The sequence below is a fragment of the Dyella sp. EPa41 genome (assembly GCF_016586165.1).
Taxonomy (GTDB): domain Bacteria; phylum Pseudomonadota; class Gammaproteobacteria; order Xanthomonadales; family Rhodanobacteraceae; genus Dyella.
The window spans coordinates 1-57,289 of the sequence record NZ_BCPR01000003.1 but is presented as its reverse complement, the minus strand read 5'-3'; the positions used below and the strand labels follow the sequence as shown (position 1 = coordinate 57,289).

The 57,289-nt window shown below is 63.7% G+C and carries 50 protein-coding genes (1 of these 50 cut by a window edge); 23 read left to right on the top strand and 27 right to left on the bottom strand.

Annotated features, from left to right (window positions below):
* A protein-coding gene (locus tag JMF82_RS01920) for a VCBS repeat-containing protein (protein ID WP_201312851.1) crosses the window boundary here: on the top strand, nt 1-1,065 show its 3' portion. Its footprint begins 147 nt before the window's first position; the window shows 1,065 of its 1,212 coding nt (coding positions 148-1,212); the start codon falls outside the window, past its left edge; the stop codon is at nt 1,063-1,065.
* A 391-nt stretch (nt 1,066-1,456) separates the two neighbouring features.
* The gene (locus JMF82_RS01915; RefSeq protein WP_201312850.1) at nt 1,457-2,347 is read left to right on the top strand and encodes a right-handed parallel beta-helix repeat-containing protein; all 891 of its coding nucleotides are present in this window, start codon (nt 1,457-1,459) and stop codon (nt 2,345-2,347) included.
* A gap of 363 nt (nt 2,348-2,710) precedes the next feature.
* On the opposite strand, the gene JMF82_RS01910 is transcribed toward JMF82_RS01915, so the two are convergent.
* The 4 genes from JMF82_RS01910 to JMF82_RS01895 form a co-directional block, all read right to left on the bottom strand.
* The gene (locus JMF82_RS01910) at nt 2,711-4,825 is read right to left on the bottom strand and encodes a choice-of-anchor tandem repeat GloVer-containing protein (protein ID WP_201312849.1); all 2,115 of its coding nucleotides are present in this window, start codon (nt 4,823-4,825) and stop codon (nt 2,711-2,713) included.
* A gap of 459 nt (nt 4,826-5,284) precedes the next feature.
* Entirely contained in the window at nt 5,285-6,490 is a 1,206-nt protein-coding gene (locus tag JMF82_RS01905; protein ID WP_201312848.1) for a VCBS repeat-containing protein, read from the bottom strand.
* Nucleotides 6,491-6,771: 281 nt separating this feature from the next.
* Nucleotides 6,772-7,749 carry a hypothetical protein gene (locus JMF82_RS01900; protein WP_201312847.1) on the bottom strand — a complete coding sequence of 326 codons (978 nt, stop codon included), beginning with the start codon at nt 7,747-7,749 and terminating at the stop codon, nt 6,772-6,774.
* 214 nt (nt 7,750-7,963) lie between these two features.
* The gene (locus JMF82_RS01895) at nt 7,964-11,209 is read right to left on the bottom strand and encodes a protease pro-enzyme activation domain-containing protein (protein ID WP_201312846.1); all 3,246 of its coding nucleotides are present in this window, start codon (nt 11,207-11,209) and stop codon (nt 7,964-7,966) included.
* Nucleotides 11,210-11,477: 268 nt separating this feature from the next.
* Here JMF82_RS01895 and JMF82_RS01890 point away from each other — a divergent pair, with 268 nt between their 5' ends.
* Nucleotides 11,478-12,896, top strand: coding sequence for an ATP-binding protein (locus tag JMF82_RS01890; RefSeq protein WP_201312845.1), 1,419 nt, complete (start codon nt 11,478-11,480; stop codon nt 12,894-12,896).
* A gap of 22 nt (nt 12,897-12,918) precedes the next feature.
* On the opposite strand, the gene JMF82_RS01885 is transcribed toward JMF82_RS01890, so the two are convergent.
* Nucleotides 12,919-13,629 carry a response regulator transcription factor gene (locus tag JMF82_RS01885; protein WP_236585252.1) on the bottom strand — a complete coding sequence of 237 codons (711 nt, stop codon included), beginning with the start codon at nt 13,627-13,629 and terminating at the stop codon, nt 12,919-12,921.
* A gap of 500 nt (nt 13,630-14,129) precedes the next feature.
* Between JMF82_RS01885 and JMF82_RS01880 the strand changes: the two genes are divergently transcribed.
* Complete coding sequence (locus JMF82_RS01880; RefSeq protein ID WP_201312844.1) at nt 14,130-15,806, top strand: PQQ-dependent sugar dehydrogenase; 1,677 nt, start codon at nt 14,130-14,132, stop codon at nt 15,804-15,806.
* 121 nt (nt 15,807-15,927) lie between these two features.
* Here JMF82_RS01880 and JMF82_RS01875 read toward each other — a convergent pair whose 3' ends face one another.
* Both JMF82_RS01875 and JMF82_RS01870 read right to left on the bottom strand, forming a co-directional pair.
* Entirely contained in the window at nt 15,928-16,398 is a 471-nt protein-coding gene (locus JMF82_RS01875; RefSeq protein WP_201312843.1) for a RidA family protein, read from the bottom strand.
* Between the two features lie 125 nt (nt 16,399-16,523).
* Nucleotides 16,524-17,435, bottom strand: coding sequence for an AraC family transcriptional regulator (locus JMF82_RS01870; protein ID WP_236585251.1), 912 nt, complete (start codon nt 17,433-17,435; stop codon nt 16,524-16,526).
* 150 nt (nt 17,436-17,585) lie between these two features.
* Between JMF82_RS01870 and JMF82_RS01865 the strand changes: the two genes are divergently transcribed.
* Nucleotides 17,586-18,419 (top strand): oxidoreductase, encoded by an 834-nt coding sequence (locus JMF82_RS01865; RefSeq protein WP_201312841.1) that lies wholly within the window; start codon nt 17,586-17,588, stop codon nt 18,417-18,419.
* A 70-nt stretch (nt 18,420-18,489) separates the two neighbouring features.
* Here the strand turns inward: JMF82_RS01865 and JMF82_RS01860 are convergent, their stop codons facing one another.
* On the bottom strand, nt 18,490-19,068 hold the full coding sequence (locus tag JMF82_RS01860; protein ID WP_236585250.1) for a TetR/AcrR family transcriptional regulator: 579 nt from the start codon (nt 19,066-19,068) through the stop codon (nt 18,490-18,492).
* 114 nt (nt 19,069-19,182) lie between these two features.
* On the opposite strand from JMF82_RS01860, the gene JMF82_RS01855 reads away from it, so the two are divergent.
* Nucleotides 19,183-19,728: a hypothetical protein gene (locus tag JMF82_RS01855; protein WP_201312839.1), complete on the top strand. Its 546-nt coding sequence runs from the start codon at nt 19,183-19,185 to the stop codon at nt 19,726-19,728.
* Nucleotides 19,729-19,950: 222 nt separating this feature from the next.
* Here JMF82_RS01855 and JMF82_RS01850 read toward each other — a convergent pair whose 3' ends face one another.
* The 8 genes from JMF82_RS01850 to JMF82_RS01815 all read right to left on the bottom strand — a co-directional run bounded on the left by JMF82_RS01850 (nt 19,951) and on the right by JMF82_RS01815 (nt 25,776).
* Nucleotides 19,951-20,301: a hypothetical protein gene (locus JMF82_RS01850; protein ID WP_236585249.1), complete on the bottom strand. Its 351-nt coding sequence runs from the start codon at nt 20,299-20,301 to the stop codon at nt 19,951-19,953.
* A gap of 575 nt (nt 20,302-20,876) precedes the next feature.
* Nucleotides 20,877-21,494, bottom strand: coding sequence for a hypothetical protein (locus tag JMF82_RS01845; RefSeq protein WP_201312837.1), 618 nt, complete (start codon nt 21,492-21,494; stop codon nt 20,877-20,879).
* A 108-nt stretch (nt 21,495-21,602) separates the two neighbouring features.
* Entirely contained in the window at nt 21,603-21,869 is a 267-nt protein-coding gene (locus JMF82_RS01840; RefSeq protein WP_201312836.1) for a helix-turn-helix domain-containing protein, read from the bottom strand.
* A 201-nt stretch (nt 21,870-22,070) separates the two neighbouring features.
* Nucleotides 22,071-22,385 (bottom strand): hypothetical protein, encoded by a 315-nt coding sequence (locus JMF82_RS01835; RefSeq protein ID WP_201312835.1) that lies wholly within the window; start codon nt 22,383-22,385, stop codon nt 22,071-22,073.
* A gap of 227 nt (nt 22,386-22,612) precedes the next feature.
* Nucleotides 22,613-22,879, bottom strand: a complete 267-nt coding sequence (locus tag JMF82_RS01830; protein ID WP_201312834.1) for a hypothetical protein — start codon at nt 22,877-22,879, stop codon at nt 22,613-22,615.
* A gap of 192 nt (nt 22,880-23,071) precedes the next feature.
* On the bottom strand, nt 23,072-23,383 hold the full coding sequence (locus tag JMF82_RS01825; RefSeq protein WP_201312833.1) for a HigA family addiction module antitoxin: 312 nt from the start codon (nt 23,381-23,383) through the stop codon (nt 23,072-23,074).
* A 687-nt stretch (nt 23,384-24,070) separates the two neighbouring features.
* Nucleotides 24,071-24,832 carry an ABC transporter permease gene (locus JMF82_RS01820; RefSeq protein ID WP_201312832.1) on the bottom strand — a complete coding sequence of 254 codons (762 nt, stop codon included), beginning with the start codon at nt 24,830-24,832 and terminating at the stop codon, nt 24,071-24,073.
* On the bottom strand, nt 24,829-25,776 hold the full coding sequence (locus tag JMF82_RS01815) for an ABC transporter ATP-binding protein (RefSeq protein WP_201312831.1): 948 nt from the start codon (nt 25,774-25,776) through the stop codon (nt 24,829-24,831). Before JMF82_RS01815 ends, JMF82_RS01820 begins: the two co-directional genes overlap by 4 nt.
* 347 nt (nt 25,777-26,123) lie before the next feature.
* On the opposite strand from JMF82_RS01815, the gene frmR reads away from it, so the two are divergent.
* On the top strand, nt 26,124-26,399 hold the full coding sequence (frmR, locus tag JMF82_RS01810) for a formaldehyde-responsive transcriptional repressor FrmR (RefSeq protein ID WP_201312830.1): 276 nt from the start codon (nt 26,124-26,126) through the stop codon (nt 26,397-26,399).
* A gap of 55 nt (nt 26,400-26,454) precedes the next feature.
* A complete protein-coding gene (locus JMF82_RS01805) occupies nt 26,455-27,564 on the top strand; it encodes an S-(hydroxymethyl)glutathione dehydrogenase/class III alcohol dehydrogenase (protein WP_201312829.1) in 1,110 nt (369 codons plus the stop codon).
* 249 nt (nt 27,565-27,813) lie between these two features.
* Here JMF82_RS01805 and JMF82_RS01800 read toward each other — a convergent pair whose 3' ends face one another.
* Together JMF82_RS01800 and JMF82_RS01795 are read right to left on the bottom strand one after the other, a co-directional pair.
* Nucleotides 27,814-28,689: a hypothetical protein gene (locus tag JMF82_RS01800; RefSeq protein WP_201312828.1), complete on the bottom strand. Its 876-nt coding sequence runs from the start codon at nt 28,687-28,689 to the stop codon at nt 27,814-27,816.
* Between the two features lie 165 nt (nt 28,690-28,854).
* Nucleotides 28,855-30,105: a S8 family serine peptidase gene (locus JMF82_RS01795; RefSeq protein ID WP_201312926.1), complete on the bottom strand. Its 1,251-nt coding sequence runs from the start codon at nt 30,103-30,105 to the stop codon at nt 28,855-28,857.
* 120 nt (nt 30,106-30,225) lie between these two features.
* On the opposite strand from JMF82_RS01795, the gene JMF82_RS01790 reads away from it, so the two are divergent.
* Together JMF82_RS01790 and JMF82_RS01785 are read left to right on the top strand one after the other, a co-directional pair.
* Entirely contained in the window at nt 30,226-30,717 is a 492-nt protein-coding gene (locus tag JMF82_RS01790) for an RNA polymerase sigma factor (protein WP_201312827.1), read from the top strand.
* On the top strand, nt 30,714-31,472 hold the full coding sequence (locus JMF82_RS01785) for a hypothetical protein (protein ID WP_201312826.1): 759 nt from the start codon (nt 30,714-30,716) through the stop codon (nt 31,470-31,472). The genes JMF82_RS01790 and JMF82_RS01785 overlap by 4 nt, the downstream gene beginning before the upstream one ends.
* 128 nt (nt 31,473-31,600) lie before the next feature.
* Here the strand turns inward: JMF82_RS01785 and JMF82_RS01780 are convergent, their stop codons facing one another.
* Nucleotides 31,601-32,029 carry a nuclear transport factor 2 family protein gene (locus JMF82_RS01780; RefSeq protein ID WP_201312825.1) on the bottom strand — a complete coding sequence of 143 codons (429 nt, stop codon included), beginning with the start codon at nt 32,027-32,029 and terminating at the stop codon, nt 31,601-31,603.
* 141 nt (nt 32,030-32,170) lie between these two features.
* Entirely contained in the window at nt 32,171-33,088 is a 918-nt protein-coding gene (locus JMF82_RS01775; RefSeq protein WP_201312824.1) for a LysR family transcriptional regulator, read from the bottom strand.
* Between the two features lie 119 nt (nt 33,089-33,207).
* Here JMF82_RS01775 and JMF82_RS01770 point away from each other — a divergent pair, with 119 nt between their 5' ends.
* Nucleotides 33,208-33,963 carry an SDR family oxidoreductase gene (locus JMF82_RS01770; RefSeq protein ID WP_201312823.1) on the top strand — a complete coding sequence of 252 codons (756 nt, stop codon included), beginning with the start codon at nt 33,208-33,210 and terminating at the stop codon, nt 33,961-33,963.
* Between the two features lie 81 nt (nt 33,964-34,044).
* Here the strand turns inward: JMF82_RS01770 and JMF82_RS01765 are convergent, their stop codons facing one another.
* Nucleotides 34,045-36,324: a GH92 family glycosyl hydrolase gene (locus JMF82_RS01765; protein WP_201312822.1), complete on the bottom strand. Its 2,280-nt coding sequence runs from the start codon at nt 36,322-36,324 to the stop codon at nt 34,045-34,047.
* Nucleotides 36,325-37,012: 688 nt separating this feature from the next.
* Between JMF82_RS01765 and JMF82_RS01760 the strand changes: the two genes are divergently transcribed.
* Nucleotides 37,013-38,701, top strand: coding sequence for a hypothetical protein (locus JMF82_RS01760; RefSeq protein WP_236585248.1), 1,689 nt, complete (start codon nt 37,013-37,015; stop codon nt 38,699-38,701).
* 117 nt (nt 38,702-38,818) lie between these two features.
* On the opposite strand, the gene JMF82_RS01755 is transcribed toward JMF82_RS01760, so the two are convergent.
* A complete protein-coding gene (locus JMF82_RS01755; RefSeq protein ID WP_201312820.1) occupies nt 38,819-39,721 on the bottom strand; it encodes a LysR family transcriptional regulator in 903 nt (300 codons plus the stop codon).
* A gap of 102 nt (nt 39,722-39,823) precedes the next feature.
* Here JMF82_RS01755 and JMF82_RS01750 point away from each other — a divergent pair, with 102 nt between their 5' ends.
* The 4 genes from JMF82_RS01750 to JMF82_RS01735 all read left to right on the top strand — a co-directional run bounded on the left by JMF82_RS01750 (nt 39,824) and on the right by JMF82_RS01735 (nt 43,482).
* The gene (locus JMF82_RS01750; RefSeq protein ID WP_201312819.1) at nt 39,824-41,008 is read left to right on the top strand and encodes an MFS transporter; all 1,185 of its coding nucleotides are present in this window, start codon (nt 39,824-39,826) and stop codon (nt 41,006-41,008) included.
* Between the two features lie 40 nt (nt 41,009-41,048).
* Complete coding sequence (dkgB, locus tag JMF82_RS01745) at nt 41,049-41,852, top strand: 2,5-didehydrogluconate reductase DkgB (protein ID WP_201312818.1); 804 nt, start codon at nt 41,049-41,051, stop codon at nt 41,850-41,852.
* A 133-nt stretch (nt 41,853-41,985) separates the two neighbouring features.
* Complete coding sequence (locus tag JMF82_RS01740) at nt 41,986-43,098, top strand: alkene reductase (RefSeq protein ID WP_201312817.1); 1,113 nt, start codon at nt 41,986-41,988, stop codon at nt 43,096-43,098.
* 21 nt (nt 43,099-43,119) lie between these two features.
* Complete coding sequence (locus JMF82_RS01735; RefSeq protein WP_201312816.1) at nt 43,120-43,482, top strand: adenylate cyclase; 363 nt, start codon at nt 43,120-43,122, stop codon at nt 43,480-43,482.
* A gap of 152 nt (nt 43,483-43,634) precedes the next feature.
* Here JMF82_RS01735 and dcp read toward each other — a convergent pair whose 3' ends face one another.
* The 4 genes from dcp to JMF82_RS01715 form a co-directional block, all read right to left on the bottom strand.
* The gene (dcp, locus tag JMF82_RS01730; protein WP_201312815.1) at nt 43,635-45,842 is read right to left on the bottom strand and encodes a peptidyl-dipeptidase Dcp; all 2,208 of its coding nucleotides are present in this window, start codon (nt 45,840-45,842) and stop codon (nt 43,635-43,637) included.
* 113 nt (nt 45,843-45,955) lie between these two features.
* The gene (locus JMF82_RS01725) at nt 45,956-47,917 is read right to left on the bottom strand and encodes a M61 family metallopeptidase (protein ID WP_201312814.1); all 1,962 of its coding nucleotides are present in this window, start codon (nt 47,915-47,917) and stop codon (nt 45,956-45,958) included.
* Between the two features lie 95 nt (nt 47,918-48,012).
* Nucleotides 48,013-48,855 carry an SAM-dependent methyltransferase gene (locus JMF82_RS01720; RefSeq protein ID WP_201312813.1) on the bottom strand — a complete coding sequence of 281 codons (843 nt, stop codon included), beginning with the start codon at nt 48,853-48,855 and terminating at the stop codon, nt 48,013-48,015.
* 167 nt (nt 48,856-49,022) lie between these two features.
* On the bottom strand, nt 49,023-49,808 hold the full coding sequence (locus JMF82_RS01715; protein ID WP_201312812.1) for an SDR family oxidoreductase: 786 nt from the start codon (nt 49,806-49,808) through the stop codon (nt 49,023-49,025).
* 286 nt (nt 49,809-50,094) lie between these two features.
* On the opposite strand from JMF82_RS01715, the gene JMF82_RS01710 reads away from it, so the two are divergent.
* From JMF82_RS01710 to JMF82_RS01680, 7 genes are all read left to right on the top strand, one after another.
* The gene (locus tag JMF82_RS01710) at nt 50,095-50,421 is read left to right on the top strand and encodes a hypothetical protein (RefSeq protein ID WP_201312811.1); all 327 of its coding nucleotides are present in this window, start codon (nt 50,095-50,097) and stop codon (nt 50,419-50,421) included.
* Between the two features lie 4 nt (nt 50,422-50,425).
* The gene (locus tag JMF82_RS01705; RefSeq protein ID WP_130620584.1) at nt 50,426-50,812 is read left to right on the top strand and encodes a GntR family transcriptional regulator; all 387 of its coding nucleotides are present in this window, start codon (nt 50,426-50,428) and stop codon (nt 50,810-50,812) included.
* Entirely contained in the window at nt 50,809-51,666 is an 858-nt protein-coding gene (locus JMF82_RS01700) for an ABC transporter ATP-binding protein (protein ID WP_201312810.1), read from the top strand. Before JMF82_RS01705 ends, JMF82_RS01700 begins: the two co-directional genes overlap by 4 nt.
* Nucleotides 51,663-52,631: a hypothetical protein gene (locus JMF82_RS01695; protein WP_201312809.1), complete on the top strand. Its 969-nt coding sequence runs from the start codon at nt 51,663-51,665 to the stop codon at nt 52,629-52,631. Before JMF82_RS01700 ends, JMF82_RS01695 begins: the two co-directional genes overlap by 4 nt.
* Nucleotides 52,632-52,661: 30 nt before the next feature.
* Complete coding sequence (locus JMF82_RS01690) at nt 52,662-53,348, top strand: hypothetical protein (protein ID WP_201312808.1); 687 nt, start codon at nt 52,662-52,664, stop codon at nt 53,346-53,348.
* A gap of 164 nt (nt 53,349-53,512) precedes the next feature.
* Nucleotides 53,513-54,760, top strand: a complete 1,248-nt coding sequence (locus tag JMF82_RS01685) for a serine hydrolase domain-containing protein (protein ID WP_201312807.1) — start codon at nt 53,513-53,515, stop codon at nt 54,758-54,760.
* Nucleotides 54,757-55,320, top strand: a complete 564-nt coding sequence (locus tag JMF82_RS01680) for a DUF2884 family protein (protein WP_201312806.1) — start codon at nt 54,757-54,759, stop codon at nt 55,318-55,320. The genes JMF82_RS01685 and JMF82_RS01680 overlap by 4 nt, the downstream gene beginning before the upstream one ends.
* Nucleotides 55,321-55,443: 123 nt before the next feature.
* Here the strand turns inward: JMF82_RS01680 and JMF82_RS01675 are convergent, their stop codons facing one another.
* Entirely contained in the window at nt 55,444-56,841 is a 1,398-nt protein-coding gene (locus JMF82_RS01675; RefSeq protein ID WP_201312805.1) for a class II fumarate hydratase, read from the bottom strand.
* Nucleotides 56,842-57,289 lie beyond the last annotated feature (448 nt).

Genomic DNA, 57,289 nt, shown 5'->3' with positions numbered 1-57,289 from the left:
AACCTACCTGCCTTGCAGCCGTCCACACCGGTCCCTGGCAGCAGTTACGTTCCCGGTGATTTCAACGGTGACGGCACCTCCGACCTCTTGTGGTTCAACCCGGCACTCAGCCAGGTTGGCTACTGGACCATGTCGGCGACAGTGGTTCAGTCGCCATATTCGGGAGGCGGAGTAACCCGCACTGGCCTGCGCACCTTCAACGTCACGCCCGGTTACTTCGTCGGAGCCGTCGGTGACTTTGACCATGACGGTTATTCCGACCTCGTCTTCACCAGCGCCAGGCGGGACCTGTGGCTGTGGACCAACAACCGCAATGGTGGTTGGACGTCCACTCAGATCGGCAGTTACCCCGATGCGTGGCAGCTCGTCGGCGCGGGCGATGTCGATGGCGATGGCTACGACGACCTGTTATGGCTAGATCCCTCCGACTGCCAGTTCGCCTACTGGACCATGCGCGGCGCCACACGCACCGGCTATCGCATCATCCCCGTTGCCTGCGGCTACTACCCGCTCGCCATTGGCTACTTCACCCCCACCAATCGCCTCAGCATCCTGTGGACCAGTCCTGCCCACGATCTTTATATCTGGGACAGCACGCCAAGTGGGTTCATCTCCTATGACCTGACGGCGTTGACCGCCAGTACTGATCCGAGCGCCAAGCTCACTGCGATTGGAGGCGGCTTCCTTGGCACCGGCATTGGCCTCGTTTGGAGCGGCACGACGACAGATGGATATACGCAAACAAACCAAGGATTTCTGGCCACACGCCAATTTGATGCACAAGGCAATCAAACCGGCTTCGTGATGAGGGCGGTATCTGGCGGTTCTGCGCCCGTGGGTTCGGGTGGCTATCTCATCCAAGGAAATGGCACCAACAGCTCGGCGCTCTATTTTGTGAACCAGGGGATGCGCACCATCAGCACAGGCGGACTACCCAATGGTACCGACCACTACACTGGCAACGCCCCCTCACCGTGGCTTGTCGCGGACAGCTGGACCTACCCATACGGCTGGTGGGTGGTGGGCGCGCCAATCAATGGGACGGTGGCACCGCCGTGGCTCTAGGCAGGGCTTCACAAGCCCGCAACAGCAGCGCGCCATGGACGGTTCGCCGCTTTCAAGACACAACAGCCTCGAAAAGCTGCTCGGGCCCGTGACGCGTGCCCCTCCTTGGGCCATCGGGAACGGCATGCCCCCCTCTTCAGCCGTCGGGCCAGACGGCCCATTCATAGCCGTCGACGTCAACGATGTGAGAGGGACTGCGGCCCGGGAATTTGGAGACGGGTCTGGGTTGACGACTTCCGGCACGTCTCTATCCGTTGCTATATGCTGGCTCGTCGACGCAGCGTTCTCGCAACCGACGATGCTCGTGGATCCATGGCCCGGTCCTCACGGCACATTGACAAGGCCCTGGACCTATGGACGTTGACGCTTTTTGACCTATAGGGGGAGTTCCATGAAGCGTTTTCTAAAGACAGTCCTGCTGTCTGTCGTAGTCGCGTTCGGATTCACGGTCACCGCACATGCTCAAGCAACGCGTACCTGGGTATCGGGAGTGGGCGACGACGCCAATCCCTGCAGCCGGACCGCTCCGTGCAAAACCTTTGCAGGAGCCATTTCCAAAACGACGTCGGCAGGTGAGATATCGGTGCTTGATCCGGGCGGCTTTGGTGCATTGACCATTACCAAGGCCATTACGCTCAGCGGTGGAGGCGAACTGGCAAGCGTCCTTGTTTCCGGCACCAACGGCATTGTGGTTGCCGCCGGCCAGGCCGATACCGTGGTGTTGCGCAATATCGAGTTCACCGGCGGTGGAAGCGGGCTTTCGGGTGTTCTGATTCAGAGTGCCGGCAAAGTCATCATCGATCACTGCACCTTCCAGGGGTTTACTGCGGATAATGTTGAAATAGCCGTGGCATCCCCGACTTACGTGACGGTGCTGGATTCGGTCATGACTGGTGGCGCCATAGGAGTTTCGATCGATAGCACGTCAGGCCCTGGGCCAGTCGTCGCGCTTCTGAAAAACGTGACCATCCAGGGAGCGGGTGTGGGCGTACAGACCAAGCGTGGCGTGGTCGACATCACCCGCTCCACCATCCAAAGCAACACAACCTATGGAGTGTATGCCTCCGTTGGATATATCAACTTGGCCGACAGTACCCTTGCTTTGAACGGCACAGGGGTACTGGCGTCAGCAGGCGCAGCGGTTGCCATGTCAAACGTCAGCCTCTTCAACAATGGCATCGGCATCGGATCGGGTGGAGGTAGCGTTCAGTCGGCCGGCAACAACGTCTCGGCCGGCAATACCACTCCCGGCGCACCGAATGGGGCCGCTCTAGTTCAATAAAGCTTTCGGACCCGATAGCGCATGATGTGTTGATCATGGCAGGCCCATGGGGTGACTGATGGTAGCCACATAGGTGACTACTGCTTGCCGGCGGAGCCGCTGGTTGAAACACCAGGAAAAGAAAAGCCCCTGAAAAAAACAGGGGCTTTTTTTCTGCGATGCCAGTTATGAGCCCAAAGCGGGTCTCAACCCAAGTCGAGCCTGAACCCTCCGATCCGGTACTGCAGCCGACAAAGGCGCCTGCATGGCATGGCACAAGTTCACGCAGGCACATGTGCTGCCGTAGCAATGGGGCTCATCCCGGAGCTACGTGCTACGTTCGCCGAACGACAAGGCACTCGGCGGACGTACCATCAAAGCCTGTCAGTGTGTAATCGCTGAAGACACGCCACTGTTGAATACCGGCATGGCCGCATTGAAGCCATTGAGAGTTGCCGGGCTGAAGGACGTATGCAGCGATCCATTGACGTCAAGCGCGCTGCTGTTCTTCCAATACTCCAGCGTCGCTCCGTTCCCTATATTCCAGATGATGTCGGCCAGGCCGTCACCATCGAAATCACCCACGGCCGCAATGGTGTTGCCGATCGTCGTGCTCTTGGTAACGGTCAGCTTGATGTTTGCGCCATTCATGAGCCAATAGCCCCATTTCGTGCCTGAGTTGTACATCCAGACGAGATCATCTCGCCCGTCGCCGTCGATGTCCCCTCGCCCGACGATGGACCACCCCGCGGGATAGGTAGTCACATACCTGGAAATGAAACCCGTGTGTCCTCGGGCATTGCCGAACCAAATGTAGAGGTCATTCTTCGCACTGGTCCAGGCAATATCCACCAGCCCGTCACCATCGAAATCTCCCGTGGACACCGGGTAGTAGCCACTCGTGTAGGGTGCGATGAGTGAACCGATACGGGTTGATCCGTTCATCAGCCAATAAGCGATCTGGTTGGTGGACTGGTTGATCCATAGAATGTCGGCTTGTCCGTCGCCGTTGATGTCGCCCGCGCCGAAGACCTTCCATCCAGCCGGGTAGGAGCCGGCGTACGCAGCACGGAAACCCGAAGCACCCACTTTTCCGAACCACATGTACAAATCGTTGTTGGCGCTGGTCCAAAGAATATCGACCGCCCCGTCGCCATCAAAATCGCCCACGGCGACTGGGTAATAGCCAGCGGTAATGGCAGTGGTGTACGAGCCCGTGACGTTGGCCCCATTCATCAGGCTGACCTGGAGCTGATGAGTTGATCCATCGAATTGAAGCAGGTCAGCCGCACCCGATCCGTCGAAGTCATCGGGCCGGTAGCCCATGGGATCGAGCTTGAACAGCTTTCCTGCACCGTTGCACCCGCCGCCGTACGTTCCTCCATAGAGGAATCCGTCTCCGCCAAAGATCAGCGTGGCTGGGCCGGCGCCGTCCAGGTTGTAGAAGCTGCTGAGCGCACTGAACTGGTGCAGCGAGGTATACGTGCCCGTCGACGTCATTTTGAAGAGGGTGCCGGTACCAGCGTGGCCACCCTGGGCGGCCGCCCCGTAGAGATTGCCGTCAGGCCCGCGAATCAACGACCGGGGTGAGGCGCCATCGGCATTCGCTCCAGCACCATCGGTTACGGCAAAGGTGTGGAGAACCGAGAAAGTCCCATTCGCGGCAATCGTAAACACGTTGCCGTTGCCCGCGACATCACCCATCTGGGTGGTCCCGTAGAGCGTTCCGTCAGGCGCACGCGTCAACGCAGATGGGTAGGCACCATCCGTGTTGTGCTGCGAGGCATCCAGACCACCGAATGTATGCAGAACGGTAGTAACGCCAGCGCTCGTGAATTGGAATACTGTACCGGCGCCATTCGCGCCGCCGTCCGCTGCAGCGCCGTAGAAGTTCCCATCGGCGCCCTGGATCAGGACTGTCACCAGGTCTCCATCGGTAGACAAACGGGAGGACAAGGTGGTCATGGCCCCGCTCAGCGAAAGCTTGAACAGCGTGCCATGGCCGTTGGCGCCCCCGCGATCGGTTACCCCATAGAGATTCCCGTCAGCAGCCGCGATCACGATGTTGGGGTCCGATCCGTCCGCGTTGAGGCCCGAGCCGTTGGTATTTGAGAATGTGTAAAGCGTCGTGATGGCACCGCTCGGTGTCATCCGAATGATCGCGCCCGAGCTCGGCGACGCCGTACTCGCGGTGACACCATAGAAATTGCCATCGGGGCCCTGCGCCCAAAGAAAGGAGCGCGGTGACGAGGGCAATTGATCCAGGACCTGCAAGGCGCCAGAGGGAGAGAGGCTGAACATGCCTCCGCCACCTTGTCCACCTTGCTGCGCCGTAGCGAACAGGTTGCCCGCGCCATCAAACATCAAAGGGCCAACGGGGGAATTCAGCCCCCCACTGGCGGTGCTGCCACAAGTCGATCGCATATCGGTCAGGCTCACGAACTGCTTGGGTTGCGCCAGGCTCGCGCCGCTGCTGAGCGCCCCAGTGAGCAAGGCCATGCCGAGCGCTGCCCGCCTAAGGCGATGATTCCGCCTACTGTTCCACACCATTGTCACCACTCTCCCCTGTCGACGTTGAAAATTCGAATGACAGATGCGCGAGTGCACCTGGCATTTCCCTGCATGTTTTCAGTTCGCGTCCAAGCGGACGTGTGCCGGCAACATACGAAACAAGCACTCTTTCGGACTGCCGCGCTACTTTGCGAAAACAATCGAATGTGCCCCTCAGAGCATGCCCAGCCATACGGGCCGCGGCACACCTATTGTCATTGCCGATATGGCGACCACACGCAACTGCCCGCCTTTACCGGCTCATCGGCGTCACCTCGACAAAAGTCAGCGACGGCGCTCGAGCTGCCGAAATGCCGCCATGGCCTTCTCTGGGACGCTTTGTGCACTCAATGCCCACGGGGCACAGAGGTGCCCCGGTCGGTACCAGGCGTTACCGAGATGACGCCACTACCAATTTGCCGGATTGGCAGCTCCATTGGCCGGCGCGCCGACGATCCACCACCCGATCGGATAAACCCAATTGTCGTAGTTGGTCCAGATGGGTGCGTTGCCCGAAAAAGCGAGATCTGAGCCAGGCAGGCCGCCAGTCGAGATCGTATGGGTGGACTGCTGGATCATGTATAGACCGGTGGCGTTGACGCTATTGCCCTGGATGACGTAGCCACCCGAACCTAAAGGAGACGCGCCGCCGTCCCAGTTCAACCCGCCCTGAAAATCCGTCTGATTGCCTCGGGCATCAAAGATGCGGGAAAAGATGGCGCCCCACGCTAGACCGCCCGGCGAACTGGTATTGGCCTGGTAATACTCGATGCCTATGCCGTTGCCCATGTAACCGCCACCCAAGGCCCAGACATAGGCCATGCTTCCCACGTAGTTGCTGAGGTTATAGGAGACGAATCCGGTCGGTTTGCTGTCCCATATGTAGAGATCGTTGGCGACGCTGGTCCACAGGATGCTCAGGCGATTGGACGGCTGGTAATACCCAATGCCGACGGGATAGTAGCCACAGGCGATATCGATGATCTTGTAGCCGGTGCGCGCTGCCCCCTGCATGGTCCAGTAGGCAAACTTGCACTCCGACGGGTCGAGCCACAACAGGTCGTCATAGCCGTCGCCGTCGATATCGCCCGCGCCGACGAGTTGCCATTGACTGGGATAGGTGCCTATTTCGGTCGCTTGCCAATGGCCGTGTTGATCATTGGTCCAGAGCCAAAGATCACGGTTGGCGCTGGTGAATACGAGGTCAGCGTAACCATCGTTGTTGAAGTCCCCTACGGCGCCAACAAAATAACCGGGGGTCACCGGATACGAAGCCAACCCGGTGCGAGTCACGCCACCACCTGAGAACGGCACGCCCGCGGTCGTGGCGTTCATGGTCCAGTAGCCAGCCTGACTGAGAATAGGGTTGAACCACAGCAGGTCAGACGTGCCATCGCCGTTGAAGTCGCCCGGGACATAGTTGCTCCCCGGCTTCGGAGTCGACACTTGCAAGGCTGGCAGGGTGCCGAAGGAAACTGCTGGTGACGTTACGGTAGCGGATGCGGCCGCCATTTCAGCCACTGGTTGGTTTGAAGCGGCCGCGCCATATGACCAAGACGCGGCAAGCAGAAACGACAAAGCAATGCCGCCGAAGCGGCCATACTGTTTGATCATGATTCCCCCTGTTGACCTGGCCACAAGGCCAAGTACTTCCCCTCATTAGCTTAAGTCAATTCCGGTACGTTGAAAGCTCGTCCTTGCGATTGTTCGTTATCGGGGCTGATGCAGTAAATGCCGCAGAGCCCCATATTCCAGATCGTGCCCATTGGTCTCGCCCATAGGACTGGAAAAGGCTGCTTCGGATCGGAAACGAGTTTCAGAATGATCCATTCGACTGGCTTGGAAGCCCAGGCGTGCTTTTTGCCGTGTCCAGCCAGATGGCCAGCACGGCGTCTTTATTGCGCGGACGCAGTCCCGATCGTGTGTGTCGGGCGACACTGGCCGATGTCGCAGTCAATCGCCACTGCATAGGAACCACACTGGGCCGCAAAGGTGGTCCGTCCGGTCGCTTGCACTTGGCCGCAACCGATCTGACTGGCCGCCTTCTGCGCCAACGAAAGAATGTCGGGGTTTGCCGATGCAAGAGCGATAGGTGCGACGGGACCACCGCCAGCCGGCGCGCTTGCTTGAGTCGTCGCCGGCGATTGTGCGAAGTACTGGGCGGCATGCCCGCCAAGCACGCTAGCAAAGGCCAGATCGGCCTTCTTTATCGCCGCCACCAGACCGGCCCTCTCGGCTTCGGTCTTTGGCTTGAAGCCGACCGGCTTCGCCGGCGAATAGACCGAGTGAATCTTGACAGGCCTCCCATCTACGGTGGCCTCAATTTCGACCACGACGGGCGGGACATTACTCGTGGCTTCATCAGCCGCGTACCAGCCACCATGAATCTCGCCCGGCGCGCATGACTCTCCGTCCTTGGTCGATCCCGCTAAAGCATTGGATATCAGTCCGCCGAGGATGCCGCCACCCAAAGCGCTCGTATACGCCCTGGCCTTGAGGTGACGCTTCCCGTTCTCGTAGGCGGCATAGTGGCTGACTATGATTTGATGACCACTCCATGGATCACCAGGCAACGATGCCAGGTCGTCATGAAGAAACGCCAGATAGGTCCTTCCCGCATCGGCCTCTTCAATCGTAGAGATGCCAACATCGCAGCTACCCATCCATTTCGAATGTACCGAGCCCAGCCTGTCAGTGGCTGGCCGGTGGTCGACAATCACCGGACCGTCCTCCGACGCCGATTGTGCAGCCGCTGCTGCTTGGCCGCCTTCGACTACGGGATCCGTCGCGCAACCGGCCAGCAGACCGATGCAAACGATTGATGCGACGAGGCACCGCTGCACGTCCCCCGACGTGCAAACGACACGTTCCATAGTGTTCCCCTGTAACTCCAGACTGGAGCGGGGTAAGCCTATGCAAAGGCGACGCGCAGCGATAGTGGTGCGCCACAGGTAAAAGCATCGGCCAAAAGTAGGATACCTGCGCAAACAGCAAGAACTTTCGATTCAAGTCGCCGGTTCGCGCGCCCGCGGCAGAAAAAAAGAGGTGGACGGTTGCCCGCCCACCTCGACATGCGATTCCCTGGCGTCAATGCGTCTTGCTGTGTGCAATCGAGGCGTTCAAGGTCATAGGCTGCATCGCGGCCTGCGTAACTCCCTGCAGGCGATTTTTCTGCACCACATAGCCTGCAGGAATGGCATAGAGCGTCCCATTTCCGTCAGACACGTGCTGCGAAACGAAACCCGTACCAGTGCCCTGCCATACGTAGGCATCGCCACTCGAGTTCGTCCATAGCAGATCGGCCAGTCCGTCACCATCGAAGTCCTCGATGCTGGCGATGGAATAGCCCGGCGCCACGCTGCGAACCTGCATGGAGAGAACAGTGGTGCCGTTCATCACCCACCAGCCGACTTGGTTGGTCGAGGTGTTGGTCCAGATCAAGTCAGTCTTGCCACTGCCGGTGACTTCGCCTGCACCCTCAAGCGTCCACCCGGCGGGGTACGTGCCGCCGTAGCTCTTGGTGAAATTGCCCTGGCCGTCATTGATCCAGTAGTAGATGTCGTTGGCCGGGCCAGTCCAGACGATATCGAGATAGCCATCGCCATTGAGGTCGGCCAAACGCGGGGTATACCCCGTAGCCGCCGCGACGGTGCCGCCAATCACGCGGTCACAGCCCATGTTGAACAGCTGGCCAAAGTGGATCGTGCCGGTGCAGTTGATGGTCCAGTAGCCGAGCTGCCCGGTGCTGTCGTTGCGCCACACTTCCTTGGAGATCCCGGAGCCGTCGACCACGCCCGAACCCACGAGCGTCCAGCCAGCCGGATACGCAAAGCGAAAATTGACCCAGCCGTAGCTGTAGATAGCCAGATTGGTGGTGTGGTCGACCGGGTTGTCGCTCTCCATCACGGTCTGGCCGGCCAGCACGCCACTGAACAAGTCGGTCGGAATCGCCTTCACTTGGTCGTTGGGCTCGAACATGGAATCCCATGGATTGATGTCGAGCACCGTACCGCCGTTCATGTGCAGCATGATCGCGCTGCCGTCCTTCTGGCTGATCATCAACAAGCTACTGTGGCCGTCGAGGATCGAGTTCAGGCCCACACCCTGGTTGCCGCTGCCGAGCATGCCGAACAGGTCCCACGTGCGCGGAATGCTCTTGCCACGTGCTTCCTGTGCTGCGATAGCGTTGGCGAGGTTGGTCACGTTGATCGAGCCCAGGCCAGTTGCATAGTCATAGCCCTTGCCGGCACTCCAAGCGGTCGCCAACGACTTGGTGCCACCATCGCTCACCACGCCAAACGCGTTGCCATGCGTCACGTAACAGTCGCCCGTGCCGGCAAAGCACGGCACGTCGATGTCGCCCGTCACCACGTCATGGAAGATGCAGCCCGCGCTGGTATCCGTGCCGCTGCAGCCCGAAGCCGGCGAGGCCGACGTACCATATTGCTTGCGGGCCAGGCCATACAGCGTTGGACCGATGTTGCCGTGATTGGCGTTCGACGCCTGATTGACCAGTGCCTGGATGCCCGCCATCGCCGGTGCGGCAAACGAAGTACCACCTGCACTGTTGTAGATCGCGTCGGTCGGGTTGATGTAGTTGCACGGCGTGCCGCCCTCCGACGCATCGGACATGCAGAAGATCAACGCATGACCGTAGATGCCGTTCGCGGCAAACAGCGAGACGTCCGGTGTAGCGCGCGTCAGGGCCTGCGACAGACCGGCGATACCGGTCTGCCAGGTTGGCTGTGACCATGCGTAGCTCGGGCCGCCGCCACCACCACCGGTATCCAGGAAGTTTTCGCCCTTGTCGCCGTTGCACGAGGCCAGTGGATCGGCATAGCCAAGGATCGCGTAAAGCTGGCTGCTTGCGCAGGAGCTGTTCCACGTCTGCTCCGGGATGTAGCTGAGTGCGCTGGCACCGAGGTTGCCATTCGCAGGCTGCCAGTACTTGCCACTTTGCCTGAAGTCGTTGAAGTCCGTGCCGCCCACCGAGATGTTGTAGGGCGTGCTTCCCAGGCCATTGACGGCTATGCCGAAGCTCGCCGCCGACTCGTTCTGATCGCAGGCCGCCGCGCCGGCATCGCCGGATGAGACGAATACCGTTGTGCCCTCGGCGGCGGCCTGCGCCCATATGGACGCGACCAGGTCAAGGTCGCCAACCGCTGCGCTGACCAGTTCGCACTCGCCATAGCTGAGGCTCATTATGGCTGGCGGCGTATCCTGCGCTAGCAGATTCTGCGCAGCAAGGAATGGACCAAAGTCCGCACCTGTATCGGCGCACGCGGCCAGCATCACGTTCGCATCGGGAGCGGCGGCGCCGGCCCACTCCGCGTCGAGCGCAGCCTCGCCCTCATCGCCGTTGGTACCAGGATCAGCGCAACTGGTATCGCCAGTGAATGCCGCCGGGTGCACCTGCGCGAACACTCCCGCCGCATTGGTCGGCAGGAAGGTCTGCCGGAATGTAGCGACGTCAGCGTCCTGCACATCGGTGCGCTCAAGCACCGCCACCGTCTGGCCCGCACCGCGGACCGGCGTGTCTTGGCCCCACAACGGGTTGACGTTGTAAATGACGTTGAAGTCGGCCGGCACGAGGTCGTAGTAGACATCGTTGTTGAATAGGAAGTTGAAGTCCGATGACTTGTTACCCGCAGAGACCCAACGTCCCTTGCCGTCGCGCTTGACGGACTGGACATTCTTGACCAGCGGCTTGGGGAAGAAGTCCGTCAGCGACGCCACGCCCGCCACCACAGAGGTCAGCGCGGCAGGCAGTTTCTGTTCGGTGGCGTTGGCGAAGTGCGTCTTTCCGGCCAAGCTGTAACGGCGCATTGAGGTACCGAATGCGCGCTGCACGGCACCGACCGAACCGGTAAAACGAATGCGCATGCGGTCCGGCGATACGTTCTTCACGCCCAGGCCCTGCGAGTTGAGCCACTTCGACACGGTGGCGACGTCTTCCTGATCCGGGCCATACAGCTCGCCCACCTGCTTGGCGGTAAGCCATTTATGGAAGTTCGGTGAGGCCGGATTGTTCAGCGAAGCTAGATAGGCATCGAACTGCTTTTGTTGCTCGACACTGCGTTTGAGTACCAGCGTCATGGACGGGATCGCTTCCGTCTGCCCCATTCTGCCCAGGTCCTGGCTCTTGGCGACCTTCAGCGGCACCGTTCCACGAAGTGTGGTGGTCTGGCGCAGGTCGATCTTCGACCCATCGAGAAGGGGCTTGCTGGTCGTCGAACCAGCGCCCCCGGTAGTGGCGCAGGCGTCGGTTGCTACGCCTCCCGCAAGCAGCAGCAAGCTGCCGACAAGCCATAGCTTGCATGTGTTGACTGACATACTCCCCCTCCACACAGTGCTTTGATTTACTTGAAATTGTCCGCCCAAGGCAGGTGCTCACCGGACTTTGGCACCCCATGCCAAGTGCCGGCGAACGCTCTCGAGACTAGCTTTACTTTCTGGCTACAGTCACACACGCTCAGTTGGCCGATTTCTCACCGAATTCTCACCATCGACGGACCGACCGATCGCTCGGTGGCGCCCGAAGCGGATAGGCAGCCATTCCTAGTCCACGAATATTCCGTGGCCAGTTCACGAGGGGCAGAGCATGTTTTCGCGGATCCGATCCTGGCTAATCGATACGCCCATCGACGACCCGGTCGACCACCGGAATGCGGGCTTCATGCAACTGCTGTTGGTTTTCGAAGGCCTGCGGATCCCCGCAACGAAGATCTATCTCTCTTCGTTGCAGTGGGCCTACATGCAGGAACACTTCTATGCCAAGGCACGCGTCGGCGCACCTGTGGCGATCGCCATCGACATGGCGACCGACTTGGCCATGACGCTCTCGGCGTGGCTTGGCTTCTATCTCATCAGGCGCGGACGGTTTCGCCCGGCAGTATCCCAGTATGTGGCCACCATGCTGTGTTCCGGGGCGCTGGCCTATGCCGCGTTCGGCTACCACGCCACCGACGGCAACCTCACGCTCATCATGATTCTCGCCTTGAGCGGAATGATGCTCGGGCGCAAGGCGCTGTGGATCACCTACACGGCGGAAGTGGCCATCCTCATCATGAGCATCGATCCGCTGAAGGTGCAGAACTCACTGCACCTTCCATCGCTGCTGCTCGGCATCTACAACGTGCTTCCCATGCGGGCAATCACCAGCTACCTGCTCATCGCCATCATCGTGGACCGAAGCATCAACGCGCTGCGCCAGAGCCTGACTGAGTCGGAGAAGCGGCGCCAACAGCTCTCACAGGAAATTGCCGAGCGCGAACGCACGCAGGAGCAGCTTCTGCACGCGCAGAAGATGGATGCCGTCGGCAAACTCGCCAGCGGTGTCGCGCACGATGTAAACAATGTATTCGACATCATTCTTGGTTTCGCCACCGAACGCGACCGTATCCCTTCCGACGACCAACCGGTCGATGACAACCTCCAGGCCATTGCGGATGCGTTGGAAGGCATCGAATTGGCTGCACGTCGGGGCACCGCCGTCTGCCATAAGCTGCTCAACTTCAGTCGCAGCGATCTCACGTACATGGAGGTATTCGACGTGGTCGCCGCGCTGGGCGATCTGCGGCCCCTTATCCAGCAATCGCTGTCCTCCAGTTGCCGCCTTCAGATGCAGCTGCCGAGGGACGCATGGCACATCAGGTTCGACCGCAGCCAGTTTGAGCTGGCGATCATCAACCTAGTCACCAACGCGCGCGACGCGATGCCCGATGGTGGTGAATGCACGCTCACCGTGCAGGCACGGGGTGGCGAGCTGGCACTGTCCGTAAGAGACACTGGAACAGGCATGTCCGAAGCCATCAAGGCGCGCATCTTCGAGCCCTTCTTCACCACCAAGCCAGCGGGACGGGGTACGGGGCTGGGATTGAGCGTGGTGCACGAGCTGGTGATGCGCGCCGGCGGGCGCACGATGGTTGACAGTGCTCCCGGCAAGGGAACCAGCGTCCAGCTGATAGTCCCCATGGCCACCCCAGCCGCACAGACGTCTATTGAGATCGCGACGGCTTGATCCATCGCTGACCGGCAACGGATCAGACTTCGAGCACGTAGCCTGCACCGTGCACCGCGTTGAGCGGCAACGGTTCGCCCAATGTGGACAGGACTTTGCGACGCAGCCGGTGGATCAGCGAATCCAATCGGTGCGGGTCAAACGCGAGAACGTCCTCGGTAAGCGCGCCGATCAACGCTTCACGCGACATCACTTCGTTCGCGTGCTGCATCATCGCCTCGAGCAGTCGCCTCTCCGTCTTGCTAAGCATCACGCGGGCCCCCGAGGGGGACAACAAAAACCACTCGTCGGGACTCAGGCTCCACTTCCCCCTCGAAACCGCCTGCGTTGGCCTGAGCCGACGGGCAACGCTGTAGAGCGTGGCCACCAGCACATCGATCTCGACGGGCTTGGCCAGGTAGGCGTCAGCGCCTTCGAACAGACCACGTACCCGGTCAACATTATCTGCACGTCCGGTCAAGATGACGATGCCCGCGTCCGGCAGTTCGGCGCGAAGCGATCGCGCCACCTGGAAGCCATCGCTGTCGGGCAGGCCAATATCAAGCATGAAGATATCGGGTGCGCTGCTCTTGATCACCTCGCCCAATTCTGCCGCGCGCGCGATGGCAACCACGTCGAAACCGTACTGAGAGAGCTTCGGCACCAGCACCCGATCCCGCAACAAGTCATCATCTTCCAGAAGAACCAAGCGCAAAGGCGACGCAGGCCTTGCTGGTTCTTGGCTCAACGTCATCACAAGAGGCCTCGGCTCGACTCCGGGCACCAGTTCGTGCCCTCCCGTCGAGCTTGCCTTCAGACACTGCTGAAATCCAGCGGAATCGCACTCGATGAAATTTAGGACCTGATGCCTGGATGGCGACGCCTGGCGGAGACACCTTCGACGGCGCGGGGCGTTGCCGGCGCATCCAGCGGGCGCACCGAACGGCTCACTGCCACGAACCGCATGGCCTGCGACGTCGATCCCCGCGCACGGGCCGCCCATGACCTGCATGCGGCGAGTGCCGCATGGATCTTCAAGCGGATACCGCGGCTGCATCGCCCATCCCGGGACATCGATGGCAGCCGGGCATCATCGCGAAGGCGCGTCGATGGATGCAAGTGACAAATATGTCATCCGCGACATATGCCACAGGCACGTGCGTTGGGTCATGCTTGGGGCTTGCCGCGCTGTCCGGACGTCCGTCTGGACCGGCACCCGCCACATGACAGTGCCTCCGCCCCCCGAGGAACGATATGAACGGCTCAAGGCCCGCCCCCAAGTCCCGTCGCGCCGGCATGCAGGTGGCGCTCGTATCGCTGCTTTGCATGGTTTCACTGCATGCGCTGGCCCAGCAGGATCTGGAGCGCTTCCGCCATGCGCCCGCCTCCACGGATAAGACGCAAAACCCCTACGCAGGCAAGGCCGGCGCCGCCGACGACGGCAAGGTGCTGTACGGAAGCTATTGCGCGAGCTGCCATGGGGCGACCGCGCAGGGCAACGGCAACGTGCCGCCGCTTGCGAGCACCACGGTGAAGAACGCTCCGCCCGGCGCGTTGTTCTGGTTCATCACGCGCGGAGACGTGGCCAACGGCATGCCGGCGTGGGATTCGCTGAGCGAAGAGCAGCGCTGGAAGATCGTGACCTACCTCGATTCCCTGCAGCCAGGCACGGCTGCCGCGAGCGCGCCCACGGCCGTGGCCTCGATGACGCCTGGCCACTGGCCCGCGCCCACGCCGCCGTTCACCGATTTCCGCTACGAATCGCCGGGCACCAGCCGCAAGATCACCCTGGCGGACCTGCCCAAACCCTACGCCACCAAGTCCGCCGGCAACGGGCCGCAACTGGTGGCGCGCCCGGCCGATGTGTGGCCCAAGGCACCGCCGGGTTTCAAGGTGGAATTGTTTGCCACCGGGCTGGACAACCCTCGCCTGCTGCGTACCGCGCCCAATGGCGACGTGTTCGTGGCCGAGACCAGGGCGGGCCGCATCACGATGTTCCGCGGCATCACTGCCGATGGTCATCCGAAGGAAACGCACGTCTACGCCAGCGGCCTCAACAAGCCCTTCGGCATCGCGTTCTATCCCGCCACGCATCCGCAGTGGATCTACGTGGGCGACACGGACGCCGTCGTGCGCTTTGCCTACAAGGAAGGCGACGTGCAGGCATCCGGCAAGCCAGAGCACCTGGCCGACCTGCCGCACAGCGAGGGAGGTCACTCCACCCGTGATATCGCCTTCTCGCCGGAGGGCGCGCGCATGTATGTCTCCGTGGGATCGAAATCCAACGTGGATGATCCGGACACCACGCCCGAGGAAAAGAACCGCGCGGACATCCTCGTGTTCAAGCCCGATGGCTCGGACATGCGTGTCTTCGCCAGCGGTATCCGCAACGCGGTCGGGCTCGCGGTCGACCCGAAGAGCGGCGAGCTGTGGTGCTCGGTGAACGAACGCGACGGGCTGGGCGACAACCTGGTACCGGACTACATCACCCACGTCCAGGATGGCGGCTTCTACGGCTGGCCGTGGTGGTACATGGGCAACCACCAGGACCCGCGCCATGTCGGCAAGCACCCGGAACTCGGCGGCAAGGCCATCGTGCCCGACGTGCTGCTCCATCCGCACAACGCGTCACTGCAGCTCACCTTCTATGACGGCGCGCAATTTCCCGAGGCATACCGCGGCGACATCTTCGCGGCGGAGCACGGCTCATGGAACCGGTCCGCGCGCGTCGGTTACGAGGTGATCCGCGTGCCGCGGCACGGCACTCCGCGCGCCAGCGGCGAATACGAGGACTTCCTCACCGGCTTCGTGTTGCCCAGCGGTCAGGCATGGGGCCGTCCCGTCGGCATCACCACGGCCAGTGACGGTTCGCTGCTCGTCAGCGACGACGGTTCCAACGTGATATGGCGGGTACGCTACGGCGGCGGCTGAGTGGGCGATCGCCACCACGGATATGACTCAACCTCCGCGCGAGCCCGACATTTCAGGCGATACCTGACGCGGAGGCTGAGGACCGTGTGGCGCGGAGCGAGTGGGCGGCCCTCGTCGTGGATCAGCGGGAGGCGGCTGGCGTCGTGACGTAGCCGATGCACTCCACCTCGAGTGCGGCTCCCAGGGCCAGGCCCGTCACGCCAAAGGCGCTGCGCGCAGGGAATTTACCGGCCTGGAAATAGCCGCGGTAGATCGTGTTGAAGGCGTCCCAGTTCTTCATGTCGGCCAGCATGACCGTGCACTTGGCGATATCCTTCGAGCCCATCCCCGCGAGCTTGGCCGCAGACATGATGTTGTCCATCACGAGGCGCGCCTGGGTTTCGAAGTCCTTGCCAAGGCCTGAAGCGTCGGCACCGATCTGCCCTGAAAGATAGACGGTGTTGCCGGCACGCACGGCCGGCGAGAAGGGATATTTGTCCTCGCCCGTCACGTAGTGAGTGACGCCCTCTTGTGCCGGCGCGGCGTGCACATCAAGCGCACCCGTTGCGGCCATGGCGGCAACGGCCAACAGTCGAACGACAGCAGCGGTCATGGAAATATCTCCTGGTGAAGGGGCACGACATCAGGCGTCGTGTCAACGGCGCGCCAATATCCGGTGGGAAGCAGACAGTCGCGGCAAGGCCACCTGATCCACGCCCGGGCACCATGCCGCGTTTCTCAATGAGATGAAACGAAATCCGACGCCGCTTGCGCGGGCGGTATCGCGAAATCATTCCGCATGCGCTTCACCTCCGCAACCGGCGGCCGCCCGAAGAGGCGCTTGAACTCCCGATTGAACTGCGATGCGCTCGCGTACCCCACGGCGTAACCGGCGGCTTCTGCGGTCATCCCCTGGCGCACCATCAAAAGGCGGGCCTGGTGCAGTCGCGTCGATTTCAGGTACTGCATGGGCGACGTCCGGGTTACCGCCCTGAAATGGCTGTGAAACGAGGGCACGCTCATGTCGGCTTGCTTGGCCAATTGCGCCAGCGTGATCGGCTGGGCATAAGCGACATGGATATGGCGAAGCGCCCTTCCTATCTTGCCGAACTGCCCTTGCATGGCCAGCGCCGAGCGCAGCGCGGCGCCCTGTGCGCCGGTGAGCACCCGGAAATAGAGTTCGCGCAGGAGACCCGGCCCGAGAATGGCCGCGTCCAATGGCTGGCTCATCGCCTGCAGGAATCGCAGGACGGACGCCCGCAAAGCCGGGTCCATGGGGCTGGACATCATGCTCAGCGGCGCGTCCTGGGCAACAGGCGATGGATGCCGGGTGATCTCGATCAGCAAGTCGGCCGCCATCTGAAAATCCAGATGCATATAGATGGCCAACAGCGGATGGTCGGCGGTGCCGTCGGATTCCATGGTGAACGGAACGGGCACGGCGACCGCCAGGTAATGCTGCTCGTCGTAAACATAAATCTGGTCACCGAAGTATCCGCGCTTGCGTCCCTGGCACACGATCACGATGCCGGGGTCGTACAAGACCGGCGTGCGGGACAGGGCCCGGTCCGAGCGCAGGATGCGCACGCCGGGCAATGCCGTGAGGTTGTATCCCTCCTGCGGCGCCAGCCGTCGGGCAAGGTCCGCCATGCGCCGACCGTCACCGGCCGGTTCAAGACCCTTTGCGGAAGCGCGGCGATTCATAGGAATAGGCAATCAATAGAGATTATCCGGTCTAAAAGATGAACCCATTGATGGCTATTGTGCAACCCATATTCACCAACCACGGGAGCCATCGCCATGCCGACAACCAAGACTCTGCTGGTGACCGGGGTCAGTAGCGGCTTCGGCAGGGCCCTCGCCCAGGAGGCCCTCGCGGTGGGGCACCGAGTCGTTGGAACCGTACGCAACGAGCAAGCGCGTCGCGAGTTCGAAGCACTTGCCATCGGCGATGCCGTGGCGCGCATTCTCGATGTCACCCACTTCGACGCGATCGACGGCGTGGTTGCCGACATCGAGAAAACCGTGGGCCCGGTGGATGTGCTGGTCAACAACGCCGGCTACGGCCACGAAGGCATTCTGGAAGAGTCACCGTTGGCGGAGATGCGGCGACAGTTCGATGTGAACGTGTTTGGCGCCGTGGCCATGATGAAGGCGGTGTTGCCCTACATGCGAGCTCGCCGCCGCGGACACATCCTCAACATCACCTCGATGGGCGGCCATATCACCTTGCCCGGCATTGCCTACTACTGCGGCAGCAAGTTCGCGCTGGAAGGCATTTCGGAATCCGTCGGCAAGGAAGTGAAGCCACTCGGCATCGCAGTAACGGCGGTAGCCCCCGGCTCGTTCTGCACCGACTGGGCAGGACGCTCGATGGTTCGCACGCCGCGCTCCCTTCCCGATTACGACGCGCTGTTCGATCCCATCCGCGAGGCCCGCCGGCAGAAGAGCGGAAGGCAGCTTGGGGACCCCGCCAAGGCGGCGCAGGCCATGCTCGCCGTGATCGCCAGTGATTCACCGCCGAGCCACCTGTTGCTCGGAAGCGACGCGATCGACCTGGTCCGGCAGAAATGGGCATCGCTCGCCGGGGAGATCGACCAGTGGGAGGGTGTCACGCGCTCGACGGATGGATGATGCGACAGGCCCCACCGCCATCGAGCGACAGAACGATGCTCATCCCGGGTGGCGGCAGGTTGCGCCGGTGCTATCGCTCGCCCGAAGGCGCAAGCCGTTTCAGTGCGCTCGCCACGATGTCGCTGAAGACCTTGGCATCGCCGTAGGCCCTTGCCGCCAACATGGCTCCGTACACCATGGCCATGAATGCCTCCGCCTCCTGTCGAGCCGACCCCTGCAACTGGAACCGTCCCAGTTGCGCGCCCCGGGTCATCACGACCTCCAACCAGTTGGACAAGTCGCGAAAGTGCGCGCGCACTTCTTGGGCCAGGTCCGCCGGCAGCGTCGGCAATTCGCTGGCGAGCATGCCCGCCACGCAGAACGGCGCGGAGGCATCGGCGATGCATTTTTCCCAATACCCCGTGTACATGCGCAGCTGCTCATCGGGATCAAAGGCGCGATCGTCGAGCATGCGTGTCTGCTCGATGATCACCGCGCGGGATTGCTCCACCACCGCCTTCGCCAGGTCGGCCTTGGCCGGGAAATGGTGATGGATGCTCGCCTTGCGCACCTGCACCTCTTCGGCGACATCGGCATAGCTGAAGCCGTTGTATCCGCGGGTCTGGATCAGGTGGCGCGCCGAATCAATGAGTTTCTGCTGGGTAGTCATCGCACCCATTCTACCACTAGGTAGGTCATGGCAGGCCCTGGCCAGGCATGATGCCCTCTTGACTAAATTGCCTACCTACTAGTAGGTTTACAATACTTCGCTACGGATACCCCCATGAACTCGCTACGAAACTTCTATTTCCTCCGCGCCGGCGTCGCCTTCGCCTGGGTTGCACTGGCCTTCCTCGCGGCTTCGGCCCCGGCACTCGTGGTGGGCGCGCTGCTCGTGATCTATCCCGCCTGGGACGCGCTCGCCAATGTGGTCGACGCAAAGCGAAGCGGAGGGCTTCAGGCCAACCCCGGGCAGAAGTTCAATGCGCTCACCAGCATCGTCACCGCGGCATGCATGGCTGTGGCCTTTGCCTTGCGCGGCAATGCCGGCGGCGTGCTGGTATTCGGCGCCTGGGCGCTTTTCGCAGGCCTGTTCCAGCTCGCCGTGGGGATTCGGCGCCGCAAGCTCGGCGGCCAGGTCTTCATGATGATCAGCGGCGCGCAGTCGGCCCTGGCGGGAGTCATCTTCGCCGCCAAGTCTTTCGGGGCGGCACCCACCATCGCCGAACTCGCGCCCTACGCCGCCTTCGGCGGCTTCTACTTCCTGCTGTCCGCGCTTTGGCTGACGTTCAAGCCCGCCCGCACCGAAGTGGGCATGGCTGCCGACTGACCGTCGCCTTCCTGCCACCATATCCATCGGCCTGGGCGGCATCGAGCGCCCCCTGCCGATGGTTGTGCGATCCCTTCCGAACAGCCGGCAAGAAGGCCCGCATGCCCGGGAGCGCGGTCATGGGGCGGGAGCGGACCTGGGCGACAGGTTCGACTTCCGGGTCAAAGCGCCCTTCTCGGAACATCTGTTTCGAGAACCAGCTGTTCGAGCAGGGCTTCGGCTCTACTTGTCTTCCGAGATCGTCAGGCCACCCAGGCTCACGCCGAGCTCGATGCCCTGGCCCGCGCCCGACAGCGCAAGGGAGACCTCGCCCTTGGTGAGCACCTGCGCCGTGCCGGACTTCACGGCACCCGCGCTGGCGTCCGCCTGTGCGTAAGTACCCAGCACATCACTTATCTTGGTGATATCGCTGAAATTGCCGATGCCATCGTCAATGCGCGATTTGCCAGCCGTGAGCCCGCCACCATGGCTATCGAGCTTGACCTTCATGGTTTGCCCGTTCTTGCAGGTAACCACGCCTTTACCACTCATGTGCTTGTAGATCACGGACCAGCCCGACAGGCTGAATCGCATGGTGCATTCCAAGTTCGCGGCACTGACGACCTGGGAAAGGGTCAGCGCACATAGCACCATGGACGTCTGGACGAAGCGTCGACCTTTCATAGGATGACTCCATGACTGGCGATGGAAGTTCCGGCTATCGATCGTATGCGGCGGCGGCGGCACATCGTCCCGCAAAGGCGCGCTGCAGCAAACCGTAGTTTTACGGAGAACCCGGCTTGCCGATCAGTTCATGCTGCAATGGGTCGGAGAGCTCGGGTCGGGTCGAAAACCGGCCTTACGAGGTCGCGGACCGGGTCGAGCCCCTATCGGAAGCCGACATCGCCAAGACGTCGCGCAATCACCTATTTCGTCCGATCCGAAGCATGGCAACGCCGACGACCGCCAGCGTCAACCCTATGCCAAGGTGGCAACCACATAAATGGCAATCGGTATCAGGAAAACCAGAGCGACGGCAATGATCACTAGATTGTCCGTCATGGATTGAAGTCCTCCCTTTGAAAACCTGCCGGTGGAACGCCCTTCCGGACACCTGCACCAATCCTCGATCAAGCGCCTGGAGTCGGAGCCTCCATCCGCGAGGCCAACTAATCAATGGTATGCACATGACGCCATTGACCATGATTGAGGAAGTAAACGTCCGCTCCGGCTTCAATCTTTCCGAAATAGAACCCTTCGTGTGCGCTGGCAATTCTCTCGACTGCACCGGGTTCTGGTTGGAATGGATACGCTTCCGTGTGCGTGTATGTGCCCGAAGGTGCAGTATCGACAAAGAGGTCAGTGACCGGTTCGGTCCATGACCCAAGGTCGGCTACTTTGAAGCCGGCGGCCCCATTGAGCGCGACCACCAAGCGAAAGTCCTTCGCTGTTTTGGCAGGAAGCAGCAACACCAGGTCGGGGCGTCCATCTCCATCGAAATCGGCTCGCGAAATCAACAGGCAGGCATTGCCCTTGCTTTCGGCGTAGCGGCGAGATGCTTCCCGCGAATCCGTGGCCAATGGAAGTCTCGTATCCGGAAAGCGCTGCGCCAGTACCCGCCTGAGGTTGCCGGGAACCAATTCAACGCAGGGATCCGCGGTGGTCGCATGCGCTACGCCCAGCGCAGACAGCGCAATGAATAGCGAATACATGGTTGCCCTTGGTCCGGGTACGTTTCGTTTGAGCCAGCCGGCAATCTCGTCCGGCGCCCATTGTTGCCGGAGCATAGCGGCTACCAGGCGCGCCAGAGTCCGGTGCTGAGCAAGCTTGCAGCGCTTGGGGCGGCGGGCGCGATCCCATGCGCATTGATCGGCGAGGCTGGCCCGATAGCGCTCTCATCTGTCATTGCGTCGAATCTCTCGACTTATCGTCGATAGCGCCCGGCTCAGTTGAGCCGCCACTGAGCGAATCGATTGACTGGCTATCAGCGCTCTGGAAATCTCCTCGCGCTTGGCCAGTTTCAGTGCGCGATCCGCCCGATGGCGTACCGCGGGCCGGATACCACCGATCTCGGCCAGAATCCTGCGCACGGTGGAATAGTGCGGATCAAAGAGCTGGGCAATCTTGTGAAGTGACTCGCCACGTTGCCAACGGTCCACCATCAGCCCGGTCTGGGTGTCGGTGTAATGAATCGGAGGTTGTTGGGACTTCTTGCAACACTCCTACTGCTCACGCAGCCCTTTGTGTGTTGCAACGACCGTCTGGATCCGCAGTCGAAAGCAGACCATACCGGCTCGCCAAGCAGCCGACCTCACAGGTGGGGCTGAAGCGATCTCCAGCCCCACCCGATGGGTCCAGCGGGTTCAATGTCCAAGCGGCAATACCGTGAACCGGTTGCACAGGAAGGTGGCGCCGGAGGCGTCCTTGGTCTTGGCGTAGGTCTTGTCGCGAACGGTGACCACTTCGCCCTGGACACAACGCTGGTTCTCGTGGAGCAGGTCGGCGAAGCTGCCTGGACGGGGCGGCGTGTCGCCTTCGGCTCGCTTTTCTTCGCCATAGCCGAGCCAATAGCTGGGCCAGTCGGCGGGTGCGGTGGTTGGGCTGGCGCCGGACTTGCCGGCCTGGTAGCCCAGGTCGTAGCTGGTGTGATCGATGGGTTTGAACTCGAGTGAGTCCACGGGCAACGCGTTCTTTTGAGGGTCCGGGTTTCTGTCGGGACGCACGCTCGAACTGTAGCTTCGTTGCACGATGAAACCCACGACGATGAGTAGCCCAACCGTTGCCAATACCATGCCTTTCGATTGCATAGAGCCCTACCCCCTGTGTTGGAAGACTGTTTTGGAATCGACGAACCTGTCACTGCCTAAGCCAAGCCTTTCTCCGCCGCTGAGGGCGGGCCTTGCATCTACATCCAGGAGACGTCGACGACGTCCACTTCCATCCCGTTGATCAAGGCCATCTCGTTGATGGCCCCGGCGTGGATGACCGCGTCGGAACGGGAGGTTCGATGGCCTTGCGCGATGTCCGGCCCATGCCGTGTCGCGAGGTCGATGGCTTGCGAGAGCGCGGCGCCTGCGTCGCAGGCTGCGACGGCGCCGTAGAGTTCGAAGTCGGCGATGCCTTCGGCACGCAGGAAACCCTGCCCGACGGCCAAGCCTGACCAAAGCCCCATATTTCCCCCTTTTCCCTGCGACCGCCTGCCAGGAAGGCAGGTGACGCATGGAGTCCCCGGCGCGCAGTATGGCAACTCTGCGAACCGCAAGGGAATACCGACCCGTGCGGACGGCCATCTAGCCGTCCGCACGGATCGTTCCGGCCAGCCCGGCCCTGGGGCAAGCCGACCCGGCGGAGGCAAGGTCGAGCGTCAGCCCAACCGTCGACGTCCCTCTCGTCGACAACCTGCTACCGCTAGGTCATAACGCGCCTGCAGCACCAACCAATAGGCGGGCGTGGGATCCAGCACGCTGTACAGGCGCATGGCGAATTCGGCGTTGATGCGCCGTTCTCCCTTGGCGATCTCCCGCAGCGAGGACACGGAAATACCAGTGCGCCGCGCCAGCCAGGGCAGCGTCATGGTGCGGGGCCGGAGGTGATCGTTCAGCAGCACGTCGCCGGGGCTGCGTAATGGGTACGAGAGGTCGAAGTCCATCAGTGGATCGAGTTTGATAAGGCACATGGGGGCTTCCATTCCTGTCAGGCACGGCCCGGCAACGGAGCTAGCCCTACAGGCTTCCGTGTCGGCGCATGCCGGTTACCGATGTAGGCGATCGCTATGTTGCAGCGCAACGCACCGCAGGCAGGGGCGCTGTCGGAACGATCACCCGATGGGGGAAGTGCTCACTTCGAGCCCGCTATCAAGCCCTTCGGCACAACGAGCAGGCAAATGCGTGGCCGATGGCGCGTGTCGGGGTACGCTGACGCGCGCGGGCAGAGTCGCCCGGCCCGCTGGATATGAGCTCCCCGGAACGGGAAGCAAGGGTGGTGCTGGGAAAAATGAACGGGCGCATGCGTCCCGTATGATCGCGGATAGCCATGCTCAACTCTGGGGTAGTTGTTGATGGTCAGCGGGCCGCTTGAGGTGCTAGCTCACTCGGCCCGCGCTTCTCGACCTTGCCGTCGAGGCCACTCGCGACATCCTTGGCGATCCCGCGAGTAACCTCGAAACCGTAGCAAGTGCATGCCATCACGCCTGTCGGCGTTGCCCTCGCCTGACCATCAGCATGCGGCGTACCCGCGTAGGGGCGAACATCCCCCCCCCGCTGCACCTGTCTCCCGACAGTGAATGCGAAGAGACGTGTCGCCTTCAAGCGAAACGCCATCGTCGCCGTTGCGCGTGACGATTCACTCCGGTACGCCGTGTTCATCACGAGCGTAGCTTGTACCCCGTGCGGAAGATCCAGCCGATGGCCACGGCGCACAGCACGAGAAACGCCAGGGTCATGCCCGCGCTCAATACCACGTTGACGTCGGAATGCCCGTAGAAGCTCCAGCGAAAACCGCTGATCAGGTACACCACGGGGTTGAACAAGGCCACCTTCTGCCAGAACGGCGGAAGCATCCCGATCGAATAGAAGGCGCCACCGAGGAACGTCAGCGGCGTGACCACCATCAGCGGGATCACTTGCAGCTTCTGGAAGTCGTCGGCCCAGAGACCGATGATGAAACCGAACGAACTGAAGGTGACGGCGGTGAGCAGCAGGAAGGCCATCATCCACAGCGGATGCATGATGCTGTACGGCACGAAGAAGCGCGCCGTGGCGAGGATCAACAAGCCAAGCATCACCGATTTGGTGGCCGCCGCCCCGACATAGCCCAGCACCGCCTCGAACGGCGACACCGGCGCGGAGAGCAGTTCGTAGATGGTGCCCGACCACTTGGGCAGGTAAATGCCGAACGAGGCATTGGAAATGCTTTCGTTGAGCAGCGACAGCATGATCAGGCCGGGGATGATGAAGGCACCGTAGCTGGTGCCGCCGATCTCGCCCATGCGCGAGCCGATGGCGGTACCGAATACGATGAAATACAGCGAGGTCGACAGCACCGGCGACACGATGCTCTGCGTCAGCGTGCGGAAGGTGCGGGCCATTTCGAAACGGTAGATGGCGCGAACGGCGGGCAGGTTCATCGTGCACCCCGCACCAGGCTGACGAAGATGTCTTCGAGCGAGCTTTCCAATGTGTGCAGGTCCTTGAAGTCCACGCCTCGATCTCCCAGCTTGCGCAGCAAGACGGCAATGCCGGTGTCGTCGCCCTGCGCATCGAATGTATAGGTCAGCGTCGTACCGTCCTCGGACAGCTCCAGCGCGTAGTCGCCCAATCCCTCGGGCAAGGCCTGCATGGGCGTCTGCAGGCTGATGGACAGCTGCTTCTTGCCCAGCTTGCGCATCAGCACGTGCTTGTCTTCCACGAGGATCAACTCGCCGCGGTTGATCACGCCCACGCGGTCGGCCATTTCCTCGGCCTCTTCGATGTAGTGCGTGGTCAGGATGACGGTGACGCCGGTTTCGCGCAGTTTGCGCACCATCTCCCACATGTCGTGGCGCAGTTCCACGTCCACGCCGGCGGTGGGTTCGTCCAGGAACAGGATGCTCGGTTCGTGCGCCAGCGCCTTGGCGATCAGCACGCGACGCTTCATGCCGCCGGACAGCGTCATGATCTTCGCGTCTTTCTTCTCCCACAGCGAAAGATCGCGCAGCACCTTTTCGATGTGCTGGTCGTTGCGGGTGCGCCCGAACAGGCCGCGACTGAACCTGACCGAGGCCCACACCGTTTCGAAGGCGTCGGTGGACAGCTCCTGCGGAACCAGGCCGATCTTCGAGCGCGTGAGGCGATAGTCGCGCAACACGTCGTGGCCATCGGCGCTTACTTCGCCGGCGCTTGGCTTGACGATGCCGCAGATGATGCTGATCAGCGTGGTCTTGCCGGCACCATTGGGGCCGAGTAGCGCGAAGATCTCGCCTTGCCGGATGTCGAGGTCGATCGGCTTCAATGCCTGAAAGCCGCTCTTGTAGGTCTTGCTGACGCCTCGAATGGATACTGCGTGTGGCGTCGTCGTGGCCTGTTCGCTCATTGCATTCCTTGGTCTGGCGTGTGACGCAGCCCGGGGAGTCTACGCCAGGGACTGTCCCGGCTGACACCGCGTGATGGCTGCTTGATCAACCGCTCTTCGCGAGCGCCGCATCGTGGCGGCGTTGTGCGCATGCGTTCCCGTGTATCGAAGACCATGAACCAGCGTCCGTGAGTTCGACATGCCCGCATCGGATCGCAAACGCATGCGGCCCCCAAGACCATGGAGGCAAGGCTCGCGGCATTCAACCGGGCCCGCCGGACAGATGGTTCGAGCGGACGAGGAGCTACTTGTCATACTGGGAGGGGGTATATAGGATACCCCCGGCTAGTATTCTGGGGACTCTGCCCATGCCTCATACCGCCGAAGAGAAGAAGCGCGTCCTGACGCGCGTTCGACGCGTTCGCGGCCAGTTGGATGCGCTCGAACTGGCGCTGGAGAACGGCGCCGAATGCGGACCCATCCTGCAGCAGATCGCGGCCGTGCGCGGCGCGATCAACGGCCTGATGGCCGGCGTGCTCGAAAGCCACCTGAGGGAAGAGTTTGCCCATGTGGCGCAGGCCAACGGCAAACCCGACCCATCCATCGACGAGGTGATATCCCTCGTGCGCTCCTATCTCCGTTAACCCTCCCCGATGGCCGCGTCGGCGGCCGTCCGATTCACTCGCCCAGGACATCGCCATGAAATCACGCGCAGCTGTTGCCTTCGAAGCGGGCAAGCCCCTGCAAATCGTCACCATCGACGTGGAGCCGCCCCGCAAGGGCGAGGTGCTGGTGAAAATCACCCACACCGGCGTCTGCCACACCGATGCGTTCACGCTCTCGGGCGATGATCCGGAAGGCATCTTCCCCGCCGTGCTCGGCCATGAAGGCGCCGGCATCGTGGTGGAAGTAGGCGAAGGCGTGACCAGCGTGAAGCCCGGCGACCATGTCATCCCGCTGTATACCGCCGAGTGCGGCGAATGCCTGTTCTGCAAGAGCGGCAAGACCAACCTGTGCGTCGCCGTGCGCGCCACCCAGGGCAAGGGCCTGATGCCGGACGGCACCACGCGCTTCAGCTACAACGGCCAGCCGATCTATCACTACATGGGCTGCTCCACGTTCAGCGAATACACCGTGGTGGCCGAAGTCTCGCTCGCCAAGATCAACCCGGATGCCAACCCCGAACACGTCTGCCTGCTGGGCTGTGGCGTCACCACCGGCCTTGGCGCCGTGAAGAACACCGCCAAGGTGCAGGAAGGCGACAGCGTGGCGGTATTTGGGCTGGGCGGCATCGGGCTGGCCGTGATCCAGGGTGCCAAGCTCGCCAAGGCCGGCCGCATCATCGCGATCGACACCAACCCGGGCAAGTTCGACCTGGCGCGCTCGTTCGGCGCGACCGACGTCGTGAACCCCAAGGACTACGACAAGCCGATCCAGCAAGTCATCGTGGAGATGACCGGCTGGGGCGTGGACCACAGTTTCGAATGCATCGGCAACGTCAACGTGATGCGCGCCGCGCTGGAATGCGCGCATCGCGGCTGGGGCCAGTCGATCATCATCGGCGTGGCCGGCGCGGGCCAGGAAATTTCCACCCGCCCCTTCCAGCTCGTGACGGGCCGTCGCTGGATGGGCACCGCGTTCGGTGGCGTGAAGGGCCGCTCGCAGCTGCCCGGCATGGTGGAAGATTCCATGGCCGGCACGATCCAGCTGGCGCCGTTCGTGACGCATACCAAGCCGCTCACGGACATCAACGAGGCGTTCGACCTGATGCATGAGGGCAAGTCGATCCGCACGGTGGTGCATTTCTAAAAGCGCGAGCAAGTACGCCATCATGGCGGGCGGGCACCGCGATGAGGTACGGAAGCGTGATGACATGCCCGCTTCCGGCCCTGCTCCGCCAGTGAGTGAACGGCGGGCGCAGCATCATTGATGATGCCGCGCCCGCCAGCGTTACGACCTCAACGACGGTTGGGCTCCGATGCCCGGTGCGTGCCATGGTCATGCGCACGCCATCGGTCGCCTGGAACATCCGTCAACAGCTTCGCGCGAATGAAAGCCTCAGTGCTGTCCCGCATTCGCGGTGGCGCTTGCATTGCCATCGACCTGCGCCGAGCCGGACGCCCCGTGAGCCACCTGCCCCGAGCCGTCGGCGTGGGCGCCGATATCCGCATGGTCGTTGGCGTTGGCGTCGGCCGAAGCGTTTCGTCCTTGGACACCCTGGTCGGCATTTGCGCTGCCGCCGATAGCGCCTGCCATGTTGCCCAAGCGGCCCGCGCTATCGCCTGAGGCTTGGGACGACTGCGCCACTGCAGACTGCTGCAATGCCTGCCTGCTTGCGCTCGCCGAAGCCGCCTGCACTGCATGACTCGTGGCCGTTTGCTCGATGGCATGGCCGCCGGCATCAGCCGCACCACCCGCCAGCGCCGCAACGTTGCTGGACGCATTCTGCGCGCGACCCACCGCGCCACTGGCGTCGCGTTTGGCCGTCGATACGTCTGAGTCGGCGCGGTCGAGCGCCTGCCCTGCGGCATTCGCCGCGGACTGACGTACGCCGGAAGCGTCCACGCTGCCAGCCGCCGTCGCAGCGGCTTCACCCGCACCATCGAGTGCGGCGTGCGTACCATGACCATTCGCGCCGGCGAGGCCCGCCGCGGCACCACCGGCCGCCTGCCCGTTCACCGAACCGGCTGTCTTGGCTACGGCACCGGTCGCCGACCCGCCGGCCGCCTCCGCCCGCTGTCGCAAAGGCGCGGCACGTCGCTCGATATCACGCTGGCCGATAGGGGGCATGCCTGCGTTGCCCATGCCCCGCATGGAACCACCGACCTGGCCGCCCACGGAACCGATGGCGGATTGGCCTCGACCGGCAAGTCCGCCGCCGATGCCGCCGCCAAGAACCTGGGCGTGGGCCGTTGCGACGGTGACCAGGGCCACGGCACCTGCGCGCAGAGCGAAAGAGAGCGTCGTGTTGTTGCGGAGCGTGTTTCGCATGGGTGGGTCTCCTGCCTGGGGCGAATGCCCGGCTTGCAGGAGTCCTCTACGTTGGCGATCAGCGGATCCTTCCGCGCCGACGCGGTTGTCGTTGGTCCGCATTCAGCTTCAAGGCGACAGCACGCCGTAGCCACAGCGTGGGTCATGGCCGGAGGCATCGAGCGCATGCGCTTCGCCGATCAGGTGTTGCAGTACCTGCGCAGCAACCTCCGGACCCGGCGTTTCCATCAGGTGCGCTGCCTTGCGCGCCACGATGGGCGCGGCAAACGAAGTACCACGCAGCGTGTTGCGTCCGGTGCCGACCACGCCGGATGCGCAGAAGGAAACCTGATCGCCACTGGCAGACTCCGGCAGGACGCGGCCGTGCGCATCGACGCCACCGACACCCATCACGCCCGGATACGCCGCCGGAAACAGCGGTGGCGCCGCGGGGCCGTCGTTGCCTGCCGCACTCACCAGCACCTGGCCGCGCGCGAGCATGGCCTGCACGGCATGCGCGAGTATCGGATTGTCAGGACCGACCAGGCTGATGTTGATCACCGGCACGTGCTCGCGCGCCATCCAGGCCAGTGCCTCCACCAGTTGCGATGTGGCACCTCCCACGGTGTCTCCACACCACAGATCGGCGGCGAACAACGTATCTTGATCGCCATCGACCAGCCGTGCGGCGACGGCCGTGCCGTGTCGCGAAGGCTTTGGCGTCGTGCACCCGTGCTGCTCGACCTGCGCATGCGCCAGCGCGGGATCGGCCATATCGACACCGCCGTCGATGAGCCCCACGCGCTTCGCCGGCCCCGAAGAGGCGACGTCCGGGGACGATGATTCCGCGGCCGCTTCGGTCATGCCGGCCGGCAGATAGAGGTGCTGATAGGCAAAGGTCGCCGCAGGCGCCGCCTGCCTCAGTACACGCATGGATGCTTCCGCACGGCGGTTGCGGCTATCGCGAAGCACGACAAAGCCCAGCTCGGGCATCGCATCCATCGATACTTCGCGCTCTTTGCTGAAGCCCTGCGCCAATACCGCGTCAAGTGCCGCCCCTGAAAGATTCATGGCCAGAAATTCGCCACGCAGGATCGGTGCGCCTTGGGGGTCGACGTCCACGCGCCTGCCTTCCTTGCGCAGCAGCGCATCGACCTGCACCGATCGCGTGAGCGCCACTGATCGTTGCAGCACGTTGTCGATGCCTTGCAGGTTGGCGCCCGGCCATGCCGTCGGCAGGCGGGTGTTGATGGGCGCCGGCAAACCCGTTATCCGCTGCGCGGGGCCGAGTACTTGCGCATGCATCGGTGCAACGGCAGCCATGGCCAACGCGATGGACAGCCCCTGCAGGGACCAGCGGTAAGTACGGCGCAACGGCATCGCCACGGGCCTCCAGGGCAACGGGGCCGGATGCTAGCATGCCCCTGCTTTATCCCCTTGAACCGCGTTGGAACGCCCATGGAAGGAATCCACCCTTCCAGGCGTAACGAAAGGTGATGTGTGAATTCGAGCGACGCCATGCGCGAAGGCCTGATTGCGTTGTTGCCACGCCTGCGACGCCTCGCCCGGGCGTTGGCGGGGCAAGTGGCCGACGCCGATGACCTGGTGCAGGTCGTATTGGAGCGGGCACTGGCGCGCGCCGAACAATGGCGGCCGGATGCGGCGCTGGACAAGTGGGTATTCGCGATCGCGCGCAATGCCTGGCGCGACGAACTGCGCGCACGCCACCGTTCACAGGCGCTGTTCGCACCCGAGGAAGCCGGCGACGCGGTGGCCGACAGCAACAGCGCGCCATCCGTGCAGAAGCTCGCACTTGCAAACGCGCTGGCGGCACTGCCGCCCGATCACCGGGAAGTGGTGGCGCTGGTGCTGGTCGAAGGCATGTCCTACAGCGAAGCCGCCCATGTGCTCGAGGTACCGGTAGGCACGGTCACCAGCCGCCTGGCACGAGCCCGTACCGCCCTGCAGGCCCATCTTGGGACAGAAGCATGAATCCGATCGATGACGACATCCTGCAGGCCTACGTGGACGGCGAACTGGACGCCGCCACCGCGGCACAGATCCACGCCGCGCTCGCGCACGATGCAACGCTCGCCGAGCGCGTGCGGCGCGCACGCGACCTGCGCACGCAACTACGGGGCATGTTCGATCCCGTGCTGGAAGAACCTGTACCCGAGCACCTGTCCGCATTGCTTCGGCCGGCCCCATCGAAAGCGACGGACCCGGTGGTATCGCGAGCCGCACCGGCGAGCAAAGACACATCGGGCAACGCTCGCCGCCATGCGGCCCGTCGCCGATGGGTGCCAGGAACCGCTCTGGCGGCATCGGTCGTGCTGGCCGCCTTGTCCGCGTGGTGGTGGCGCCCCGGTGAGGTGCTGACGCGTACGCAGCATGGCCAGACTTATGCGGCAGGCACCCTCGCCCATACACTCGACCAGGCATTGGCGAGCGAACCGGATGCGCGCGCGCCCATCGCCATCGGCCTGAGTTTCCGAGGCGCGGACGGGCACGTCTGCCGCACCTTCGTCGTGCGCACGCCACCATCGCGCGCCGGGCTGGCATGCCATGGTGATTCGGGCTGGGCGTTGGCCGTGCTTGGTCCGACGACACCGTCCGAGGGTGGAGAACTGCGGCAGGCGGCCAGCGCGCTGACGCCCGAAGTACAGGCCGCCGTCGACGCGCGCCTCAGCGGCAGTGTCTTCGATGCAGCGCAGGAGCGGGCGGCGCGCTCAGCCGGCTGGCGTTAGCGAACGATGCCTTGATACCGGAAGCCTGCCACGCGAAAGAACCGACATGCTTGGCAGGTGATACAGGCGTACTGCTTCGAAGCGGACGTGATGCTGTTCTGACGCTTCACCAAGCGCGGGGCATAGGCTCAATCCCGCGGTGGAAACCACACCTTCCGGATCTTTCCTTCGCGTACCTCATAGACCGCCAGGGCCTTGGGTTGTCCTTTGTCCGCGGGAAGGCCCATCACCTGTTCCTGATCCACCACGACCGGACCATTGACGACGCGCCGGGTGATTTCGACGCGGAATTCCTTGGGTTTTGTTGCCAGGAAGGCATAGGCCTGCTTCAACGCCGCCGCGCCCACGACGACGGGACGCTGTCCGCCCAGGTCCGTGATGACAACATCGTCGGCGTAACAGGATGCGAACTTGGCGACGTCGTGCGCGTTGTACGCATCCACCTGCGCCTGGACGACCGACACCGGATCGTCAGCCTTGTTGTCACAGGCGGCTACGGACAGCGGACACGCCATCAGCAACACCAGCACTGGATATATCTTCATGCGCGCAACCATGGATCCTCCGAAACGATAGGCTCGCGTTGGCAACAAAGGTGGACGCGAAGCACCCCGGTCAACCGCATCGCGCGATGGTCATGGCAACAACAACCGCCATCTGTGAAGCTCCGCCTCCACGGTCTCCGTCATGACCGGGCTTTATGCCTTCCGGCCATCGTACGGTTCGAACACTTGCACCGTCCATTCGATGAATGCACGTAGCCGTGCGCTTTCGTGCCTGGTTCGTTCGAATACGATGTTGAGATCGTGAAGCGGCCGATGCCACTCCGGCAGGAGTTGAACAAGATCGCCGCTTTCCAGATATGGCTTTGCCATGAAGCCGAACGTCTGTCCCACGCCAAGCCCATGCACCAGCGCCGTCAGGTGGGCCGTGCTCTCATTGACCATGACGCCACGGGATCCACGCGGGTCGACCTCCACGCTTTCCTCTTTGCGATCGAACACCATGGGAAACGACCGCCCGGTCAGCGACGAGAAATAGCCCACCAGGTCATACCGCTCGAGCAGCTCGCCGGGATGCTGCGGCACGCCGCGCGACTTCAGATACGCGGCGCTCGCGCACGTGACGTAGTCCAGGCTTGCAATGCGCCGGGCCACCAGCGAGGTGTCGGTCAGCGCGCCGCCGCGGATCACGCAGTCGACGGCGTCACCAATGAGGTCGACATGACGATCGCTCACGCCCAGTTCCAGCTGGACATGGGGACAGGACGTGCGGAACTCCGCCATCCTGGGCAGAAGTATGAGGTTGGCCAGGGATGAGCCGATATCGACGCGCAGCCGGCCCCGGGGTCCCACGGCGGCCTCGGAGAACATGCCGTCCATGTCCTCGAGTTTGGCCAACAGTTCGACGGCCCGCTGGTAATAGGCTCTGCCCTCCTCGGTCACCGTCACCTTGCGGGTGGATCGTTGGAACAGCTTCGCGCCGAGATGGCTTTCCAGCTCCTGCACGAGCTTGGTGACGGTGGCCCTGGGGATGTCCAGCGCATCGGATGCACGGCCGAAACCGCCCGACTCGGCGATGCGAACGAACACGCGCAATGCATCCAGCTGATCCATGGGGTCTCCGGGGATTGTTCACGGGCAGGAAAATTCATTTCCTCGCACCCATCTTAATCCGGCGATGCGTCGCGCCTATCGTTTGCCCATCATCTTCAACCCCTGATGGGAGCATCACCATGAATACCCGACTCAACGGCAAGGTCGCCCTGGTCACCGGTGGTACCAGCGGCATTGGTTTCGCATCGGCGATGGAGCTGGCCAACGAAGGCGCCAAGGTCTATGTCACCGGGCGTCGCCAGGCCGAGCTGGACGCGGCGGTGAAGGTTATTGGCCGGGGCGCCGTGGGCATCCGCGGCGACGTCACCAGGCGCGACGACCTGCAGGCACTGGCCGACGCGATCAAGGCCAACGACGGCCACCTGGACATCCTCTTTGCCAATGCCGGTGGCGGAACCATGGCACCGCTGGGCGAGATCACCGAGCAGCATTTCGACGACACGTTCAATCGCAACGTGAAGGCGCTGGTCTTCACCGTGCAGACGATGCTTCCGCTGATGCGGGCCGGCGGCTCGATCGTGCTCACCGGCTCCATCGCCGGCAGCAAGGGAACCGCGGCGTTCAGCATCTACAGCGCCTCCAAGGCGGCCGTGCGCGGCCTGGCCCGCAGCTGGGTGCTGGACCTGAAGGAACGCAGGATCAGGGTCAATGTCGTCAGCCCGGGCTCTACCCGTACCGTGGGACTTGCCGAGCTGGGCGGCGAATCCAAGGAGGCGCAGGACGGGCTCCTGGACTACCTGACCTCACTGGTACCCATCGGACGCCTTGGCGAACCCGCGGAGATCGCGAAGGCCGTGGCCTTCCTCGCCTCCGACGATGCCAGCTTCATCAATGGCTCGGAGCTTTTTGCGGACGGTGGCCAGGCGCAGATCTGACGCTGGCATGCGAAGCATCCGGCAAGGGTAGCGACCACCCGGCGAGTCCACCATGGTTGACTCGCCGGGACGGTCTCGTCCTCACCCTTTTGCCGGCGACACCGGATGGATGCTGGCCTGCGCCCGCCACGCCTTCGCCCACGCCGAGGGTCGCGGCCCCATCACGAAGTCGAGCTTTCCGCCGGACATGATCTGCTGGTAGGTGATGACCGGGGCATCGAGCGGCTTGCCGTTGAGCGTGGCCGATTGGATGTACACGTTGTCCGCCGAATTGTTTTTCGCGGTGACGACGAAGCGCTTCCCGTTCGCTAGCCGCAGCGCAAGACGCGTGAACAGCGGGCTGCCGATCATGTAGTCGCCCGAGGCGGGGTTGAGCGGGTAGAAGCCCATGGCGGTGAAGACGTACCACGCCGACATCTGGCCGCAGTCTTCATTGCCGAGAATGCCGACCGGCGTGTTCGAATACGCGCTGGCGGCGATCTCGCGCACACGCGCCTGGGTTTTCCAGGGCGCGCCCATGAAATCGTAGAGGTAGCCGTAATGGTGGCTGGGCTCGTTGTCGTGGTGGTTGTGCCCATCGCGGAAATGGGTGTCGAGCTTCGCCTCGGCCGCGGCCGGGCCGCCGAGCAACGCGATGGTGCCGGGAATGTCGTGCAACGCCGCGAAGAGATAGGCCCATTCGTCGCCTTCCGTCCAGCCATCCCCTGGCGAAGCCCAGGAGCCATCGGCGCGGCGCGCCTGCATGAAACCGCGCGCGGGGTTGAACAGCAGGCGGTAGTTCGATGCGCGGCGCATGAAGTACGCGTAGTCGTCGGCGTGCCCGGTGGCCTGGGCCACGCGCGCGACCGCATAGTCGTCGTATGACTCTTCCAACGTGCTCGACGCCGACTCGGCGACCTTGTCCGATGGCAGGTAACCGAGCTTCAATCCGTACGTCAGGCCGGCGCGTGCTTCGTACGGCGTGTGTGGTTCGCGGTCACGCCACGCTCGCGTGGTGTCGCCGTCGGGAGGCGTCGTTGCATCCTTGCGCACGGCGGCGTAGGCAAGCTGCCAATCGAAGCCGCGGAAGCCCTTGGTGATTGCCTCGGCCACCAGCGAGTCGGCGTGGGTGCCGATCATGATGTTGGTATAGGAAGGGTTGGGCCACTTCGGCATCCAGCCGCCTTCGCGGTAGTCCTGTAGCAGCGCCTGGATCATGCCGTCGATCCGTTCGGGCGCGAGCAGCGTCAGCAGGCTGTGCTCGGCGCGAAAGGTGTCCCAGATGGAATAGTCGGTGTACGACACGCCGTCGTGCACCTGGTCGTCGAACGCGCTGTAGTAGCGCCCGTGCTCGGAGAACAATCGCGGGTACAGCAGTGCGTGATAGAGGGCGGTGTAGAAGATCTGGCGCTGGTCCGCACTGGCGCCGTCGATATCGAGCAGGCCCAGCTTGGCGTTCCAGGCGTCCTTCAGGGATTGGCGACGCGCATCGAAATCCCAGGCGGGAAGCTCTGCGTCGAGGTTGGCCCGGGCCTGCGCGATGCTGATGAACGACGTGCCTACCTGCGCCTCGATCGGCTCGCCGCCTGCGGTGTCGAACGATACGTAGGCACCGACATTGCTGCCTTCGACATCGCTGCGCCCTTGCAGGGCCGCCGCATCCTCGTAGACATGCGCCGCCTTCAACGGCTGCTTGAAGCGAACGACGAAGTAGCCCTTGAAGTGGGGCAAGGCCAGCGGGCCCAGCTGATCGTCCTGGCGATCGGGGTTGTAGCCGCGCACTTCGCGGCGCGCTTCATCGACTTCCACATGGCCGCGAATCCCTGGGCGCGTGGCTTCGATAAGCACGCCTGCCCTGCCCGCCGTGGGAAACAGGAAACGCAGATAGCCGCAGTGGTCGGTGGCGGTGAACTCCGTGTGGATCCGGCGCCCGCCATCGGCCTGCATGGTGACGCTGTAGTAGGCGGGCGAGGCGGTTTCGTCCTTGCGCGCGAACGGCAGTCTCCTCGCCTGCGGCGTGTACTTGGCGTCATCGAGCTCGGGCATCAGGGTGACGTAGCCGTAGTCGCCCATCCAGATGGCGGGCTGGTGCGTCCCGATGAAGCCTTCGACGTGCGTGTCGGCGTAGTTGTACGGGCTGACGCTGACGCGGTTCTGCCGGGTCTGCGCCGTCCAGTTGGTCATGCCGAACGGTGTGGTGACCAGGGGCATGGTGCCGCCGTATTCCGAACCGGTTCCCGCCGTGCCGATATAGGGATTGACCCAGTCGATCGGCGTCGGCGTGGCCGCGCGGGCCATCATGATGGGCAGCGAAAGGCAGAGCAGCGCCAGTGCATACGTGACCTTGCCGCGTTTGAAAACATCGCCTGGATGGAACGCCATTGAACGTTGCCCGGATAAGGGTTGGAAGTCCCGACGCGGCGGGAGTGAATTGCCCGGAAGACTAGCAAGCCTCGGCGTACGGGTGCTTTTCCACGCGCCGGATCCGGCGAGGGCATGTCGTCCCTGTCGAGTTCCTGCTTGACGTTCACCGACCGACATCCCGCGTGACCGCGCGATGACGGTGCATGCACCCGCTTTGATGCGATGAACCGGGTTTCTTCTCAAGGGGCGCGTCGATCGTTTGCCGACACTGATGGGTTCGCTTCCGGCAAGCATGGACAGGACCACGCCACGGCATTGCCTCGACGCGTCACCCGGCGACCTGGCGGGCGTTAACACCCAAGGGTGATTGCGCCTTTCCAACCCGAAACCCCGGCCCTATGGCCGATGGCAGGCACCTGACCGGACGCGTATGTTGCGCGGACGCATATGCCACATATGCGTACTTGCGCGGACGCTTATCGGCGCACCGATAGCGTTCCCAGGGGGCGCGGTCACCTAACGAAACGAAAGGGAGACCAGTGTTATGCAGACTCGACTGCTTTTGGCAGCGGCGGCCATGGCGTTTGCTTCGTACGCCTTCGGCTCTTCCCCAACCACACTTCAAATTCAGCGTGGAGCGACCACGGTACCGACGACCACGGCTCTTGGCGGCGCGTCGTTGACTGCCCTGGAACTGGATCCGGCGATGACCGCCGGTGATGCCGATTCGGGCGACGGCGATGGCCTTGGGCCCGAGCCTGTGGTCAATCGCGGCATCAGCAAGGGACATGCCGGCATCAACCGGATGGGGAATGCGAAACGTGCCAAATCGAGCCCGGAGCTGCTCGGGGGCTTCAATGGACTCAACCTGCATGACCAGCGCTACGCCAACGGCGGCAACCAGTTTTCGGTGGAACCGCCCGACCAGGGCCTATGTGCCGGTAACGGCTTTGTCATGGAGAGCGTCAACGACGTATTGGCCATCTATGACAACGCCGGCAATAGGCTGGTCGGCCCCGTCGACCTCAATACGTTCTACGGCTACCCGGCGGCGATCAACCGCGGCACCGGCGCCTACGGGCCCGAAATCACCGACCCGTCCTGCTACTACGACGCAGGCACGCAGCGCTGGTTCCAGGTGGTGTTGACGATTGATCGCGTGGGCACGACCTCGTTCCTGGCGGGCACCAATCATCTCGACATCGCGGTCAGCACGACCCCCGATCCCACGGGCGCATGGAACATCTACCGCCTGCCGGTGCAGAACAACGGCACGCAGGGCACCCCGGACCACGGCTGCGCCGGCGGATACTGCCTGGGCGACTATCCGCATATCGGCGCGGATGGCCATGCGATCTTCCTGACGACCAACGAGTTCTCGTTGTTCGATGATGGCTTCTACGGCGCGCAGATCTATGCGATCTCGAAGCAGGCGCTGGCTGCCGGCGCGACGGCGAACGTCGTGCTGTTCAATGGTGGCGATCCGAGCATTCCGGCGCCGGCATTCACGGTGTGGCCGGCCATCTCCTCGGGCGGCCAATACGCCACGGCGCTTGGTGGCACCGAGTATCTGCTCAGTTCGGATGCCGTGTTCTACGACTCCGGCGTGTCGAACACCCTCTGGTTGTGGTCCGTGTCGAACACGCAGGCCATCGACACCCTGCCTGGAGGCCTGGCGTTGAACGTTTCGCCGCTGACCGTGCAGCAATACGCCGTGCCGAGCAGCCTGGCGCACCAGAAACCGGGCAACACGCCGCTGCGCGACTGCTTTGCCACGCCAAGCTGCGCATCCATCCTTGGCTACCCGAGCATCGTCTACTCCACGCCGCGCGACCTCGCGGTAAACGACTCGCGCATGCAGCAGGTGAGCTATGCCAACGGCAAGCTCTGGGGCACGCTGGACACCGATGTCCTGCTGGGTGACGGCAGCCATGGTTCGGGCATCAATTACTTCGTCATCAATCCGAGCTCCGGCGTACTCTTCGCCAACGGCACGCTGTCCTTGCCCGATGCGAACCTGACCTACGGCGCGGCGGCTGTCACGCAGAGCGGGCGCGGCGTGATCGCGTTCACCGTGGTCGGCCCCAACGACTTCCCAAGTGCCGGCTATGCCAGCCTGGATGCAAAGGTCGGTGCCGGCGATGTGCATATCGCCGCCGGCGGCGCGGGTCCGTGGGATGGCTTTACCGGTATCCCGTATCTTGGTGGCGGTCGCCCGCGCTGGGGCGACTATGGTGCGGCCGCGGCCGACGGCAACACCATCTGGCTCGCCTCCGAGTACATCGCGCAGACGTGCACGCTGGCCCAGTACATGGCCCCGCCCTTTGGCCAGTGCGGCGGCACGCGCGGCGCCCTGAGCAATTGGGCAACGCGCATCTCCGCCATCGGGCTCTGAGTTTCAAGCAGGCATGACCATGGGGCGTGATGGGCAACACCCATCACGCCCTTTTTCCTGGAAGCGACGGCGCCGATGCAGTCGAGAGTCGCGGCATCGGCACGCCACGCTTCACGCTCACTCTTCGAACGGCCTCTTGCCAAGCGCCTCGACCATGTAGTCGACGAAGCAGGTGATGCGCGATGCCAACGTCGTGTTCCGGTAGTAGACCGCATTGACGGATTGGCGGACATCCAGCGTCTGCCTGGCAAACAGCTGCACCAGCCGACCCGATCGGCGATCGTCGCGCGTCACGAAATCGGAAAGGCAGACGATGCCCAGCCCGGCGAGCGCCATCTGCCGGAGCGTTTCGCCACTGGACGATGCGACGGTGGGCTTGATGTGAACGGTGTTCCCGCTGGCGTCGCGCAGCGGCCAGTCGTTCAGGCTTTCGGGCTGGGTGAAGCCGAGAAGCTCGTGCTGTTCCAACTGCGCAGGCCTGGTTGGCGTGCCACGCCGCTTCAGGTAGCCGGGGCTCGCCAGCACACGCACGCGGCTGGTGCCGATGGGCCTTGCATGCAGCGTGGAATCCTTCAGGGCGCCGATGCGGAACGCCACGTCGGTGCGCTTTTCGATCAGGTCGATGATGCCCTCGTTGGCGTTGACCTCCAGCTCGACCTCGGGAAAGCGCGCACGGAACCCGGCGAGATGGGGCACGATGACGTGCAGCACGAAGGGCGTGGCGGCATCGACGCGAAGGCGCCCAACCGGACGCAGGCGACGCGCCGCCATCTGCTCTTCCGCCTCGTCCACCGAAGCGAGGATGGTGCGGGCGTGCTGCAGGAACGCCGCGCCCTCTTCCGTGAGCTCCAGCCGGCGCGTGGTGCGCGTCAGCAGCGTGGTCCGCAGCTTCTCCTCGAGCCGGCTCAAGGTACGGCTGGTGGCCGAGATGGTCAGTCCGAGCTGCTCCGCGGCAGCGGTGATCGAGCCCGTATCCACGACGGCCACGAATGCCTGCAATTCGTCGAGGGTCGTTTTCATTGTTTACTTCAATTCAATAGTATTTCGCTTATACGCGGCTTAATCTGCAAATGTAAAGCGGTCAGACTGCGCTCCATCGATGCCCCCCCCTGGATCCCAGTCATGCCTCTTGCCTTGCTTGCCCTGACCCTGGCGGCCTTCGCCATCGGCACCACGGAGTTCGTCATCGTCGGCCTGATTCCGACGATCGCCGGCGACCTCGGCGTGGGCCTTCCCTCGGCTGGCCTGCTGGTCAGCCTCTACGCGCTTGGCGTGGCCATCGGCGCACCCATCCTCTCCGCGCTTACGGGCCGCGTGCCGCGCAAGCCGCTGCTCGTCGGCCTGATGGCGCTGTTCACCGTTGGCAACGTGGTGGCATGGATGGCGCCGGGCTACGGCACGCTGGTCGTCGCCCGCCTGCTGACCGGCCTGGCGCATGGCGTGTTCTTCTCCGTGGGCTCCATCGTCGCCACCAGCCTGGTGCCGCGCGAGAAGGCCGCGCGCGCCATCGCCACCATGTTCAGTGGCATGACGGTGGCGTTCGTCACCGGCATTCCGCTGGGCACCTTCATTGGCCAGCACTTCGGTTGGCGCATGACCTTTCTTGCCGTCGCTGCATTCGGCGTGGTCGCGCTGATCGGTGCGCTGGCCCTGGTGCCCAACAACATCCCGCATGCCACGCCTGCCCCGCTGCGCCGCCAGATGCGCGTGCTGCTGGAACCGCGCCTGTTGCTGGTCTATGCGATGACGGCGGTGGGTTACGGCGGCTCGCTGATCGCCTTCACCTTCCTCGCGCCCATTCTCGAAGACATCGCCGGCTTCAAACCCGACATGGTGGGCATGGTGCTGCTGGCCTACGGTGTCTCGGTGGCGATCGGCAATGTGTGGGGCGGCCGCCTCGCCGACCGGCGTGGACCGGTAAGCGCACTGAAGATCATCTTCGGCTTGCTGGCTGCCGTGCTGCTCGTGCTGACCTTCACCGCACCCAGCCAGCCGCTGGTGGTATTGACGGTGCTGGCCTGGGGCGCCGTGGCGTTCGGCAACGTGCCCGCACTGCAGGTATATGTGGTGCGGCAGGCCGAACACGTGGCGCCGGAAGCCACGGATGTCGCCGCCGGCTTCAACATCTCCGCCTTCAATCTCGGCGTCGCCGGTGGGTCCTGGGCCGGTGCGCAAGTGGTGAGTCATTTCGGGTTGGCGCATACGCCGTGGATCGCGGCACTGGTGACGCTTGGCGCCTTCGGCCTGACCGTGCTCGCCGGCCGCCTGGACCACCGCAGCGCGTCGCCCCGACTCGCGCAAGCCTGATCTCCCTTCCCCTTTTCGACCTTTTCGCAGGAGTCTCCCCATGAGCATCCCAACCTTTGGCGTCGGCACGTTCCGCCTGACCGGCCAGACCGTCATCGATTCGGTGCGCACCGCGCTGGAACTCGGCTATCGCGCCGTCGACACCGCGCAGATCTACGGCAATGAGGCCGAGGTCGGCCAGGCCATCGCCGACAGCGGCGTCAAGCGCGACGAACTGTTCGTCACCACCAAGATCTGGACCGCGAACTACGCCAAGGACAAACTGGTGCCCAGCCTGCGCGAGAGCCTGGAAAAGCTGCGCACGCCCTATGTCGATCTCACCCTGATCCACTGGCCGGCACCCGGCCACGGCGTGGAGCTGAGTGAATACATGACGGCGCTGGCGGAAGCGAAGGCGCTGGGCCTCACCCGGCAGATCGGCATCTCCAACTTCAACATCGCGTTGACGAAGCAGGCGATCGCGGTGGTCGGCAAGAACGAGATCGCCACCAACCAGATCGAGCTGAGCCCCTACCTTCAAGGCGAAAAGCTGACCGCCTTCCTCAAGGAACAGGGCATCACGGTCACGTCGTACATGACGCTGGCCTACGGCAAGGTGCTGAAGGATCCGGTGCTTGCGCAGATCGCCGGCAAGCACCAGGCGACCGTGGCGCAGGTGGCGCTGGCGTGGGCGTTGCAACTCGGCTACGCGGTGATTCCGTCATCGACGAGGCGCGAAAACCTGGCCAGCAACCTGCTCGCCCGCGACCTGCATCTGGACGCCGCGGACATGGCGAAGATCGCCGCGCTCGAACGCAACGGTCGGGAAGTAAACCCGGCGGGCCTTGCGCCGGTATGGGACTGATCGCGGCGGCCGATCGCGTGGATCGGCCTTGACGCCCACCACCCACGGCCGCCCGACGAGGCACGTTCGCCGTCCGCGCGCCACTCATTTCAACGCATCGACGGGCGCACCCATGCCCGTCACGGAGACCTTCATGTCTGCTACATCGGATGCCCTCTTCCAACCCTATGCGCTCGGCGATCTCGAACTGCCCAACCGCATCGTCATGCCGCCGATGACGCGCTCGCGCGCGAGCCAGCCCGGCGACGTGCCCAACGAATTGATGGCCGAGTACTACGCGCAGCGCGCCAGCGCCGGCCTGATCGTCAGCGAAGGCACCTGGATATCGCCGCTCGGCAAAGGCTATGCGTGGACGCCGGGCATCCACTCGCCGGCGCAGGTCGCTGGATGGCGCAAGATCACCCAGGCGGTGCACGCGGCCGGCGGACGCATCTTCGCGCAGCTCTGGCACGTCGGCCGCCTGAGCCATACCAGCCTGCTCGATGGCCACGCGCCCGTCTCCTCTTCGGCCATCCAGGCCGAAGGCGTGAATGTCTTTATCGCGGAGAGCAACGGCACGCCGGGCTTCGTGCAGGCGTCCAAGCCGCGTGCGCTGAAGGTGGAGGAAATCCACGCCATCGTCGATGACTACCGCCAGGCCGCGCGCAATGCCATGGCCGCCGGCTTCGACGGCGTCGAGCTGCATGCGGCCAACGGCTATCTGGTCAACCAGTTCATCGACTCCAACGCCAACGACCGCACCGACGCCTATGGCGGCTCGCTGGAGAACCGGCTGCGCTTCCTTGCCGAAGTCACGCAGGCGCTTGTCGAAGGCACCGGCGACCGGCGTCGCGTGGGCGTGCGGCTGGCCCCGCTCACCACGCTCAACGGTTGCTCCGATGCGGACCCCGAGACGACCTACCTGGCCGCGGCAAAGCTGCTGGGCACGATCGGTGTCGCCTACATCCACATTGCCGAAGCCGACTGGGACGATGCCCCGCACATGCCGGTCGCGTTCAAGCAGAAGCTTCGCGCCGCGTTCCCCGGCACCTTGATCTACGCCGGCAAGTACACCGCCGAACGTGCCCGCGCCGCACTGGGTGAAGGCTGGGCCGACCTCATCGCGTTTGGACGTCCGTTCGTGGCCAACCCCGACCTGCCGGCGCGACTGCGTGCCGGTGCGCCGCTCAATACGCATGACCGTGCCACGCTGTTCGGTGGTGGCGCCCATGGATTGACGGACTACCCCGCACTCGCCGCGGCCTGAGCCCCTTCCCGAGACCCGACCATGAACCAGCAACCCAACCATGACCATCCGCGGTTCGCCGGCCGCGCCTTCCGCGTGGACTACGACGGCCTGTCGGCGCACAACATCTACGCCGCGGACGGGCAATCGGTCCACTATGCCATTGTCGCCGGCCCCTATACCGGGGCCAGCGGCGAGTCTCCCTGTGAATGGCGGCAGATCGCCGAGGGCGTGTATGCCATTTCATGGCAGGAAGCCAATGGCGCCACCGTCGTGCATATCGATGATTTCGCCGGCGGGCGATCGCAGGCCTTCTTCACCGCACCCGACCTGGGTTTCCACCGCATGCAGGGAACCCTGATGGAGCTGGATGCCGCCGACAGTGCAGCATCCGATCGTCCCTGACCATTTCTCATTGCGGCAAGGATCGGCATCGACACCGCGCCACCGGACAACATGTCATCGGAATGCTTCCGATCCGGCCGCTGCCTTGCAGGGACGCCCTCCAAAGAAAAGGCCGGCATGGCCGGCCCTTTCCATTGACGAGTGACGAAGCATCACTTCTTCTGCGGCGCTTCCTTCAGGCCACGGTTCAGCAGCATCGGCTCGATGCTCGGGTCCTGGCCGCGCCAGTCCTTGTACATCTTGGCCAGCTCTTCGGTGTTGCCGCGCGAGAGCACCATCTCGCGGAAGCGGTCGCCGTTCGCGCGGGTCATGCCGCCCTTGTCGACGAAGCCCTGGAAGGCGTCATCGGCGAGCATTTCCGTCCACAGGTAGGCGTAGTAACCGGCGGCATAGCCGTTGCCCCAGATGTGCTGGAAGTAGCTGGAGCGGTAGCGCGGCGGCACGTAGCCCAGGTTGATCTTGGCCTTGGCCAGCGCCTCGGCCTCGAACTTGTCCGGATCCTGCTTCGGCGCATCCGGGCCCAGGCTGTGCCAGCTCATGTCGAGCAGCGCGGCTGAAAGCAGTTCGGTCATGTCGTAGCCCTTGTTGAAGGTCTTCGACTTCTTGATCTTCTCCACCAGCTCGGCCGGCATCGGCTCGCCGGTTTTGTAGTGCTTCGCGTAGTTGGCGAAGATCTTCGGATCGGTGGCCCAGTGCTCGTTGAACTGCGACGGGAACTCCACGAAGTCACGCGCCGTCGCGGAGCCTGACAGGCTCGGGTATTCGGAGTTGGCGAAGATGCCGTGCAGGCCATGGCCGAACTCGTGGAACATGGTGATCACGTCGTCAAACGACAGCAACGCCGGCTGGCCGGCTGCGGGCTTGGTGAAGTTGGCGACGTTGAACACCACCGGCTTGGTGCCCATCAGCTTGGACTGGCCGACCAGGTTGCTCATCCAGGCGCCGCCGTTCTTGTTGTCGCGCTTGAAGTAGTCGCAATAGAACAGCGCGAGCGACGAGCCGTCCTTGTCGAACACCTCGAACACGCGCACGTCCGGCTGCCAGACGGGGATGTCCTTGCGCTCCTTGAAGGTCAGGCCGTAGAGCTGGTTGGCGGCGTAGAACACGCCGTTCTGCAGCACGTTGTCCAGCTCGAAGTACGGCTTGATCTGCGACTCGTCCAGGTCGTACTTCGCCTTGCGCACCTGCTCGGCGTAGTGGTTCCAGTCCCATGCCTCGACCTTGAAGCCGCCCTTCTGCTGGTCGATCACGTCCTGGATGTCCTTGGCCTCGCGCTCGGCGTGCGCCGTGGCGGCCGGGGCCAGCTTGTCCATGAAGCCCAGTGCCGCCTCCGGCGTCTTGGCCATCTGGTCTTCCAGCTTCCATGCGGCATAGCTGGAGAAGCCCAGCACCTTGGCCTGCTCGGCGCGGATCTGCGCGATGCGGGCAATCAGTTCGCGCGTGTCATTGGCGTCGCCCTTCTCGGCACGATCCCACGAGGCCTTGAACAGCTGCTCGCGCGTGGCGCGATCGTTGAGGCTCTGCAGCGCCGGCTGCTGCGTGGTGTTCTGCAGCGGGATCACCCACTTGCCATCGAGCTTGCGGTTTTCCGCCGCCTGCGAGGCGGCGGCGACATCACCGTCGGACAGCCCGTCGAGCTTGCTCTTGTCGTCCACCACCAGCGCACCGGCCTTGGTGGCGGCGAGCAGTTTCCTGGTGAACTGCGTGCGCAGGCCGGATTCTTCCTTGTTGAGGTCCTTCAGCTTCGCCTTGTCGGCATCGGACAGCTTGGCGCCGCCGCGCACGAAGTTCTTGTAGGTCACTTCGACCAGGCGCTTGGATTCCGGGTCGAGCTTGAGCGAATCGCGCTGCTCGTAAATGGTCTCGATGCGCTTGAACAGCTTGTCATTGAGCACGATCGCGTCCTGGTGCTCGGCGAACTTCGGCGCTTCGTCCTGCTGCACCTTCTGCAACGTGTCGTTGGTGTTGGCGCCGGTGACCGCGAAGAAGGCGCGACGCACGCGGGACAGCAGCTGGCCCGACTTCTCCATCGGGATGAAGGTGTTCTCGAAGGTCGGCGGCTCCGGGTTGTCGGCGATCTTGTTGATCTCCTCCAGGTGCTGCTTCATGCCCTCTTCCAGCGCGGGCTGGTAGTCGCCGTCCTTGATCTTGTCGAACGGCGGCGCCTGGAACGGCAGGGTGCTGGGTTCGAGGAACGGATTCACGGCGCTCACCTCGGCCTTGGGCGCAGCGGTGGATGCCTTGGCCGGCGCGGTGCTGGCCGGGACGGGAGCGGGCGACTGGGCCGGCTCGTTCGACTGCTGCGAGCAGGCGGCAAGCGCCATGGACGTGGCGACCACGAGCGTACGAAGACGAAGCATCTGATTTCCCCGGATGAACGGCACAAAGCAGAGACCTAACCACAGCCGGGCGCGGCTGGCATGGGTAGGAAGTCAGGCCCCTGCCCACGCCTCGCCCCCGGATGTATCCGCCATTACTTGCGCGGGGCAATGATCTCGCTGAGGTAGTCGGGCTTGCCGCTCACGCGCACCAGGTGCGGGTACTGCAGGCCGTCGTGATAGTCCACGGGCACCGTGCGATAGCCGCCCTGGTACTTGAGCAGCAATTGGATCGGCGTCTTGGTGCCCTTGGCCGCCGTGATCGCCGCCTTCAGGACGTCGGTGGAATAGTTCTCGCCGTTCACCGCGACCAGCGTGGCGCCGGTGCTGACGCCTGCCTTGAAGGCCGGGCCGTTCCACCGCACGTCGTTGACCTGCCCCTTGTCGTTCATGGTCAGGCCGATCGACCAGGCAAAGTTGTACAGATGGCGCGCCGGTTCCTGGCGGCTGTTGTACTGCTTCTCGTAGCCGCTTTCCTGGTCGGTGTACACGAGCTTCCAGCCGGTGGCCTCGAGGCCGTCCTGCAGCGGCGGGTTCAGCACGTTCACCCGGCTGTGCAGGAAACTTGCCCAGTCGTACTTCGCCACGCCATCCAACGCCGCCACCACGTCGTCGAAGGTATAGGTCCTGGTGACATAGCTGCCGTTGTCGACGCCGAAGAACGCCTTCGCGAAATCGTCCAGCGACTTCTTGTCGTGGGTGAGCTCGCGCAGCTTGCCGTCGACTTCCAGCCACATCATCTGGCCGCCGCTGTAGTACTCCTCGCTCATCTGCCAGCTGCGGAACGGCAGTCCGGCGCGGCGCGCGATGGTGGCGTCGTTGGTGGTGTCCTCCAGCGTGCGCCATTCGAAGCCCACGCGGTTGCGCTCGTAGTTGGCGGCCGTCATGGCCAGCGCATCGCGGAACTCCTGCGGCGACCACATGCCGGCGCGCGCGGTCAGCACGAAGCCCCAGTACTGCGTCTGGCCCTCGTACACCCACAGCAGCGAATCGCCCATGGGCACGTTGAAGTTGGGCGTCCACAGATCCTCGCCGCGACGGAACTTGCCGTTCCACGAGTGCGCGTATTCGTGGGCCAGCAGGTCGCGTCCCGGCGCGGCCTCCTTCCACGCGGTGAAGTAGTCGGCGTCGAGGCCGTCTTCGCTGGACTGGTGATGCTCGGTGCCATGGCCGGACATCTCGTCGGACAGCGAGAACAGGAAATCGTAGTGGTCGTAATGGTGCGAGCCGAACAGCTTGAGCGCCTGCGTCACCAGGTTGCGGTGCACGGCCACCTGCTCCGGCGTCATCTCCAGGTACTTCGGCGCATCGGCGAAGACGTCCAGGTACACCGGCACTTTGTCGAACGAGGTGAGGTCGACGCGCTTGAAGTACTGGCCCGCATAGACCGGCGAATCGACCAGGTTGTTGAGCGTCACCGGCTTGAAGGTCACCGTATCGCCCGAGCGCGAGGCCGTTTCCAGCGCCGTGGCGATCTGCCAGTCATGCGGAACGGTCATGCTGGGCGCGAAGGTGATCTGGCGCGAGTAGTGCCCGGCCGGATACAGCAGCATCGAGCTCCATTCGACGTCCGTCATGCGCTGGGTGATCTCGAAGCCCGCATCGTCGGTGCGGCCGGACAGGTACTGGAACTCCGCATCGATATGGGAAACGCCTTCGGGCACGTCGAGGTGGAACGCATACACGTTGTACTTGTCGCGCTTCCACATCAGCGGCTTGCCGTTGGCGCTGAGCTTCACGCCCGCGAGCATCGCGATGGGGCCGGTCGGCGAGTGGTCGCCGGGAATCCACTGCGGATACAGCAGCGTCAGCGGGCCCGCCTGCACCGGAATGCCTTCACGCACGCGGAAGATGCCTTGCGTGGTGTCGTTGGCATCCACATGGATGGATACCGTGCCCGCGTACGGCGTGTCCTGCGGCGGCGGCACGTCGCCGGCGCGGTTTTCGTCGGCGGCTGCCGCCGCGTCGCCTGCGAGCACCATCGCCACGGCCAGGGCGAGTCGCGAGAACATGCGGCGCCTGGCAAGCGGCGAACCAACGGAAGGGACACGGGACATGAGCGGCTCCGGCAGACGGGTGGATGATCCCGCTACTTAACACCACAGATGCCGGGTCGAGCTAGTGGGGCGTTGCGGCCGTCGGCCGCGACGGGCTATCGCCGCGTCGCCAACACCCCATCCAGCGCCAGCTGCGCCTTGAAGCCCGCCTTCTCCAGCCGCTTCGCCACTTCACGGGGGACGTCGCGATCGCTGGTGAGCTTGTTGGGACTGCCGGTGTAGTGGAACATCCGCCCGCCGCGGCGCAGCACGCGCGCAAGCTGGTCGTAGAACGCCTGGGAATACAGCTCGCCCGCGATACCGAAGCGCGGCGGATCGTGCAGCAGCGCGTCCATCGAGGCATCGGCGATCTGCGTGATGGCCTGCGAAACGTCCGCATGGGTGAGCTGCAGGCGACCGCCGCTGGCCGCCGCAGCCGGATCAGGCGACCACGGATTGAGCGTGCGCAGCCAGAGCACGTCGGGGTTCTTCTCGAACGATTGGATACGCGCCACGCCGGCATCCAGGCAGCAGGCCGCGAAATAGCCCAGGCCACCGCAGGTATCGAGCACAAGCTTTCCACGCGGCTCGACCAACGCCACTTTGCGGCGCGCATCGTCGACCGGCGACTCCTTCGAGGTGGGCAGCATCTTGATGCCGTCGATCTCGAACGTGGGCGCGCCCCATTCCGTCGGCACCAGCTTGATGAGCGAGCCGGAGAAGCGCGAGACGGCGGCGAATTCGTCGCCATCCCAGTAGTAGATGGTGCGCTCCTTCAGCTTGCCGGGATACGGATACGACTGGCCTTTCCATTGCCAGGTGTCCGCCCGCAGCGTGGCGACGCCGGTGGAACGGTCCAGGTCGAGCGAGCCGCTCCATCCATCTGTGCCGGCGTCGCGGGCGGCGATCAGGCTTTCGGCGGCAGGACGGGTAAGCAAGGGACCGGCATAGTGCGACACGAGCGATGTTCTCCAGGTTCATGGTCTACCCGGCCTGGACCGGGCAGCGCGCTCACCGGCAGGAACCGAATGCGGCCCCTAGGCGAAACGTGCAAGTGTGCCAAACGCTGCGTGGCCTTTGCATCCGCATCGACGGTACGTCGCGTGTCGAGGGGTGCATGCGTGTTTCAAATCACGCTGGATTTGCCGCCGTCCATGGGGATCACCGCGCCGGTCACGTAACTCGCCCGGGGCGAGGCAAGAAACACGGCCACGTCCGCAATCTCCGGCGGCTCGGCCATGCGCCCCACCGGGATCTCGGCCAGCTGTTCGGCGAGCACGTCTTGCGCCGGGCGACCGCTCGCGCGCGACGCCGCATTCAAGCCTTCCTGCACACGCCCCGTATTCGTCATGCCGGGATTGATCACGTTGACGCGCACGCCCTTGGCCGCGTACGCATTGGCATAACCCACCGAGGCAAGCATCAACGCGGCGTTGGCGGCGCCACCACCGATATGGATGGGATGGGCCTGCTTGCCGCCCTGCCCGACCACGTTGACGATGCTGCCGCGGCCGCGCGATGCCATGTGGCGGATCACCGGGTCGATGATGTGCATATAGGTGAAGTACTTCGCCTGCATCGCCGCATGCATCGCGTCGGCGTGCAATTCGGCGATGGGCGTGCGCTTCGCGGCACCGGCGCAGTTGACCAGCACATCGATCGGGCCGAACTCGTTCTCGATGTATTCGACGACCATCTGCGCGGCGACGCTGTCCTGCAGGTCCGCGGCGGCAATGTCCAGGCGAAGCCCCTCGTGCTGCAGATCGTGCTGCGCGGCGTGCAGGTGCGCGATGTCGCGCGATACGCCGATGACCTTGGCGCCTTCGCGCGCAAAGGCTTTCGCACACGCCAGGCCGATCCCCTTGCTTGCACCCGTGACCACCACGATGCGTCCGGCCAGACCTAGGTCCATGGAGCGCCTTCCTTTTCGTTGATGGCGACATTGAAGCACGGCCATCCCCCACGTGACGTGAGGTGATGCCTGTCACCCACGATGGTTGATGACCGCTTCTGCCCCGGCAGTGCCCGAGGGCGGAGGCTAGGCGCCACCGGGAGGGCTCTGGCCGGCCCTACCACTCGTTCAGCTTTATAGGCCATCAGTCACATTGCGAATTTTCGCCCGAGCTATTGACGGTTTCGATTATGGTGTTATAGTTCACTACAACACCGGTCCACGAGGTCACTAAAGGAGACCCGCCATGAAAGCGAATAACCTGCTAGCACTGGCCGCCGCTGCCCTGTTCACCACGGTAGGCCTGGCCGCCATCAACTCCAACGTCAACAGTCTCCCGGTTTCTGAGATCAACGGCGTCAAGGTCATCGACCTGGCCCCGATCGATGTCCGCCCCACGGCTGAGGACATGCGCGCCGCCGCCCTGTACGTCGACGCCGGCGTGGCCGCCGCCCTGACGGCAGCCCCGATGCTCCGCCCGGAAGCCGTCGCCAGCCGCGGCGTGCTCGGGGCCCAGCTGGCCATGCCCTACTATTCGTTTGGCAATCAGTTCGGCCGTATCAGCAAGGAATAACCGTATGACCATTACCTGGAACGACAGCGTCCCGATTTACCGCCAGCTTCGCGAGCGCGTGGTGGCGATGATTCTGGACGGCGCCTTGAACGAGGGCGACCCGCTGCCGTCAGTACGCCAGGTAGCTGCAGACTTTCAGATCAACCCTCTGACTGTCTCGAAGGCGTACCAGGAACTGGTCGACGATCAACTGGTGGAAAAAAGGAGGGGATTGGGCATGTTCGTGATCGATGGAGCCAGGGAAGCGCTGCTCAAGTCCGAACGGGAGCGCTTCCTGCGCGAGGAATGGCCGGCGCTGTTTGCACGCCTGCAGCGCCTCGGGCTGGACCTGAAGACCCTGATGCGCGAAGCGTCCGACAACACGTCGGCCAATGGGGAGAGCCAGTCATGAACGCGGTCGTGACCGCCAGCGGTCTCAACAAGCGCTACAAGAACACCGTCGCGCTGGATCATGTGAATTTCCGCATCGAGTCGGGCCGCATCGTGGGGTTGATCGGCCCCAACGGGGCCGGCAAGACCACGGCGCTCAAGGCCATCCTCGGCCTGACCGATTTCCAGGGAGAGCTGAGCGTGCTGGGCCTGGACCCGCGCACCCAGCGTGACCGCCTGATGGAACAGGTGTGCTTCATCGCCGACGTGGCGGTACTGCCGCGCTGGCTTCGGGTCCGCGAGGCCATCGATTTCGTGGCCAATGTGCACCCCCGCTTCAACCGGTCCAAGTGCGAGGCCTTTCTCGCCCGCACCAAGCTCACGCCGGACCAGCGCGTGAAGCAGATGTCCAAGGGCATGATCGTGCAGCTGCACCTCGCCCTGGTGATGGCCATCGACGCCCGCCTGCTGGTGCTGGACGAGCCGACGCTGGGCCTGGACATCCTCTATCGCAAGCAGTTCTACCAGAGCCTGCTGGAGGACTACTTCGACGAGAACAAGACGATCATCGTCACCACGCACCAGGTGGAGGAGATCGAACACATCCTTACCGACCTGATGTTCATCCGCGACGGCAAGATCGTGCTGGACACCGACATGGAAGCCGTCGGCGAGCGTTTCGCCGAAGTGATGGTGAGCGCCGACAAGGCCGCCACCGCGCGCAGCATGAAGCCGCTGGACGAACGCCAGGTGTTCGGCAAGAGCATCTTCCTGTTCGACGGCGCCGACCGCGCCACGCTCGAAAGCATGGGCGAGGTACGCCGCCCCACCGTCAGTGACCTGTTCGTCGCCACCATGAAGGGAACCTACGCATGAAAACCTTCTACTGGCTCGTGAAACGCGAATTCTGGGAACACCGCGGCGGCTTCCTGTGGGCGCCGATCGTCACCGGCGTGGTCTTCCTGGTGCTCAACGTCATGGCCATCATCACGGCCGAAGTGCTCGGCGCGCGGCATGGCATAGAGATCGGCGGCAGCAACTGGCAGATGATGATCGCCAAGGCCGACGAGGGCGACCTCGCGCAGATCGGCGCCGGACTCGACATCGCGATGCTTTCCTCGATGGGATTGATCAGCATCGTCATGGGCATCGTGGTGCTGTTCTATTGCCTTGGCGCGCTGTACGACGACCGCCGCGACCGCAGCATCCTGTTCTGGAAATCGCTGCCGATCTCCAATACCAGCACCGTACTGTCGAAGGTGGTGAGCGCGACGATCCTGGCCCCCGCCATTGCCGTGGTCGTGGCCGTGATCATCGGCATCGTGCAACTGGTGATCTTCGCCCTGGTGCTTTCGCTGCACCACGTCAACGCCTGGCAGCTGATCATGCTGGCCCATCCGTTCCGCGCCATCGGCACCCTGGTCAGCAGCATTCCGCTGTACGCACTGTGGGCCATCCCGTCGGTCGGCTGGCTGCTGTTCTGCTCGGCCTGGGCACGCACCAAACCCTTCCTGTGGGCGGTGGCGGTGCCGGCGGTGCTGGGCCTGCTGGTGAGCTGGTTCGGCATCATGGGCCTGTTCAACCTGCCGACCGTGTGGTTCTGGAAGAACATCGTGCAGCGCGCCTTGCTCAGCGTGTTCCCCGGTTCCAACATCGTCTACAGCGACAACGCGCTGGAAGCCACGGCCGACCTTGGCGACGCCCACAACCCGCTGAGCGTGCTGTCGCCGATGCATACCTACACCCTGCTCGGCTCGCCGAACCTGTGGCTGGGCGTGCTGGCCGGTGCAGCGCTGATCGCCGGGGCCATCTGGTATCGCCGGGTCCGCGACGACAGCTGACTCCAACGCATTCGCAACGGGGAAAACATCATGGCTACCAATGCATTCACCAGCCGCATCATGGCGCTGACCCTGCTCTTGCCGCTGGCGGCCTGCAGCCAGTCCGACCATGGCAGCAGTGACGTGGCGAAGGCGATGGACGAAGCGCAACGCCAGACCTCGCCGACACTCATCGGCGCGGAGATCCAGAAGGGCATCGACAAGGCCAAGCAGGAGCTGCTCACCAAGGACATCGATGTCACCAACGTCCACGCGGGCAGCCACCATCACGACAGCAACGACCGCCCGAAAGCCGCCATCACCCCGGACGGCCAGCTGGTGATCGAAGGCCGGCGGGTCGAGGCCACGCCCGAGCAGCATGCGTTGCTGGTGGACTATCGCCAGCAGATCATCGGCATCGCCACCGCGGGCATGGACATCGGCGCGAGCAGCGCCAACATGGGCCTGGGCATCGCCAAGGATGCGATCTTCGGCAAGCTCAGCGGCAAGAGCGACAAGGAGATCGAGGCGGACATCAAGCCGCAGACGGACAAGATCGAAGCCGCCGCCGTGCAACTGTGCAAGCGCATGCCCGACCTGATGGCCTCGCAACGGAAACTCGCAGCCGCCATGCCCGCGTTCCAGCCCTACGCAACGATGACGCAAAAAGACATCGACGATTGCGGCAAGCACACCGACGAAAACGGCAAGCAGGGATTCGCCGTCTTCTCCGATTGAACCTGTTCCATCCGGCCACCGCGCCGGTCGTACGGTCGCCTCCGCCAGTGGATTTCGACGGCCACGCGACGACAGCTGACGGTTCGTGTCCCGCCTGCACCTTCCGCACGGATGCGGAGTGCAGGTGGGACATCCTCCGACGGCGCTCATCCCACGGGGGTCTCATGCGTTGTCGCCATGTCGCCATGCTGCTGTGCCTGAGCCTGGCGGCAAACGCCTTGGCCGCCGATGCCCCTCCTCAGCGCCTGCGCGGCGAAGCCCTGGACCGCAAGGTCGAACAACTGATGCATGCCGCGCACGTGCCCGGGCTGGCCTTGGCGCTGATCGAGAACGGACAGGTCACCTATCTGCACGCCTACGGCGAGCGCGACACCGCGAAACACCTGCCGCTGACCACCGACACGGTGATGTATGCGGCCTCCATCACCAAGGCGGCTTTCAGCTATGCCGTGATGACCCTCGCCGATGCGCACAAGCTGGAACTGGACACCCCGATCGCGGGCATGCTGTCCAGGCCGCTGCCGGAATACGCCAGGTACGCGGACCTTGCCGGTGATGATCGCTGGCGCAGGATCACGCCACGCATGCTGCTGAGCCATGGCGCCGGCTTCCCCAATTTCCGTTTCTTCACGCCCACCGGCTACGACGCCAAGGGCAAGCTGTATATCGCGTTCGATCCCGGCAGCCGGTTCGCCTATTCGGGCGAGGGCATCAACTTGTTGCAGTTCGTGCTGGAAAACGCCAAGAACGTGGATGTCGCCACCCTGATGCAACGCGCCCTGTTCGACCGCTTCGGCATGTCCCGCACCAGCATGACCTGGCGCGCCGACTTCGCCGACAACCTCGCGATCGGCTACGACGAAGCCGGCAAGGCGCTGGGGCACAAGCAACGCGAATCCGTGCGCGCGGCCGGTTCCATGGACACCACGCCGCATGACTACGCGCAGCTGCTGGCTGGCATGGTGCGCGGCGATGGCCTCAGCGCCGCAACGCATGCCGACTGGCTCAGGCCGGTGCAGCGCATCCGTTCCGTGCAGCAATTCCCGACGCTGGATACCTCGACCACGACCGACAACGAAGGCATCGCGCTTTCATCGGCGAGCGGCGTGATCGTCTACCGGTCGCCGCAAGGACCGGCCTGGTTCAAGACCGGCCATGACGACGGCACCAACAACCTGGTGCTGTGCCTGCAGGGCCCGCGAGACTGCGTGATGATCCTCAGCAACAGCTCCAATGCGGAGGGCATCTACCGCTACCTGCTGGACATCACGCTGGGGCCCACCTGTTACCCATGGTATTGGGAGAGCGATATTCCGTACGATCACCCGTCATGGAGCAGGCCCGAGTCGCGCCAGTCGCCGCATCCGCCCTGCACTCCCCTTCCCTTTCCACGCCAAGGAGTTTCCCCATGAACCGTCGCCATTCGTGCCTGCTGCTCGCGCTGACCGCCCTGCTGGCCGCTTGCAGCGGTTCGGGCGGCGACGTGCTGGTGTTCGGCGGCAACACCGACATCATCAATAATCGAATCACGATGCATGACGGGGTCATCACCATCAAAGCCTCCGGTGTGCCCGACGCCACGGTGAATGCGCAGGGACAACTCGCCATCGATGGGCACGACGTGGCCGTGAGCGACGCACAGCGCAGCCTGCTGCAACGCTACAACGCCGCCGCACAGGCCATGCGCACCGACGCCATCGCCACCGGCAAGGCCGGCGTCGCCACCGCGACGCAAGCCGTGAGCGCCGCTGCCGGCAAGATCACCGGCGCCGACAGCGCCGAAGCCGCCCGCGCCAAGGCGGAGGAAACGGCGACGACCGTGAAGGAGGCCGCCGCGAAGATCTGCGAGGACCTGGCGGCGATGAAATCGGCGCAGGACGAGCTGGCCACGCAGCTGGATGCGTTCAAGCCATACGCGCATGCGCTGGGCGATGCCAATGTCGAGAAGTGCCGGAAGGACACGCACCACTAGCTTGCCAAGGCGCCGACTGTAGGAGCACACCCGGTGCGCGACCGCGAAGCCCGGGCGTTGCCGCTCCGTAGGCTTTTCGCGCACTGGGTGCGCTCCTACAAGACGTCCAAGGGATGTAGCGACTCAGCCGCCTCCGCCGCCACCGCCGTGAATGCCACCCTTGGTCAGGGCCATCGGATCGAGCAGCTTCTGCAACTCGGCCTTTGAGAGGCCGGTCGTCTCCAGCGCCACATCGAGAATCGGCCGCTTCTCCTTGTAGGCCTGCTTGGCCGTCGCCGCACCCTTCTCGTAGCCGATCACGGGGTTGAGCGCAGTCACCAGGATGGGGTTCTTCGCCAGCGCCTCCTTCACCCGCGCGCTATTGACCTTGAAACCAGCAATGGCCTTGTCGGCCAGCAACACGCTGACGTTGGACAGGATGCCGATCGACTGCAGCAGGTTGTGCGCCACCAGCGGCAGCATCACGTTGAGCTGGAAGTTGCCCGACTGTCCGGCGATGGTGATCGCCGCGTCGTTGCCGATCACCTGCGCCGCCACCATGACGGTGGCTTCGGGAATCACCGGGTTCACCTTGCCCGGCATGATCGACGAGCCCGGCTGCAGCGCCGGTAACTCGATTTCGCCGAGTCCTGCCAGCGGACCGGAGTTCATCCAGCGCAGGTCGTTCGCGATCTTCGTCAGCGCCACGGCCAGTGCCTTCAACTGGCCCGACAGTTCCACCGCGGCGTCCTGCGCAGCCATGCCCTCGAAGAAGTTGCCCGCGGATTCGAAGCTCACGCCCGTGAGCTTCTTCAGCTCGCGCGCCACCGCCAGGCCGAACTTGGGGTCGGCATTGATGCCGGTGCCTACCGCCGTGCCGCCGAGCGGCAGGCGCCGCATGCGCATCAGGCTGTCCTGGATGCGCTCGATCGCCGTGCCGACCTGCGCGGCCCAGCCGGACAACTCCTGGCCGAACGTCACCGGCATCGCATCCATCAGGTGCGTGCGCCCCGTCTTGGGCACGTTGCGCAGTTCGCGCGCGCGGCGATCGATGGTGCGCTTGAGGTGCTTGAGCGCCGGCAGCAACTGCTGGCTGGCCGTGAGCGTCGCGCTCACGTGGATGGTGGTCGGAATCACGTCATTGGAGCTCTGCCCGTAATTGACGTGGTCATTGGGATGCACCTTCAGGTTGCCTTGGCTGGCGAGGTGGGCGATCACCTCGTTGGCATTCATGTTGGTGCTGGTGCCCGATCCCGTCTGGAACACGTCGATCGGAAACTGGTCGTCGTACTCCCCCTCGGCCACCGCCAGGGCGGCTTTGCGGATCGCGTGCGCCTGGTTCTTCTTGAGGTGCCCCAGCAAGAAATTCGCATCGGCCGCGGCCGCCTTCACCAGCCCCAATGCGCGGATGAACTCGCGCGGCATGTGCATGCCGGAAATGGGAAAGTTGTCGACCGCACGCTGCGTCTGCGCGCCATACAGCGCCTTCGCCGGCACCTTGAGCTCACCCATGCTGTCGTGTTCGATGCGGAACTGGCTCATGTCGTCGGTATTCCTCGGGGAGATGGGTGGACTATAGGTCGGGGCGCGTTAGGGAGCTGCCAAGGGCCACCTCGCTCCCCGCGCCCCCTCCCTTTCTGTAGGAGCGCACCCAGTGCGCGACAGCCTTTCGCGCCGGTCCGCAGCATTCGTTCTTCAGGCAAGCGGTTGGCGATGTCTTAATTGCTGTCTTTCGCGACCGGGCTCGCCTGCGACCGAAGGAAGTCCCTGTGGGGCCGCGGGCTTCCGGACCGCTGCCGCGGCCCGGCTCATTTTCTCTGCATGGCGTTCCCTTGTAGGAGCGCACCCAGTGCGCGACAGCCTTTCGCGCCGGTCTGCAGCACTCGTTCTTCAGGCATGCAGTTGGCGATGTCCTAATTGCTGTCTTTCGCGACCGGGCTCGCCTGCCGCGGGCTTCCGAGCCGCTGCCGCGGCCCGGGTCACTTTTCTT

Coding starts and splice junctions, on each gene's coding strand:
- JMF82_RS01705 (WP_130620584.1), top strand. CDS start 50,426: ATGACCATTACCTGGAACGACAGCGTCCCGATTTACCGCCAGCTTCGC.
- JMF82_RS01690 (WP_201312808.1), top strand. CDS start 52,662: ATGGCTACCAATGCATTCACCAGCCGCATCATGGCGCTGACCCTGCTC.
- JMF82_RS01760 (WP_236585248.1), top strand. CDS start 37,013: ATGACCGCCGGTGATGCCGATTCGGGCGACGGCGATGGCCTTGGGCCC.
- JMF82_RS01840 (WP_201312836.1), bottom strand. CDS start 21,869: ATGGTGGACCGTTGGCAACGTGGCGAGTCACTTCACAAGATTGCCCAG.
- JMF82_RS01905 (WP_201312848.1), bottom strand. CDS start 6,490: ATGATCAAACAGTATGGCCGCTTCGGCGGCATTGCTTTGTCGTTTCTG.
- JMF82_RS01875 (WP_201312843.1), bottom strand. CDS start 16,398: ATGACCGCTGCTGTCGTTCGACTGTTGGCCGTTGCCGCCATGGCCGCA.
- JMF82_RS01755 (WP_201312820.1), bottom strand. CDS start 39,721: ATGAAAACGACCCTCGACGAATTGCAGGCATTCGTGGCCGTCGTGGAT.
- JMF82_RS01860 (WP_236585250.1), bottom strand. CDS start 19,068: ATGACTACCCAGCAGAAACTCATTGATTCGGCGCGCCACCTGATCCAG.
- frmR (WP_201312830.1), top strand. CDS start 26,124: ATGCCTCATACCGCCGAAGAGAAGAAGCGCGTCCTGACGCGCGTTCGA.
- JMF82_RS01845 (WP_201312837.1), bottom strand. CDS start 21,494: ATGCTCCGGCAACAATGGGCGCCGGACGAGATTGCCGGCTGGCTCAAA.
- JMF82_RS01675 (WP_201312805.1), bottom strand. CDS start 56,841: ATGAGCCAGTTCCGCATCGAACACGACAGCATGGGTGAGCTCAAGGTG.
- JMF82_RS01855 (WP_201312839.1), top strand. CDS start 19,183: ATGAACTCGCTACGAAACTTCTATTTCCTCCGCGCCGGCGTCGCCTTC.
- JMF82_RS01885 (WP_236585252.1), bottom strand. CDS start 13,629: ATGACGTTGAGCCAAGAACCAGCAAGGCCTGCGTCGCCTTTGCGCTTG.
- JMF82_RS01750 (WP_201312819.1), top strand. CDS start 39,824: ATGCCTCTTGCCTTGCTTGCCCTGACCCTGGCGGCCTTCGCCATCGGC.
- JMF82_RS01900 (WP_201312847.1), bottom strand. CDS start 7,749: ATGGAACGTGTCGTTTGCACGTCGGGGGACGTGCAGCGGTGCCTCGTC.
- JMF82_RS01710 (WP_201312811.1), top strand. CDS start 50,095: ATGAAAGCGAATAACCTGCTAGCACTGGCCGCCGCTGCCCTGTTCACC.
- JMF82_RS01880 (WP_201312844.1), top strand. CDS start 14,130: ATGAACGGCTCAAGGCCCGCCCCCAAGTCCCGTCGCGCCGGCATGCAG.
- JMF82_RS01775 (WP_201312824.1), bottom strand. CDS start 33,088: ATGGATCAGCTGGATGCATTGCGCGTGTTCGTTCGCATCGCCGAGTCG.
- JMF82_RS01795 (WP_201312926.1), bottom strand. CDS start 30,105: ATGCCGTTGCGCCGTACTTACCGCTGGTCCCTGCAGGGGCTGTCCATC.
- JMF82_RS01735 (WP_201312816.1), top strand. CDS start 43,120: ATGAACCAGCAACCCAACCATGACCATCCGCGGTTCGCCGGCCGCGCC.
- JMF82_RS01740 (WP_201312817.1), top strand. CDS start 41,986: ATGTCTGCTACATCGGATGCCCTCTTCCAACCCTATGCGCTCGGCGAT.
- JMF82_RS01815 (WP_201312831.1), bottom strand. CDS start 25,776: ATGAGCGAACAGGCCACGACGACGCCACACGCAGTATCCATTCGAGGC.
- JMF82_RS01685 (WP_201312807.1), top strand. CDS start 53,513: ATGCGTTGTCGCCATGTCGCCATGCTGCTGTGCCTGAGCCTGGCGGCA.
- dkgB (WP_201312818.1), top strand. CDS start 41,049: ATGAGCATCCCAACCTTTGGCGTCGGCACGTTCCGCCTGACCGGCCAG.
- JMF82_RS01870 (WP_236585251.1), bottom strand. CDS start 17,435: ATGGCGGACCTTGCCCGACGGCTGGCGCCGCAGGAGGGATACAACCTC.
- JMF82_RS01820 (WP_201312832.1), bottom strand. CDS start 24,832: ATGAACCTGCCCGCCGTTCGCGCCATCTACCGTTTCGAAATGGCCCGC.
- JMF82_RS01915 (WP_201312850.1), top strand. CDS start 1,457: ATGAAGCGTTTTCTAAAGACAGTCCTGCTGTCTGTCGTAGTCGCGTTC.
- JMF82_RS01715 (WP_201312812.1), bottom strand. CDS start 49,808: ATGGACCTAGGTCTGGCCGGACGCATCGTGGTGGTCACGGGTGCAAGC.
- JMF82_RS01770 (WP_201312823.1), top strand. CDS start 33,208: ATGAATACCCGACTCAACGGCAAGGTCGCCCTGGTCACCGGTGGTACC.
- JMF82_RS01785 (WP_201312826.1), top strand. CDS start 30,714: ATGAATCCGATCGATGACGACATCCTGCAGGCCTACGTGGACGGCGAA.
- dcp (WP_201312815.1), bottom strand. CDS start 45,842: ATGCTTCGTCTTCGTACGCTCGTGGTCGCCACGTCCATGGCGCTTGCC.
- JMF82_RS01765 (WP_201312822.1), bottom strand. CDS start 36,324: ATGGCGTTCCATCCAGGCGATGTTTTCAAACGCGGCAAGGTCACGTAT.
- JMF82_RS01695 (WP_201312809.1), top strand. CDS start 51,663: ATGAAAACCTTCTACTGGCTCGTGAAACGCGAATTCTGGGAACACCGC.
- JMF82_RS01830 (WP_201312834.1), bottom strand. CDS start 22,879: ATGGGGCTTTGGTCAGGCTTGGCCGTCGGGCAGGGTTTCCTGCGTGCC.
- JMF82_RS01725 (WP_201312814.1), bottom strand. CDS start 47,917: ATGTCCCGTGTCCCTTCCGTTGGTTCGCCGCTTGCCAGGCGCCGCATG.
- JMF82_RS01910 (WP_201312849.1), bottom strand. CDS start 4,825: ATGGCCTTGCTCACTGGGGCGCTCAGCAGCGGCGCGAGCCTGGCGCAA.
- JMF82_RS01680 (WP_201312806.1), top strand. CDS start 54,757: ATGAACCGTCGCCATTCGTGCCTGCTGCTCGCGCTGACCGCCCTGCTG.
- JMF82_RS01895 (WP_201312846.1), bottom strand. CDS start 11,209: ATGTCAGTCAACACATGCAAGCTATGGCTTGTCGGCAGCTTGCTGCTG.
- JMF82_RS01890 (WP_201312845.1), top strand. CDS start 11,478: ATGTTTTCGCGGATCCGATCCTGGCTAATCGATACGCCCATCGACGAC.
- JMF82_RS01825 (WP_201312833.1), bottom strand. CDS start 23,383: ATGTGCCTTATCAAACTCGATCCACTGATGGACTTCGACCTCTCGTAC.
- JMF82_RS01850 (WP_236585249.1), bottom strand. CDS start 20,301: ATGCGATTCAGCCTGTCGGGCTGGTCCGTGATCTACAAGCACATGAGT.
- JMF82_RS01805 (WP_201312829.1), top strand. CDS start 26,455: ATGAAATCACGCGCAGCTGTTGCCTTCGAAGCGGGCAAGCCCCTGCAA.
- JMF82_RS01700 (WP_201312810.1), top strand. CDS start 50,809: ATGAACGCGGTCGTGACCGCCAGCGGTCTCAACAAGCGCTACAAGAAC.
- JMF82_RS01865 (WP_201312841.1), top strand. CDS start 17,586: ATGCCGACAACCAAGACTCTGCTGGTGACCGGGGTCAGTAGCGGCTTC.
- JMF82_RS01780 (WP_201312825.1), bottom strand. CDS start 32,029: ATGGTTGCGCGCATGAAGATATATCCAGTGCTGGTGTTGCTGATGGCG.